This is a genomic window from Ureaplasma zalophigenitalium (genome assembly GCF_025780055.1).
GTDB classification, from domain to species: domain Bacteria; phylum Bacillota_I; class Bacilli_A; order Mycoplasmatales; family Mycoplasmoidaceae; genus Ureaplasma; species Ureaplasma zalophigenitalium.
In genome coordinates this window covers 1-57671 of the sequence record NZ_JAOXHJ010000002.1, presented here as the reverse complement: position 1 = coordinate 57671, position 57671 = coordinate 1, and the positions used below count along the sequence as shown (strand labels likewise).

The 57671-nt window shown below is 30.2% G+C and carries 38 protein-coding genes and 1 tRNA gene (1 of these 39 running past the window's edge); 31 read left to right on the top strand and 8 right to left on the bottom strand.

Annotated elements, in window-relative coordinates:
• The 9 genes from OF365_RS01265 to OF365_RS01225 all read left to right on the top strand — a co-directional run.
• On the top strand, positions 1–3671 hold the 3' portion of the coding sequence (locus OF365_RS01265; RefSeq protein WP_263817800.1) for a coiled-coil domain-containing protein. The gene continues 5605 nt to the left of window position 1, outside the view; 3671 of the gene's 9276 nt are visible here — the last part of the coding sequence; its start codon lies beyond the left edge, outside the window; its stop codon occupies positions 3669–3671.
• Positions 3672–3861: 190 nt separating this feature from the next.
• Complete coding sequence (gene deoD / locus OF365_RS01260) at positions 3862–4587, top strand: purine-nucleoside phosphorylase (protein WP_263817799.1); 726 nt, start codon at positions 3862–3864, stop codon at positions 4585–4587.
• Positions 4588–4640: 53 nt separating this feature from the next.
• Positions 4641–5039: an HU family DNA-binding protein gene (locus OF365_RS01255; protein WP_263817798.1), complete on the top strand. Its 399-nt coding sequence runs from the start codon at positions 4641–4643 to the stop codon at positions 5037–5039.
• Between the two features lie 58 nt (positions 5040–5097).
• Positions 5098–5559, top strand: a complete 462-nt coding sequence (greA, locus tag OF365_RS01250) for a transcription elongation factor GreA (protein ID WP_263817797.1) — start codon at positions 5098–5100, stop codon at positions 5557–5559.
• A gap of 141 nt (positions 5560–5700) precedes the next feature.
• Complete coding sequence (locus OF365_RS01245; protein ID WP_263817796.1) at positions 5701–6102, top strand: hypothetical protein; 402 nt, start codon at positions 5701–5703, stop codon at positions 6100–6102.
• A gap of 30 nt (positions 6103–6132) precedes the next feature.
• Positions 6133–7482, top strand: a complete 1350-nt coding sequence (locus OF365_RS01240; RefSeq protein WP_263817795.1) for an RNA polymerase sigma factor — start codon at positions 6133–6135, stop codon at positions 7480–7482.
• Complete coding sequence (locus tag OF365_RS01235; RefSeq protein ID WP_263817794.1) at positions 7469–8158, top strand: tRNA (adenine(22)-N(1))-methyltransferase; 690 nt, start codon at positions 7469–7471, stop codon at positions 8156–8158. The genes OF365_RS01240 and OF365_RS01235 overlap by 14 nt, the downstream gene beginning before the upstream one ends.
• Complete coding sequence (locus OF365_RS01230) at positions 8118–8936, top strand: Nif3-like dinuclear metal center hexameric protein (protein WP_263817793.1); 819 nt, start codon at positions 8118–8120, stop codon at positions 8934–8936. Before OF365_RS01235 ends, OF365_RS01230 begins: the two co-directional genes overlap by 41 nt.
• A gap of 288 nt (positions 8937–9224) precedes the next feature.
• Entirely contained in the window at positions 9225–11033 is a 1809-nt protein-coding gene (locus OF365_RS01225) for a Vmc-like lipoprotein signal peptide domain-containing protein (protein ID WP_263817792.1), read from the top strand.
• 62 nt (positions 11034–11095) lie between these two features.
• Here OF365_RS01225 and uvrC read toward each other — a convergent pair whose 3' ends face one another.
• Genes uvrC through der form a run of 3 tightly spaced genes read right to left on the bottom strand, consistent with a single transcriptional unit; the run spans position 11096 to position 15188 of the window.
• The gene (gene uvrC / locus OF365_RS01220) at positions 11096–12862 is read right to left on the bottom strand and encodes an excinuclease ABC subunit UvrC (RefSeq protein ID WP_263817791.1); all 1767 of its coding nucleotides are present in this window, start codon (positions 12860–12862) and stop codon (positions 11096–11098) included.
• A gap of 3 nt (positions 12863–12865) precedes the next feature.
• Entirely contained in the window at positions 12866–13858 is a 993-nt protein-coding gene (locus OF365_RS01215; RefSeq protein WP_263817790.1) for an NAD(P)H-dependent glycerol-3-phosphate dehydrogenase, read from the bottom strand.
• Positions 13851–15188: a ribosome biogenesis GTPase Der gene (der, locus tag OF365_RS01210; protein WP_263817789.1), complete on the bottom strand. Its 1338-nt coding sequence runs from the start codon at positions 15186–15188 to the stop codon at positions 13851–13853. Before der ends, OF365_RS01215 begins: the two co-directional genes overlap by 8 nt.
• Before the next feature lie 249 nt (positions 15189–15437).
• Here der and OF365_RS01205 point away from each other — a divergent pair, with 249 nt between their 5' ends.
• From OF365_RS01205 to OF365_RS01160, 10 genes are all read left to right on the top strand, one after another.
• Positions 15438–16394 carry a hypothetical protein gene (locus OF365_RS01205; RefSeq protein ID WP_263817788.1) on the top strand — a complete coding sequence of 319 codons (957 nt, stop codon included), beginning with the start codon at positions 15438–15440 and terminating at the stop codon, positions 16392–16394.
• Positions 16395–16605: 211 nt separating this feature from the next.
• On the top strand, positions 16606–17532 hold the full coding sequence (gene rsmH, locus OF365_RS01200) for a 16S rRNA (cytosine(1402)-N(4))-methyltransferase RsmH (protein WP_263817787.1): 927 nt from the start codon (positions 16606–16608) through the stop codon (positions 17530–17532).
• Between the two features lie 459 nt (positions 17533–17991).
• Positions 17992–21798: an AAA domain-containing protein gene (locus OF365_RS01195; protein WP_263817786.1), complete on the top strand. Its 3807-nt coding sequence runs from the start codon at positions 17992–17994 to the stop codon at positions 21796–21798.
• Between the two features lie 157 nt (positions 21799–21955).
• Positions 21956–23107 (top strand): FecCD family ABC transporter permease, encoded by a 1152-nt coding sequence (locus tag OF365_RS01190; RefSeq protein ID WP_263817785.1) that lies wholly within the window; start codon positions 21956–21958, stop codon positions 23105–23107.
• Complete coding sequence (locus OF365_RS01185) at positions 23107–25233, top strand: hypothetical protein (RefSeq protein ID WP_263817784.1); 2127 nt, start codon at positions 23107–23109, stop codon at positions 25231–25233. The genes OF365_RS01190 and OF365_RS01185 overlap by 1 nt, the downstream gene beginning before the upstream one ends.
• Before the next feature lie 3 nt (positions 25234–25236).
• Positions 25237–26097, top strand: a complete 861-nt coding sequence (locus OF365_RS01180) for a hypothetical protein (RefSeq protein WP_263817783.1) — start codon at positions 25237–25239, stop codon at positions 26095–26097.
• Positions 26098–26102: 5 nt separating this feature from the next.
• Positions 26103–27209 (top strand): iron ABC transporter permease, encoded by a 1107-nt coding sequence (locus tag OF365_RS01175; RefSeq protein WP_263817782.1) that lies wholly within the window; start codon positions 26103–26105, stop codon positions 27207–27209.
• A gap of 2 nt (positions 27210–27211) precedes the next feature.
• Positions 27212–28063, top strand: a complete 852-nt coding sequence (locus OF365_RS01170) for an ABC transporter ATP-binding protein (RefSeq protein WP_263817781.1) — start codon at positions 27212–27214, stop codon at positions 28061–28063.
• A gap of 106 nt (positions 28064–28169) precedes the next feature.
• On the top strand, positions 28170–29219 hold the full coding sequence (locus OF365_RS01165) for a FecCD family ABC transporter permease (protein WP_263817780.1): 1050 nt from the start codon (positions 28170–28172) through the stop codon (positions 29217–29219).
• A 117-nt stretch (positions 29220–29336) separates the two neighbouring features.
• Positions 29337–30296, top strand: a complete 960-nt coding sequence (locus OF365_RS01160) for a hypothetical protein (RefSeq protein WP_263817779.1) — start codon at positions 29337–29339, stop codon at positions 30294–30296.
• Between the two features lie 242 nt (positions 30297–30538).
• Here OF365_RS01160 and OF365_RS01155 read toward each other — a convergent pair whose 3' ends face one another.
• The 4 genes from OF365_RS01155 to OF365_RS01140 form a co-directional block, all read right to left on the bottom strand.
• The gene (locus OF365_RS01155; protein WP_263817778.1) at positions 30539–32479 is read right to left on the bottom strand and encodes a lipoprotein 17-related variable surface protein; all 1941 of its coding nucleotides are present in this window, start codon (positions 32477–32479) and stop codon (positions 30539–30541) included.
• Between the two features lie 227 nt (positions 32480–32706).
• Positions 32707–32784 (bottom strand) — tRNA-His (locus tag OF365_RS01150).
• Positions 32785–32857: 73 nt separating this feature from the next.
• Positions 32858–34960: an ATP-dependent Clp protease ATP-binding subunit gene (locus OF365_RS01145; protein WP_263817777.1), complete on the bottom strand. Its 2103-nt coding sequence runs from the start codon at positions 34958–34960 to the stop codon at positions 32858–32860.
• A gap of 114 nt (positions 34961–35074) precedes the next feature.
• A complete protein-coding gene (locus OF365_RS01140; protein WP_263817776.1) occupies positions 35075–35839 on the bottom strand; it encodes a hypothetical protein in 765 nt (254 codons plus the stop codon).
• Between the two features lie 84 nt (positions 35840–35923).
• Between OF365_RS01140 and lepA the strand changes: the two genes are divergently transcribed.
• Genes lepA through ruvB form a run of 6 tightly spaced genes read left to right on the top strand, consistent with a single transcriptional unit; the run spans position 35924 to position 42319 of the window.
• Positions 35924–37723 (top strand): translation elongation factor 4, encoded by a 1800-nt coding sequence (gene lepA / locus OF365_RS01135; protein ID WP_263817775.1) that lies wholly within the window; start codon positions 35924–35926, stop codon positions 37721–37723.
• A complete protein-coding gene (locus OF365_RS01130) occupies positions 37723–39120 on the top strand; it encodes an MFS transporter (protein ID WP_263817774.1) in 1398 nt (465 codons plus the stop codon). Before lepA ends, OF365_RS01130 begins: the two co-directional genes overlap by 1 nt.
• 2 nt (positions 39121–39122) lie before the next feature.
• Positions 39123–39605: a hypothetical protein gene (locus tag OF365_RS01125; RefSeq protein ID WP_263817773.1), complete on the top strand. Its 483-nt coding sequence runs from the start codon at positions 39123–39125 to the stop codon at positions 39603–39605.
• A complete protein-coding gene (locus tag OF365_RS01120) occupies positions 39598–40746 on the top strand; it encodes a lysylphosphatidylglycerol synthase transmembrane domain-containing protein (RefSeq protein ID WP_263817772.1) in 1149 nt (382 codons plus the stop codon). The genes OF365_RS01125 and OF365_RS01120 overlap by 8 nt, the downstream gene beginning before the upstream one ends.
• A 42-nt stretch (positions 40747–40788) precedes the next feature.
• Entirely contained in the window at positions 40789–41391 is a 603-nt protein-coding gene (gene ruvA / locus OF365_RS01115; protein WP_263817771.1) for a Holliday junction branch migration protein RuvA, read from the top strand.
• Complete coding sequence (gene ruvB / locus OF365_RS01110; protein ID WP_263817770.1) at positions 41381–42319, top strand: Holliday junction branch migration DNA helicase RuvB; 939 nt, start codon at positions 41381–41383, stop codon at positions 42317–42319. The genes ruvA and ruvB overlap by 11 nt, the downstream gene beginning before the upstream one ends.
• Before the next feature lie 30 nt (positions 42320–42349).
• Here ruvB and OF365_RS01105 read toward each other — a convergent pair whose 3' ends face one another.
• Positions 42350–46156, bottom strand: coding sequence for an MnuA family membrane nuclease (locus tag OF365_RS01105; RefSeq protein WP_263817769.1), 3807 nt, complete (start codon positions 46154–46156; stop codon positions 42350–42352).
• 322 nt (positions 46157–46478) lie between these two features.
• Here OF365_RS01105 and OF365_RS01100 point away from each other — a divergent pair, with 322 nt between their 5' ends.
• The 6 genes from OF365_RS01100 to OF365_RS01075 all read left to right on the top strand — a co-directional run bounded on the left by OF365_RS01100 (position 46479) and on the right by OF365_RS01075 (position 56377).
• Positions 46479–49073 (top strand): hypothetical protein, encoded by a 2595-nt coding sequence (locus tag OF365_RS01100; RefSeq protein WP_263817768.1) that lies wholly within the window; start codon positions 46479–46481, stop codon positions 49071–49073.
• A 49-nt stretch (positions 49074–49122) separates the two neighbouring features.
• Complete coding sequence (locus OF365_RS01095; RefSeq protein ID WP_263817767.1) at positions 49123–49974, top strand: ABC transporter ATP-binding protein; 852 nt, start codon at positions 49123–49125, stop codon at positions 49972–49974.
• Complete coding sequence (locus OF365_RS01090; RefSeq protein ID WP_263817766.1) at positions 49958–52456, top strand: aromatic motif membrane protein; 2499 nt, start codon at positions 49958–49960, stop codon at positions 52454–52456. The genes OF365_RS01095 and OF365_RS01090 overlap by 17 nt, the downstream gene beginning before the upstream one ends.
• A gap of 19 nt (positions 52457–52475) precedes the next feature.
• On the top strand, positions 52476–53516 hold the full coding sequence (locus OF365_RS01085) for an aromatic motif membrane protein (RefSeq protein ID WP_263817765.1): 1041 nt from the start codon (positions 52476–52478) through the stop codon (positions 53514–53516).
• A gap of 93 nt (positions 53517–53609) precedes the next feature.
• Positions 53610–56024, top strand: coding sequence for a Vmc-like lipoprotein signal peptide domain-containing protein (locus OF365_RS01080; RefSeq protein ID WP_263817764.1), 2415 nt, complete (start codon positions 53610–53612; stop codon positions 56022–56024).
• A gap of 164 nt (positions 56025–56188) precedes the next feature.
• Positions 56189–56377, top strand: a complete 189-nt coding sequence (locus OF365_RS01075; protein ID WP_263817763.1) for a hypothetical protein — start codon at positions 56189–56191, stop codon at positions 56375–56377.
• The last annotated feature ends 1294 nt before the right edge of the window (positions 56378–57671 follow it).

Sequence of the window (57671 nt, the reverse complement as noted above, 5' to 3'; positions counted from 1 at the left end):
AAAAATTATCATTCTTAATTAATTTATCTGGTGATTTAAAAACATTGGCCGATCAAATTAATGAAGCAAATATTTTTATCGATGCAGCTAGCCCGATTGACGAAAAAATTGCTGAACAAATTCAAGAATTTAAAAATCAGGATGTCGAAACTGCTTCAGCCTTATTCGCTTTATCAGGAATTAATGATTTAAATAGTTTTAAAACACAAATCGATAATAGCATTCAACGTTTAGCATTTCAACAAGCGCGTTTAAAATTACTGAACGAAAGTGCTCAAATGCAATTTAATTTGGATAATAACGATAGCTTAACAAAACAAGAAAAAACAGCGATTTCTACATTGTTAAAGGCCTTGAATGATAAAGTACAAGGAGTAGATCAAAAAGCATCAGACGCAACTGCGCAGTTTCAAAAACTCCGAACAATTTATTTGAAACCAACATTATCAAGTTACGAACAAGCAAGTCAAGATAATGATTCAATTGTTTTAAGTTATGAAAATGCTAATAATCTACGACAAATGATTGCTATTGCAGAAAAAGTTTATGCTTACAAAGTAAATAATGATCTAAATAAAGTTGTTGATGGAAGATTTGTGCCTGAACAAGATCAAACTGTAATTAAAGCATATGATGCTTTAAATAAAATAATTTTAGCAGCAAACGAAAAAAATGCTAATGCGGTTAATCGTGACGAGAAAGCGATTCGTCAATACTATCAGGAATTAATTCCACAGGCAATAAAATCAGTATATGTAGCCAAAATGCAATCATTCCAAAAAATATTATCAACCCAAGAAAAATTAATCAAAGCAATCGAAGAAAATGACACAGGAATTAATGCTTTATTTGCTAATTTAGACATCCCAAATAAATCGTTTGATATAGCAAAAATCAAACAGGAATTAAACGTTTTAGAAACAGCTTTGAGTAATTTTAAAACGTTTAATGATGACTATTTTGCTAAAGATGAATTTAGATTTAATTCACAAAGTGTATCTAAAACTGATGATCAAACATGAAATCAAGTGCAAAAAGTCGTTTTAGAACACGTTAATAAACTAGTCTCAGAAATTGATCTACGAACTTTTAATGAGACTTTACGAACAGGAATCTCAACTTATTCAAGACAATTGTCATCGTTATTTAATACTCAAAATACAAACGTGATTAACACTTTAAATCAAGTAAATAATTTTGTTCAACAAACAGCATTTAGTACTCCAAATCATTTAACAAACACACAAACTAAAGCTATTTTTGATAAGTTGCAAGAAATCAAAGGACGTTTGGAGACTGAATTCGTTAAAAATGATGCTCTAAATAATGCAGAGGATTTTTATGATAATCAATATACATCATTAGAACCATTAGATTTTGTGGATACATATTTATTACCAACTGCAACATTAATAGTTGCAGCAAAGAAAAATGTTAATGACTTTATTCAAGCAATTAAATCAGATGTACATGAGTATATTAGTTTACAGAATGCCTCTGGCAAGCAAACTCAACCTGCTGCTGGTTTCTTATATGAATATATGCATTTCTTTGAAATTAGTGAGTGAAGTGAGGCGAGCAAAAACCCTTTATTAAAATTAGGTTCACAAAAAATATATTCACTATATACACAAAAAATCCAACCAAACTATCAAGTGTTAAAAGAAGGATTAGCCACATTCGATGATGCAACTGACGCTTCTATTATTGCAAATTATTTTGACCAATTAAAAACTACCCAAAATAATTTTTACGAATTCATTAATTTATTGAAAGAATCATTAAATAATTTCTATCAAAAATATCAAGCGACAAAATATAAAGAGATCACTGGTAATTTATATAAAATAGATAGTTCAGGTAATCTGCCAAATCAATGAGAAAAATTCGTTAGCAATAATGCTGATAGCAACGCAACATCAGTTAATGCAAGTATGTTATTTAATCAATTAAATCAGATTGTTTCGAAATACTTTCAGGAACAAATTCTTGCTAAAATAGTTCCAGATAAATGAGATGAACACAATCAACAAACTATTACTGCAAGCACTTTAGATGCGATTAAACGTGCCTTTAGTGTTAATGGCACTAAGACAAAGAAAAACGAAAATTTAACTTTCATTGAAAGTGTTTCGCCGATTACAGATGACACAATTAATTCAAAACAAGATTTATTTATTGAATATTTTTATAATTTAGCTAATCTTCATAAAGATTTAATGTTTTATCAAATTAAGCATCCGGATAATATCCAAATTAATGGTGAACAAAAAGCAAATCAAGCTATGAATGAAATCCAACCAAAAGCAGATATAAATTGAAAAATATTTGTGGACAAACTTGCGAAAATTCAACCCGAAAATTCAACCGAAGATATGGATATTACTCAAAATACAGAATTTTTGGGAATGTTTGAAAAATTTGCCTTTAGTGCAATTGATTCAAATTCTATGTTTAATCCAAATAGTTTACGAGTGAAAATCAAACCTGCTTACGATCCTACTAGCGATGTTAAAAATAAAACTTATTGTCAAATTCAGGATTTAGATCCTAATAAACCAGGAGAACGAATTTTAAAGTTCACAATTTATTTTGAATACAAACCATCATCATTAATTGATTTCGCACATTTTAATGGTTGAAAATCTCAAGACTTTGAAATTAGTGTTGCATTCCAAGCAAAAAACGAAATTGCTGCCATTTCTGGAACATCAACAATCTTTACGAATATCGTTAATAATCAATTACAAACTGGTTATCAAACAAAAGTCCTTGTCGGAAACTCTGATGAATTAAATTGAACAGAAACAACGCAAGAAGCCATTGTAGCTAAAATTATTCAGGCCTTCAAAAAAGAAGTGATAAAAAATGAAGACAATGGAGCTCATAAATTAATTGATTATTCACAAAACAATCAAGTTAATACAGAAGATTCTTCAATTAAGTTTTCGTTTAATACATTATTTGTTAGGTCTCAATTCTCTCAAATTGGAGTAGATAGTGACAAACAAATAATCCACTTGTCTGTTGATCCTAATAATAAAGAATTAAGTGTTCTAGTAGCAGTGCCAGCAGAATTAAGTACATCATCAACTGAGTATAATTATTTAAAAGATAGTTTCTTTAAAATACAAAATAATAGTATCGTACCAGGTTCGCAAATGCCGTCTGCGTTATTGATTAATATGAAATTTGCTTTTGATTGAGATCAGAACAACCATAATATCTACATGTATAATAGTTGATATGAATTACATAACGTCATTAAATATGCTGGCTTAAAAAAAGATAAAACAATCGATACTAATACATGGGAAACATGAACTAATGTGGAATTTGCACGCTTTATGCTAGAAAACCCTTTTGATTCAAATTCAAATCACATCGGTGCTTGATTAAAAGAACGTAACACGAATCCAACTGCCAACCAAACAGCAACATTAATTAACGTTGAACAGGTCACAATAGATGGAGCAAAACAAAAATACTTATTACGTGATGAGGAAAAAAAATTAACACAAACCCATGGATACTTTATTGTTAATCCACGGACAGGTACTTATTTAATTACTCACGGACTAGATCCAAAACAAACCCAATTCAATGATGTCTTTAAATCATTAAACTTATTTAACTCAGGAATTGTAAATTTTAAATTTAGAATTCGTTAAAAGCAAGTCTAAGCACTCCAATAGGGTGCTTTTTCTTTCTTTAAACGATACAACTAAAGAATATAAACTAACGATTTATCACCGAATAAAATGCAAAATTAAGCATTTTTCATTAATACTTGCAAAGATTAAACATTAATTAATTTATAATTATTAGTATAATGTTTAAAATTTAAGGAGAAATATATTTATGACACCACATATTCATGCCAAAAAAGACGAAATTGCCAAAGTTGTTTTAATGCCTGGTGACCCGGTTCGTGCCCGCTGAATTGCTGAAACATTTTTAACAGATGCTATTTTAGTAAACGACGTGCGTGGAATGCTATGCTATACAGGTTATTATAAAGGAGAAAGAATTAGTGTAATGGGACACGGTATGGGAATTCCTTCGATTGGAATTTATTCATATGAATTATTCAAATTCTATGATGTTGATACGATTATTCGTGTCGGCTCAACTGGAGCATATGTTGAAGATTTAAAATTAGGTGATGTAATCTTAGTAAACAAAGCTTATACAGACTCGACATATCCCGAATTAATAGGAGCTAAAAAAGATGAAGAAAACTATATGTACCCCACACCAAGTATTTACAAAGCAATTAAAGAAAGTGCGCAAGAATTAAACCATCCGTTAATCGAAGCTACTTGCCACGCTTCAGACGTCTTTTATAATAATGGCCATGAAACATTAGATGAAATTAAAAAACGAACGCATTCGCAATGTGTTGATATGGAATCAGCTGGGTTGTTTGCTAACGCGCAAATTTTAAACAAAAACGCTGCTACAATGTTAACTGTTTCTGATTCGTTAGTCATTGAAGCCTCAATGACCCCAGCAGAACGAGCAACAACATTTAAAGAGATGATGGAAATCGCTTTGAATGCCGGAGTTAACTTCTTAAAAAAATAATTTTTATTATTTGCTATAATAAAAATAATCACATCCAAGGAAAGAATTAATATATGTCAAATCAATTAAAACCATTAACAAGATCGCAAATTATTAACCAAGTATCAAAAATGATCAATCAAGATAATAAAACTACAAAACAAATTTTGGAAACTTACGAAAATTTTTTAATTCTTGAATTAGCACGAACTGGTGTAGTTAGTTTAGGTAAAATTGGGAAATTCAAGTTATCAACTCGTAAGGAACGTAAAGGAATTAATGTTTTCACTGGCGAAAAATTAATTATTCCAGAAAAAACGGTTCCTAAATTTGCGTTTAGCAAAGGTATTAAGGAAATCGTCAATGTTGATCTTCAAGTAACAGATGATTCAATTGAATATGAAGAAGATGAAATTGATAGTACAAGTGGCGATGAATTTGTTACTGAAACAATTATCGAAAAACAAGAATAATTTTAATCTAGGCCGTTAGTTTATATAATGGTCTATTTTTCTATTTTAAAGGAGTCTTATGAAACACACAATTACAAAAGAAAAAGAACGCGAATTACAACAGGAATTACACGATATTTTAAATATTAAATGACCTGAAATTACACGCCAATTACAAGCTGCGCGAGAACAAGGAGACTTGTCAGAAAATGCGGATTATGATGCAGCAAAAAACGAACAAGCCAATCTAAATCGTCGAAAAGAAGAAATCGAAGATATCTTAAACGATTATGAATTAATTGATGACACAAAAATTTCTATGGATCGTGTATCTTTAGGGAATGTAGTGAAAATTTTCAATTATAAAACAAACCAAGAAGAAGAATACAGCATTGTAGGAACAATCGATGTTGATCCTATGAAAAACCGCATTTCTAATTTATCAGCTTTAGGTAAAGCTTTAGTGGGCTTAAAAGTTAACGAAAGTGTAACTTTACACATCGACAACCCTTACAAAGTGAAGGTTTTAGAAATTAAATAAATTAACTAATTTCTCCCAGCAAATGGTTAAGTGAGTTCCCTAACCAATTGCCATAGCTTATTAATAAAAGAACTCCAGCGGGGTTCTTTTATTAATCAACTTACAAATACACAACACATTTTACAAACGAATGGATTACTTATGATGAAACAAAAACACAAACAGTATTTTAGTTTTGAAAAACATTTACGGAGCAAAAAAGGTTTAGGAATTTCTTGGGGAATTATTCTAGGCATCATTTTGTTATACAGTATTGTTTTTGGGATTATTTTACATTTTAGCAAACCCGAACATTTAAATATTCAACAAGCTTATATTGTGATGCAAAGCAATTTAACAAAACCGACGCAATACATGATTTATACTGGTTTTGCATGCTTGTATTTTCCGTTATTATTTTTGTTGGGTTGTTGAATTAATAGTATTAAAAATATTTATCGCTCATTATATTACCACGGATTTATTTGGTTCTTATACGCGTGTGCGACAGTTTTTGTGATTATTTGTATTTGTTTAATAATTAACATTTTTATCAATTTTTAATATATATAAAATTTGAAGGAGGAGAGAAATATGCAAAAGAACGATCAAACAAAACCAGTTTATCACAGTCGTGAGGAATTAGTCGACAAAATCAATCTAAGCTTCGCTGAAGACTTTGCTTTTAACTACATTTTAGAAGAAAAGGATGCTGGGATTTTAGAATCACGCAACCTTTTACAATTAAAAGACCATAATATTAATGAAATCATTATGGATATGGTTATAGAATTATCAAATAAAAAACGAACACGAAACACAATTAAATATTTAAAATTGCGTGACCGATTAGCTCAATTTTCTTTGCGAGAAGAACATTATGAAGAAATCGTTGCGTTATTACAAAGTTTAGGAATCACTGTTACACAAATTGAATTATTCCAAAAAGATAAAAAAATGACAGCTGCGAAAAAACGTGATGAGTGAGGCATTGATGACACAATGGAAATCTCTTCGTCAAAAATGGGGATTGCTTCCTCTTTAGGCGAAAAAGTTGACGATGGAATTAAGGCTTATTTAGGAACGTTGGGTGAGTCAAAGATTTTAAAAAAAGATGACGAAGAAACATATGCTAAAATGGTTTTAGACGAAGATGAAGCTACTCATAAAACCGGTGTAGCTCAATTGTATACCTCAAACATGCGTTTGGTGACCTCAATTGCTAAAAAATACTTAAACCGGGGATTAGATTTAGAAGATTTAATTCAAGAAGGCTCAACAGGTTTATTAAAGGCCATTTCAAAGTTTGATTATGAAAAAGGGCATAAGTTTTCAACCTATGCTACGTGATGAATTCGTCAATCAATTACGAGAGCCATAGCTGATCAAGCTCGCCAAATTCGAATTCCTGTACATATGGTGGAAACGATTAATAAGTTAACTAAAACAGAACGTGCTTTAGTACAAGAGTTAGGTCGGGATCCAACAGCAGAAGAAATCGCTGTTGCTATGAATAAATTAGAAACTTTAAAAACGACAACTCCCATTACAGCTTCAAGAGTTGTAGAAATTAAAAAGTTAAATGTCGACCCTGTGTCATTAGACAAACAAATTGGACATGATGAAGAATCCCAATTTAGTGATTTTATTTCGGATGATGAATTAATATCTCCAGAAAAATATACAGAACGGCGAGCATTAAAAGACGAAATTAATGAAATCTTCCGTAAGGTTTTATTAGAAAAAGAAGAGAAAGTAATCAAAATGCGTTATGGTTTAGCACCCTATGAACGCCCATATACACTAGAAGAAGTTGGTCAAGAAATCAAAGTGACTCGCGAGCGCGCTCGCCAAATTGAATCAAAGGCTTTACGTAAATTAAAACACCCTTCAAAAACAGCAAAACTAAAATCTTTTTTACTTTCAATTAATGATGGTAAATAAAAAACTACAAACATTAGCATCTTTAATAGGTTCACCAAAAATTTGTATTGACGTTGGTTGTGATCATGGATATCTTGGTTTATTATTATTAGCAAATAAGCAAGTTAGTTTTATTTATAATGTGGATGTTAATCAACAACCCTTAAACCAAGCTAAAAAGCATTATCAACAAGCAGAGCATTTAAAGCAAGCTGTTTTTATATTAAATGATGGTTTGCAAAATTTACAAATTAATGAACCTGATAAAGTTGTTTGCATCGCTGGCATGGGGGCACAATTAATAATCCGTATCCTAGAAAATAAACCAAAAGGATTTACACGTTTTGTTTTGAATCCACATGCTGACGCGCACTTATTACGCGCGTATTTATATAATCAAGGTTATGAAATTAAAACAGAACAAATAATTCGCGAAAAAAACCTTTTTTACTTCCTTTTTTCGTGTGAACAGGTAAATAAAAAAGCAGATTATACAAAAAAAGATTATTATATTAGTAAATCATTATTATCTAGTGGTAGTAGGTTGTATCAAGACTATTTACAACAGCGTTATTCATACTTATCGCAATTAGACTTAACACGGGTGAAGAATGATTTACGCGAAGAATGACAATACATTAAAGAGGTTATTAACGATGAAAGAAAATCAAGTTTTAAAAGTACAGGACATTTATAAATTTTTATTAACAAAATACCCGGCTGCATTAATTGAAAGCGATGATAAATCTGGTCTATTTTATGAACATGATGAACCAGTTAATCTAGTATATGTAGCTTTAGAAATCACTGATAAAGTTTTACAAGAAGCCAAAATTTATGGTGCAAATTTAATTATTACTCACCACCCCTTATTTACGAGTGAAGATGTTAGTGCGGAAAAACCGTATTATGTTAACCAAAAAGCTATTGATTTTTTAAAACAAAACAAGATTGCACATATTAATTTACATTCAAATTTTGATAAATCACCCCAAGGGATGAATATGACGATTGCGAACTGATTAAATGATATCAATAACAAAGGGATTGGCTTAGGTTTATTGAATATTCAACAATGTGAACAGAACCCATACATCGTAACTGCAGAAACAAAAGTAGGTATTGGAATCGAATTTATTGCACGTGTAATCAAGTCGACTGTGCGCTCACCGATGGTTAAATATAATAATAAATGAGTTAACCACCGAGTAAACAAAATTGCTATCTGTGCTGGATCTTCATATAAATATGCTGATTTTGTTTTTAATGAATTAAAAGTGGACACATATTTAAGTGGCGATTTAAAACACCACGATTGAGTTGATGCTGAAGCTAAAAACCAAAACATTATTGACATGGACCACATGGCAGAAAATGTTTTTGTAATGGAAATCGTTAATATTTTAGAAACCGCATATAAAGATAAACTAAGTGTTTATAAAGCGTTTGAACCAATTAAAATTCGTTTAGTTTAATATCGAAAAACAGGACCATTCCTGTTTTTTTCTTTTATATAACATAAAAAATGCAATTTCACATGTTTTTTAATTACTTTTAAGCTTACTTATATAAAAAAATCATTTTGATAAAAAAAATGAAAAAAATCGCAATTTTGTAGTACCCAATTTTTTTTGCATACTTGTGAAAAGTGTTATGGTTATTATGTAATTTATTTGAAAAACAAATAATTAAAATCAATAAATTACACCAATTTTATATACATTTTTAAGTTTATTTATATAGCTTTTAAGATAGGAAAATTTATGAAAAAATTAAACAAGAAATTGTTATTTGGATCCATTGCGTCTCTTGTCGTTTTAGGATCAGTTGCTGCTGTTGCAGCAAGTTGTTCTAAAGTTGAAGACAATAACAAAGACAAGAAAAAACCGGGCACTGGTAATACAGCCGGAGGTTCAACAGGAGCTACTGGTGGCTCAACAGGAACTACTAGTAGTAAAGAAAATAAAAATGTTTTCAAACCAATGCCATGATCAAATAATAAAAATGCGCCGGAAATTGCAGGTTCTACATTATTTATCGTTCCACAACCACCGCTTGGACAACACGTTCACCCGGATGGAAGTGTGCACGGACATGTCCACAGTGTTTTAAAATTAGAAAGACAAGCCCACGATTTAGTTGTCACTAAAAAGCCAACTGAAAACATTAACTTAGCCGATCCCGTACCAAGTATTGCAGAAGTTCGTATTAATTTCGTTTCTGAAGACGAAGCTAATGATATTGAAAACAAATTCGATAGCGAAGGTAACGCTGGACTTTATGAAAAAAATGGTAAAATTTACAATGCTAAAGGAGAAGAAATCAACATCAATGTTAATAAACCTAAATTCTATTATGACAATATGAACAACGTCCGATTATTAACAAATATTCCTGGTTTTGAATCTAATATTGTAACATTCACCAAAGCAGATGTTGATCGTGGTTATTTAATTGCCAAATTCTCATTCACTCATGGCTTGCCGACAGTTGTTGAAAACTTATTTGAAAAACAAATTAACTACTTTTATATAAACCGTTTGCAATTCTTACACTACCACAACGATCAAATTGGTGACCACTGAGAAGTTAACTTAGCTAATTTACCGCGTGTAACTGTAAAATATGAGGTTAATGGAAAAAAAGTTGAGGAATTAAGCGAATTAGATAGCAAGATGATTGAATACCGTGGAATCTTAGATGGTGCACGTGAAGCAATGACCTGAATTCACCCAGACCGTCGTTTCAAATTTGAAGGAACATATGGTCACAAGATGATCACTTTAAATACTCAAAAAGACGTTCATGATTTCGATAGCGAATTGAAAAAAGATGCTAATGGTAAACCAGAAACTATTGGTGGATACACCTTCTGAGAAGGTCGTTTCCCAAAACGTGGTAAAGTGACATGAGTTGAAAAAGTTTCTAGTACTGAACCAAGTGATCCAGCAACAGCCTCATACGCTTTATATGCTAATCCATACTCAAAAGATGCTGCAGGTGGCAAAGATATTAAAAAAGGTAATCTTTACTTATGAAACGAATTTGTGAAAACGGCTGTGGAATTAGATCACTTATTAAATGTTGAAGCACCTAAATTAAAGATGACAGCTGAATTAGATAAAAAAATGGCTCCACTAGCACAAAAATTAGAAATTCTAACTAAATTTATTGATAAGTATCGTGATTTAGATGTTGTGGGTGATGAAGTATATGGGTTTACTGATGAATATATGTCAAAACATCCGCAAATGTTTCAAAAAATACCAGGCCAACAAGATGCTGAAATAAACATTTTCCAAACAGAACAACCAAATGATGCCGAAAAAATGTACAACGCAGTTTTAAACGCTGTATTAGCATTAAATTCTGAAATTAACAAAGCAAAAATTGATTACTCAAAACCAGTGGAAGCTTTAAATAAAGGTTTAACTCTAATTCAAAAGGCTGTGACTGATTTAAGCGCTCGTCTTGCAGAATTTAAAAAACAAGACAAGTATGTTGATGATAATAAACCTGACTTAGTTACTCCTTCTATTATGAAACCAGCGATAGCACCAACAAGTAAGTAACACAAAAATATCGTCAAAAACTATAACGAAACAAAAAAACAGGTCAACACCTGTTTTTTGTTTTAATGTTTTTTTATTGATTCTAAAAATGTATATAAAGTTTGGGCGGTTTTTTTGTTTAAGATCTGTTCTAAACTTGACAAACTAGCTTGTTTTAAATGATCAATATCACGAAAGTATTGCATAATCTTAGCTTTTGTTTTTGGTCCTATACCTTTAATTTCATCTAAAAAGGAATGGGTCATTTTTTTAGTTTGTTTTTTGCGTAAAAAAGAAATTGCTCAGTTGTGCACTTCGTCTTGCATTTTTGCGCAATATTTATAAAAAGAAGAACGCCGATCAAAAACATATTCTTTGTGGTTGTTTAAAACAATAGCATGGGTTTGGTGTTGATCATTTTTTTTAAAACCAATAACTGGAATCTGACGACCTAGTTCTTTTAAGGCTTTTTGGGCTGCTTTGACTTGCAAAAGCCCACCATCAACAACAATTAAATCTGCAGCATTTTCTAAATTAGTATAACGGCGCTTGATAACCTCATACATAAAATGATAATCTGATTGCAATTCTTTAGTTTGTAAATTATATTTACGTTTTAAACGATGGTTAATTTCCCCATTAACATAAGCTATCATTCCCGAAATTGGCAAATCTAAAAAAATGTTGGAATTATCAAAAATCTCAACTGTTTGTAAATCAGGAATTTTAACAAGTGCTGCTAGTTGCTGCCAATTATTTTGTAAGTTGTTTTTATTTTGAATTAATTGATCTAAATGGGAGTCATAATAAGCTTTAGCGTTTAAAACAGCCATCTCTAAGATGGATTGTTCTTTTTTGTTTTGAGGACTTTCAAAGACTTGTTGTAGGGATGTTTGCAACAAACTTAATTCCTGGTCTGGTAAGTAAATTAGACAACGTGATTTTTTGTGTTGGCTGTAGTATTGGATTAAATAACTAACTAGAATTTCATTTAAATCATCATCAACGACACTATCATAAAAAATATGCTTACTTAATAAATTACCTTCTTGGTAATGAAAAATATTAATGATTAAATAATCGTTTTCTAAATAATAACCTATAACATCAAAATTATTTTCGATATCCAATTGTACTAATGAAGCAACTTGTAAATTTAACAAACTTTGTTGTTGATTAAAATATTTCTTAGCACTTTCAAAATCTCATTTACTCGCCGCAAATTGTTCTTTAGTCTTTAAATTAGCAATTAAACCAGCTACATCACCCTTGAATAACGTAGCTATCTCTTTTTTAAATTGATCATATTTTTTAAAGGTTGCAGGAGTAATATGGTGCGCAATGCATTGTTGTAAATGATAAAACATACATGGTTTGTCTTCACCTTGCTTGCATTTTTTAAAAGGATAGAGGTTGTTTAACAACATCAATAAATCATATTTATGACTCGTTTTATCAGCGATTGGTCCATAAAAAATACCAATCTTAGGGTTATAAGTTCGTTGATAAATTAATCGGGGATGCTTTTCGTTAGTAATGCAAATATAAGGATAAAAATTACCTTCTTTTAACAAAATATTAAAACGTGGTTTGTGCTTTTTGATTAAATTATTTTCTAGAATTAATGCTTCATTTACGTTTTGAACAACAATATAATCAAAGGTAGCGATTTGCTTGACTAATTGTTGGGTTTTAAAATTATTGTGTTCATAAAAATACGAATGCATACGATCGAAAAGATTTTTAGCTTTCCCAACATAAATAACTTCGTTGCGGATGTTTTTTCACAAATAACAACCAGGTTGTTTAGGGATATTAGCTAATTGTTTTAAGATAGGAATAGATTGCATATTTTATTGTTGATGAAAAATTAATTCCACGTAATCTATCGTTATTGCATCTTGATAAACAACCTGGTATAAATAGTCAAGTAGTGGACATACGGCATTTAAGTCGTATTTTCTTAATAAATTATAAACACCACATAAACTATCTAATCCTTCCGTTGTTGTTTTGTTATGAGCTAATAAAACGCTGGCTTTTTGTTTGCTTAACTGTAAACCGAATTGAAAATTTCGTGATTTTTGATCAGTGCAGGTTAGAATTAAATCCCCTAAACCATAATAATCAATAAAATCTTCAGTCGGGGTTTGATAAACTTTATGAGCTAGCAATAAAACTTCTTGAACCCCTTTTGTTAAATAAGCACATAAGGCATTTTTAGATTCATAAAGCCCTTGGACTAAGCCACAACCAATAGCCAGGACATTTTTCATACTTGCAAAAAAATTAGCACTTTTAACATTTGTACTAAAAGCCAAACTAAACCAGGGTGTACTAAAGTCAACAATGATGGCTTGACCAAGTTTTTCATTATTCCCTAATAAGTTAATTTTTGTTGGCTTTTGCGCAAAAACCTCCACCGCAAAACTAGGTCCTGATAAACAAAAAACACCTGCGCAAGCAATCTCTTGTTCTAAGACATCGCTTCACAACTGTAATTTACTTAAATCCATCCCTTTGGAAGCGTTGATCAAAACACTTTTTTGACAATCAAACTTTTTTAATTGGTCAATAACACCTCTTAAAGCGTTCGAAGGAACACATAAAATAATTCGCTCATAATCATTGTTTGCTAATGCATGGTTTAAATTGTTATAAACTTGATTAATTTTTCCTAAAAATTTTTGATCACCAAAATATATGTGGTTTGTTTGCTTGTTTTTAATTTCGTCTAACTCATCGTTATTGATGGAATAAAAATCAACGCTGTGTTGATTGGCAAGCAAGGGTTGACTTAGAGCTGAACCAAAGGCTCCAGAACCAATAATTAAGTACTTACTCATTTTCTAACCCCCGAATTTTTTTATTTTTATCTTGTCAGTACAATGTTATGGGAACACAATCGAAACCAAAACGTGCACGGATTTCGTTTTCGATATATCGGGCATAACTAAAGTGTAAATATTTAGGGTTATTGCATTTAATCACAAAAGTGGGTATTTGAGATTCGACTTGTACAGCATAGCTAATTTGGATGCGCCCCCCTTTATGTAATGCAGGGTCAACAGCAACATTAGCCCGTATTAGTGTATCAGTTAAAACACTTGTAGAAATATGTCGATCTTTTTGTTCACGGATCATTTCAATCGTTTCAAAAATAGTGTGAATTCGCTTATTTTCCTTAGCGCTAATAAAAACAATAGGCGCCCATGACAAATACTTAAAGTGTGAACGAACTTTTTTAATAAATTGCTGCATTGTTTTATCATTTTTTGATACAGCATCCCATTTATTAACCACAATAATTGTAGGTATATTAGCTTGGAAAGCAAGACCACCGACAACTTCATCTTGTTCGCTGATTGGTTGTGATCCATCAATCATGAATAAGATCAAAGAAGCTCTTTGAATAGCTTTTTGCGTTCGCAATACAGCATATTTTTCGACATCCTCGCTAATTTTTCCCTTACGACGGACACCTGCAGTGTCAATGATTGTATAATTTTTTTTATTGTATTTAAACATAGCATCAATACTATCGCGTGTTGATCCAGCTTGATCATGAACAATAGAACGATCCTCATTTAAAACTGCATTTAAAAGTGAAGATTTTCCAACATTAGGGACGCCAATTATACAAAATTCAAAATTATCATCTTCTTTATCAATCGGATTCGGTGGTAAATCGATTACTAAAGCATCTAGTAAATCACCAACTCCTACTGAGTGCTCAGCTGAAACATAGATAGGTTTGCCAAAACCCAGTGCATATAGTTGGTTCTCATTTTCTTTGTTAATATTGTTTTCTGATTTGTTAACAACTAGCAAAACTTTTTTATTTGCTGCTGTTTTTTTCAACATTTTTGCAATCATCATATCATTAGCATCGATACCATCCTTATGAGATACTAAGAAAATGATGACATTAGCTTCGTCGATAGCAAAATTGACTTGACGAATAATATCAGGTTGATAAACATCATCTGTTTTTGCCAATAACCCACCTGTATCGATTAACATAAACTCTCTTAATAACCAATTACCAAGTCCATAAATTCGATCACGCGTAATTCCGGCTTGATCGTTGACAATTGATTGTTTACGTCGGATGATTTTATTAAATAAGGAAGATTTTCCTACATTGGGTTTTCCCACAATTGCGATTGTTTGCATATATTATGTCTCCTTGATGAATAAATTAATTAAAGTAAAAAAGAACCGGTTCACGTTTAATGAAATATGCATCATATTTATCTTCGTAAAACTTATCAGCATCATTATTTTTTATACTGATCGATTTTATTAATCAGCGTGATTAGCAGTGTTTATACAAAAACCTACTACATTTTATCCTTGAACGCAGGTGTGTTCGCTTTTTTTATTTATTATAGGTTTAATTATAAACTAATTATGCTTTATGTTTTGAGTGGAATCGTAATTGGTTTATGCACACATTATTTAGCTAGCACTTTTACATATCAAAGATGAATGAATTTAGTAAATGAATATAACCAGCAAAGCCTAAAAAACAAAATAGTTAATTTAGTTAATAAAAATATTAAGGATGAGCAAACGCTTGTTTTTTGTAAATTATTGGTTTTTAACATCAAAACACCTAATGTTTTTTTAGACTCTTTGTATAACTTAAACGTGGCGCATTTATTTGTTGTTTCGGGCTTACATTTGTCATTAACACATAGATTAATCCAAAAAATACACCATAGACAAATTAATCAAACGCTGCAAACACTTTATTTTAGCTTAATTGTTTTCTATGCTTATTTATTGGATTTTAATCCAGGTATTTTGCGTGTTATTATTAACGGATTCATAAATTTTGTTTATAAATATTTTTGCACTAAAAATAAGTTGACTCCTTTAAATAAGTTAGGTTTGAATTGCTGTATCAACATCATCTTATGTCTGACACACGCAACAAGTTACACACTTTATTTTAGCTATGGCGTTTTATTAATTTGACATACGTGTCAATTGTGATTAAATCCAAAAGAAAAACTTTTTAATTTTTTGTGTTTAAATTTTTTGACATTCGTTGGATCGTCATTGATTGCGGGAACCATTATCCCACGCATCAATTCCTTAGGTTTAATTTATGCCCAGGTTTTTGCTTTGCCAATTTTGTGTTTACACCAAATATTATGCTGGTTAGTTTTTATTCCACATGCCTGAATATTTTTTTATCATGTTATTCAAGTTATTTACTCATCGATTTATTACATTAATCAAATCGATACTTTAATCATTTTTATTGAACAAGCTCAAACATCTTTTAAAATTTTAACTATTACTTTTTTTATTTTTTTCGTTATAATGGCTAAAAAACAAAAAAAGTCCTCATTTTTGCCTAATAAAGCATAAAATATAATTAGCCAAGTTCTATGTTTCTAAGCATTATTTAAATAGTTTCATTTTTGATGTTTAATAACCTAGATCATTTTACATTTGTAAAGGTTAACTTGGCCTTGGAGGTCGATTTAATGAATTTTGATTCATTAAGTTTTCCAAGAAAACAATTAAAATTAAAATATCATGGGATTATGGTCAATAATTGGCGAAGAAAAGAAGTGTTATGCTTTACAATGATCATATTAGTGTCTTATTAAAACCTAGTATTGATGTTCTAAACATTAAACCAAATGGTGTTTATGTTGATTGCACTTTTGGCCGTGGAGGTCATTCACAACTAATTCATGAACAATTAAGTCATGATGGTTTATTAATTTGCATTGATCAAGATGAGCAAGCAATCGCTTATGCTGAAAAGATTTTTGCAGGCAAACCAAATGTCATAATTCGTAAAACAAATTTTAAAAATTTAAAGTCCACCTTAGAAAAACTAGAGATTCAAGCTGTTGATGGATTTATCTTTGATCTTGGTGTATCAAGCCCGCAATTAGATGATAAATCGCGCGGTTTTAGTTATACACACGATGCCTTTTTAGATATGCGCATGGATCAAAAACAATTATTAACTGCACATGAAATCGTTAATACATACAACCCAAATGTCTTAACTAAAATTTTTAAAAATTACGGCGAAATTGTTCGACCCGAAAAAGTTGTTCAAGCAATTATAAAATACCGCTCAACTAAACCAATTGAAACGACCTTAGAATTAGTAGCAATTATTAGGGATGCGGTTCCTAAAAAAATGCTTTTTGCTAAAAAACACTTTGCTCGTTTGTATTTTCAAGCTCTCAGAATTGCTGTCAATGACGAATTTCAGGTTTTAGAAATTGCATTGCACAATGCGATTAGTTTGCTGAGTATACAAGGAACAATTAGTTGTATTAGTTTTCATTCGTTAGAAGATAAAATTGTTAAAAAGATATTTAAACAATATCTTGACCAAAAAGTACCTAATGAAATTCCAGTAACGGAAACATTAGCTAGGTACAGTTTAAAAATTAATAAACAAAAACCAGATTTAAAAGAAATAAATGAAAACTATCGCGCGCGTTCTTCAACGTTAAGAGCTTTAGTTAGAAACTTTTAAGCATAACAAAATAACTAGCAACTTCTTAATGAAGATTCAAAGTATATCTTGCTTTTATTTTGATTTATTTTATAGAAAATTATTTTGCTGCTTTTAAACACAAAATAAGATACATTTATGAATTAAAGAAAGTAATTTGGTATTTAATAGATATCGTTTAGAAGTAAGAAAGTTGTGAATTATAGATTTTTAATGCCACTGTAAAAAAATAATGATCAATCGTTTATTTAATGTTATGCAGCTTTTATATTTCGTTTAATTGTTAAGTTTTGAACCAAGATATTATTTAAATCATTTTAATATGATTATCCTTTATCACAACAAAACTTAAATATTGCAAAATTAATCCTATCATCATAGGTTAATAAACTTGTTTCTGTTGTTTATTTTCCTAAAATTAAACAGGCAATATTTGTCTGTTTTTTTATTTATTTTAAAGTTATAGAAAGTTAGTATCTTATGAACAATAACCAAGCTTTACAAAACAAATTATTTAATCTTTTATCAACAGATAGTCGTGATCAATGTATTAGAACGAAAATTGATAAAAACCACGCGGATCTGTTAATGTTTTTTCAATTAGAAGAAATTAAAGCTTTTATTAATAATGAAATCGGTGAATTAGAATATAAGATTTTTATTGATACACAAGCATTAAAAAAAGAGTTATCGGAAACTTTCAATATAACTGAATTTAATAATGTTTTAAAAAAATACCAACTGCTTTTAGCAGATGTGGCTACCAAGGCTAAAATTAACGCTTTCCTTGATGATTTTGACGAGCAACAACCTAGTATGATTGATTATATACTCAAAAAAGTTGATGGTTTAATCAATAAATTAGATGTGATTAATCATGAAGCGCATATTATTTACAAACAAACAGGGATTTGACCTTTATATATTGCATATGATTATATCATTGGTAACACTATCAAACCCAACGCTATCAATGGGCCTATTAATTTATTGCCAGTAAATTTAGTTAAACGAGCAAACAAGCTTTATTTAGAACACAAAAAAGATATGTATACAGTTAACCAAAAACTGTTGTTATTTTTAAAACGGGATTATAATAATTCTTTTGTCGATTTTAAAGAACAAGCAAACATGCTTGATGATATTAAGAAATTAACTAATCAAAACTATATCAGTTCTTATAATTCTCAAAACCGTTTTTTAAATTTATCAAGTACTGAAATCAAAGAAAAATTTCAACAATACTTTATTTACAATGCCTATGTAATCGGTGTGTTTCAACCACATGGGAATGCGATTAAAAAGGATTTAGAAAAATTAATTAACAATCATGTAGATGTTTTTGCAGAAAATTATGATGATCGCCAAGAAGTCATCGCTGATGATTATCATTTTGTTTGTGCCCAAGACCCTAAACCTTTAGCACAATTAAAAAAACCATTGAATTTGTATCAATCATACGCAATTTACTCGGCATTAGCAAAAAACACTTTGATTTATGGACCTCCTGGTACAGGAAAATCCCAAGTTATTTCCAATATAATCGCTAATGTAGTTTTACAACAAAACAACGTTCTAGTAGTTTCGGAAAAAAAAGCGGCTTTAGATGTTTTAATTGACAGACTTTACAAATTAAATCATTTAACGTTATACATTGATACCGATGAAAACAAGTTATTTTTTTATCGAAAAATAAACGACTTATTGACTAGTTTTGGACGTTTTTGATTAATTAATGACAGTACGAGCAACAAAAATAATACACCCCAAATTTATAAATCAATGTCTGCACGTAAAATCATCAAAACTAACTTATTAATGCAAAATTTAAATCGATTAGTCAAAAATTTATATGCTAATAGTTTTCACAACTTTAAAGAAAAATGGTTAGATTTAAATTCATCCGAACAAGATTTAATGAAAAACGAAGAAATTTATAAAGTTTTAAAAGAATATATGGAAACGAAAGGTTCTTTTGACAATTATTTTGCAAAATATATTCTTTTGAAAAACTGAGTCGATAAACACAAATTAATTTGTAGTGAATGAAGTCTACGCGATTTGATCGTTAAACAAAAACGCTGAATAAACTTAGTAAAAGAACATTCCGATTGATTTAATCAAGCTAAACAAATTCAAGCCACAAATGATTATATGCGTATGCAATTATTATTTAAAGTGGAAAATGTCCAAATTTATTTTCAAAATATAATGAATTACGATTTTTTTGAAAAACAATTACAAGTTTTTCAAAAATTAATCATTTTACTTGCTGTTGAAGATTGATCAACCTTATGAAAACAATTGTCTTTTTATCAGCAGTATTTTACACAAATCCAAACACATTTAAACCAACAAAAAAACAAACAAAACCAACTAAAAGCCCTAGATTTTTTTCTAGTAAATCAAACATTAGGTCCTAAGAATTTTTTATTTTATCGGTTTGTAAATCAACAGGATATTCTACATACAAAATGAGAAACGTTACATTTAATGTGCGAAAATCAATGACTAATATCACTAGACGAGCCCATTTTAGGCACATTCTATCAATTGTGTACATCTAACGCTACGGCCTATGATTTATGATTATGACAGGTTTATACTGATATCCAAACACCGATTTTGGATGAATTAAATGACCTTTGATTAGAAGATCTAAATGAAGTAGTTTGGAATTTTTTACAACAAATTAATTTCAATTATGAAAAATGTGTTGAATTTTACGAAATACAAAGGTTTTATTTTGAACATCTTAATGATTATTCGGGTTTATTGACCTTGAGAATTAATGATTGTTTTAGACAATACAAAAATGATTTAAATGAATTTTGTTTACATTTAGATCAGCAAATTCATGGATTATATTGGGATTATTTAAGTGATTGAATCAAACAACTACCATCTGCTGACAAAGAACAATTAAAAAACATGTTAAGCGTAGCCAAACTCTCACGCCAACCTGATATTGCTACATTCATCAAGGAATACTACCCCTACCTAATCAAGTTGTTCCCTGTGTGAATTGCTAAACCAAATGATGTTTGCGACATCTTCCCATTAGAAAAAGATTTATTTGATTACGGAATTTTTGATGAAGCTAGTCAAATGTTTTTAGAAAATGCATATCCGGTTTTGCACCGTACAAAAATTAAAATAGTTGCAGGTGATGATAAACAATTAAAACCAACCAACTTTTTTTCATCACGCAATGAGGACAATACTGATTATGCGATTGATGATGTGGATGTAGCTGAAAGTTTATTAGACAGAACAAAAAGTGCTTTATGAACAACTTATTGATTAAAAAACCACTATCGTTCCCAAAGTGCTGATTTAATCACCTTTAGCGCCCATCATTTATATGAGGATGAATTAGTCTTTGCTTCATACAACCACGAGTTGTATGCAGGAATCGAAGTTATCAATACTTTGGATGCTATTTATACAGAAAATACAAATGTTATTGAAGCAAAAAAAATCATAGAATTATTAATTGCAAACTACGACAAATACCAGAGCATTTTAGTGATCACATTTAATTTAAAACAAAGCGAATTAATTGAAAACATGATTGCAACAAACTACTTTAGTCATGACATTTATCAAAAGTTATTAGATGAAGAAATTCAAGTTGTGAACTTGGAAAATGTGCAAGGGAATGAAGCGGATTTGGTTATTTTAAGTATCACCTATGCTAAAGACGAAAATGGCACTTTACGCAATCAATTTGGACCGATTATTAAAATCAACGGAATGAACCGCCTTAATGTGGCCATTACTAGGGCCAAAATGAAAATGTTGGTTGTTAAATCGTTTATGGCTAGTGATTTAAGTTTAAATAAGAATAACGAAAACTTCATGGTATTTTACCACTTTTTACATTTCTGTGATGAGATGAGTGAAAGCGTTAATACTTGAAGTACATTACAAGTTCAACCAGAATACGAATTCGATAACCAGTTGGATAAACAAATCTTTATTTTTTTAAAACATCTAATCGAAAATCATCACATCATTTTTTACAAGTATGAAATTTTAGGATCATACATTAGCTTTGCTATTTACAATAAAAATACTAAGCAGTTTGATTTAATGATAGATTATGCAATGACGGATATGCTTTTGCAAAAAGAAAACTTTGAAACTCTTTATGATAAATATCAATTCCTAATAGATCGTAAATACAACATTTTGGCCTTTAGTATTTTTGAGTTAATAGATGATATGAATGTGGTTTATTCACAAATTACTCAAGAATGAAAAAAGGTTATAAATAATAGATAAAATAAAAAACAAAAAAGTGTACAAAAGACTATTTTTTGTTCCGTTTTTTGTGAAAAAAGAGATTAAACATCTCTCAGCCATGAATTTTTGCACTCACTTGTATGAAAAAGATGAAAATAAAAGATAGTTAATAAAAAATAAAATATAAAGGTCGATAATGGATTTTAACATAAATAAACAAACAAAAAGAATTAAAAATATGTCGTTTAAATTTAATATTTCACTCTTGCAACATATAAATTTGATTAGCAAACGCAAAATATCGCTTTTGATTATTTGTTATTTAGTTTTATCTTTAGCAGTTTTTTGAATTTTTATTTGAAATTTAACTTACGCAACAACTATTGATTTTGCATCACACGGCACACCAACTTCAATTAACATGAGTTTTGGTAGAATTATGAACAAAGTTTTTAGTTTACAATTTTTAGAACATGATAAATTCAATTCTAACGGAAATCTACAAAATACTGTTTGATCATCAATAGCGATTATTTTAGTAGGTTTTGGATTATCGGTTGCTGGATCAATTACCCAATCATTAACTAAAAATCCACTAGCCGATTCTTCAACATTGGGGATTGTTCAAGCCACAGTTTTCATGGTTGTTTTAGCTATTTCTTTTAATTTTCGTTTGTATTCATTTCGGTTTTCTTTTGCTTTTATCGGAGGTGCGATTGCAGCTGTCATGTTAATTGTTTTAACATTCTTCTCTAAGCAACGAAAATCATATATACAAATGACGTTAGCAGGTTTAGCAGTAGGTGTCTTTTTTAACACCATTACATATTTCTTGCGTTCTAGTGACGAAAGTGCAGCTGGGGCTAATATTTTTTATGTTTTAGGGGGTCCAGAAAATATTTTAAAAGCTACAGGATTTGCAGATTGAAAGACGTTATGAATTGCAGCTATTCTGATTGGTATTGGTTTAATTATAAGTATGTTAATTGCACATAAATTAAGCTTATTAGAATTAGGTGATCAAAAAGCGAAAAATTTAGGTTCAGCAATCGTCTATGTTAAACTAGCCGCTATTTTAGCCGCTATTTTACTAATTACACCATCAATTTTATTGGCAGGTAATGTGGCTTTTGTTGGTTTGTTTACACCACACATCATCCGCAAAGTATTTGGTGTTCGTGATTTTCGTGTCCTGATTCCCTTGTCAGCAGTTTTAGGGGCCACATTAACTTCTTTAGGATTAATTTTAGCGCGCGAAATTCCTTCAATTAATTCTTCTATTTGAATGCAGTTTATTGGGGCGCCAACCCTAGCTTGGGTAGGATGGATGCATAGAAGAGGTGTATAATGAAGTCTAAAATTAGTAAAAAAATTATGGGGATTTTTAGTATGTGTGCCCTTGGTATTGGTTTAGCTATGAATACATTTGCCTGCCAAACTAAAACGGGTGTGGTATATAAAATTTTTCCAACTTATGTTTCACAAGCTGATAATTTATTAGCATTAGGAATTATTCCGGATTATTACCCAACACAAGTTTTTTGGAATAAAAACGAACCTTACCCTTACATCAATGCTTTGAAACCAGAAAAATTCCAGTCTTTTTTATACCAAGATGATAACTTTAAAAAAAGTTTAACAAATAAATTATCGAGCTTGCAAAAACGCATCAAAGTGTTTGCGCCTTCGTGGTTTTCATTAAGTGGTAATAATGAAAATGAAAATCGAAACGAAGAGTTTTGATTTTTTAATAAAGGTAATTTTATTTTGTATGACCAATATTTATTAGAAGATAGTCATAATATGATTGGTGGTGGACAGCTGAATATTGAAGGAGGACCAATACAAAAGGGTTCCTTTGTTCGCGGTGTAGATTATAAGACGTCACGCGATTTATTTTTAAGTTTGCCGTTTGAGTTAATAGCTGATTTTAATGATCCACACGCAAGCGCACAGCCTTTGATTAAAAAACTAAAACAAGCATTGACATATGCTAATAAGGATACAAAAAAACTATATCAACTACATAACTTTAGTCGTTATGCAAAGGATATTAATCAATTTTATTTCAAAAATGATAATAATTTAAAAATCAGGGTCAACGACAAACCAACAACCTTTCATTTTTGAACATCCAATTTTGCTAAATTTGTCTTAGGAGTAGAATATGATGTTCAACAAAACAAATTCGTCAATAAACAAAACGAAATTCCTTTGTTTTACCCAGAATACAATTGGCGTGAGGCAAATAGTTTGAATTCTAAAATTTATCATTTTTTTAACGAAATACTACTAACTACAAAGGATAAAGAAGCAGGAATTAAAAACTTAAACTATCATCCTGCAATGTGTGATTATGATAGTTTTACCAAAGATTTGCCTCTTTGTAATTTTGATTATCAGTTAGGTGCATCATCTATTTTACATCATCATCCAGTATACGAGCAAAACTTGAAACTTAACGATAATTCACAAATTTATTTAGGGTCCATCCGTGAGAGCATGTTGTATTTATATAAAATTGCCTATGTTGCAACTAGCTTTATCCAAACTAAACAGGGACAGGATTTGTTTAAAAATGATATTGAACAAAAAAAAGCTTTAGAAAATGCCTTAAGTAATGCTAATATGATTGCAGGTAATTTATACGAGCGTTTAGGTTTAATGCGATCTTTATTTCAGGCATTGGGTTTAGTTGATCCACATTATAATCCACAAAAATATGTTTTTGATAATAGACGATCAAAAGTTTTAGGCCTTCTAACTACTTATGAACGAAATGGTACGAACACTTTGCAATCAATTTCTAAATATGGATTTTTATATTATGATTTAGGTTTTCGTGGTCCCAAGCCTCGTTTAATTGGTTATGATTACCGGGCTTTATTAGATCCAGTCGACAATAAGGTTCCAGAAGGTTGTCATAAACACGATGATGGAACAACGCATTGCTTGAATGAAAAAAATGAGGAATACGAGCTAAAACGAATTCAACCGAAAACAACTAATTCCATTTTAAATATGGATGCTCACGGGTGATGGTGAAATTTAGGTGATGGAGGATTAACAGAAACGAATTTTGCTAAATTTAAAGGAAATTTCGATTATATTTTTAATCTGACAAAAAATAAAACACAAGTTTTTAATAACCCAAGCGAAAATGTCCAAGTTAACTTACTTTTGAAATCGCACATTCAAAAAAAGACAGTTAATGACCCAGAAGTTTTGTCCAAAAACGTCTTTTTGCAAGATTATACCCTTTGAACTGAAGGAATCCGTTCCCCAATTGGTTATAATCAAATTCTAGATGCTGTTTTGAATACATTGTGAAACACAGATGAAGTACAAGCAAAAATACATTCAATGACTACAGAACAAAGGGCTCAGGTAAATAAACAATACAAACAAGCGCAAAATTGGGGCAGTTATTGAAATCAGTACATCATAATTCCATCCAACAATAGAAAGGGTTAGAAAATGCAAAATAAAAAGAAAAAAAGATGAATGTTCAGTATGATTGGTTTATCATTTGTTATTTTTGGTTTTGGGGTAGGTATGTCAAGTTGTAAACAAATTCGTGAACACCCGCAAAAGACACCTAAAAAACAACCCCTCACCCCTAACCAACAAAGAGGATTTGCTGAATCAAAACCCGATTCAAAGCAAGTTGATAACTTTGCACAAGGGATTATTTATGATTCTAAACAACCCCTACCCGTACCAAAAGAATTTGCTAATTCTAATAAGACACAAATGATTGTAGGAAACCAACAATTAAATGGTAAAATATTGGGATTAGATGATGACAATGAATTAATGTTTTTTGGTTATTATCTAGCCGTAAGTGATGCAAATGGTAATATCCATGTGCATCCGCATATTATTCAACCGATTGAACTGGTTTTATGAGAAAATCAATGATATGATGAAGATTGAAACGAAAACAATCCATATATCCAAGTTCCAAATGATCCAGTTGTTAAAATAAGTGAAGGGGGCATTTTAAAAAATGTCCGCATTTATTATGCCAACCACAACCACCTAGGAAATTTAATTTTTGATGATTTTATCGTTCGTGTGGACGGGATTGGTTCTTCTTCATCGTTTATTCAAAAACCAACTAATTTTGATGATGATTGACGTTATGTAAGTATTGACATCCCTTTTGATGTTCAATATTTACAAGCTAAATTAACAAAAGCAAAGAAAAATCAACAAAAATATAGTGCCATTAGAATCACAGGTTTGTCATTTGTTCATACTCATGGTAATAATGTGATTGGTGCAGAATTAACCATTCAATTCAAAAACCCGATTTATATTAAGGTAGTAGATTAAAGTATATGCATAATGAAGAAATCCAGCAGAATAACAAGAATAAAAAACCAATAAAACAACGTTTTTTCGCACTAGTAAAAAAAATCGATCACAAACAAACAGCCTGAATTAAAATGATTAGCTTAGCTGTTATTTTAGGTGTGATTATTTTCTTGGTACTATTTTTATATCATGATGATCACCAAACAAACTTTTTTATTAACGCACACCTTTATGAAATCCGTTCTAAAAAAGCTATTATGGCTATTTTTTCGGGTGGAGCTTTAGCTGTTGCAGGTTTGTTGCTACAAAAAGCAACGCGTAACAATTTAGCTGATATATCTTTATTGGGAATAGGAAGCTTAAACATTATTATTATGTCTTTTTATTTATTGTCAGTTAAAACAAAAATTCAATCAAACGGATGAGAAATGCAAATCCTCCCCTTAATCGCCTTTTTAGCATCAATTCTGGGTAGTGTAATTATTTACGTCCTATCGCGTTTCGGTGGATTGAGCTCCGAAAAATTCATTATTGTTGGGATTGCTTTATCCTTTTTATTTGAAGCTATTTCGGTTGTTTTAGCTAATCCTAACGCCAACGGTGCTAATGTGAATAGTTTATCTAATATGTTTAAAGAAGCAGGGACACTGGATACGACGATCAAGGTTATTCAAAAGTATACTTACGGAATTATTCCTAACTCGAATTATATCCAATGAAATATTATTCTTCCCTCATCAGTCATGATTTTGATCACTTTAATTCCTGTTTGGTTTTTACGTCGCAAGATTGATTTATATGAAACCAGCGAAGAATTGGCGCGTACGGCTGGGGTGAATGTTGAACGTTTGCGATTAATCATTTATTTACTCGTTGCAATTTTAGCTGGAACAGAAGCAGTAATGGTAGGCTTTGTGGCCTTATTAGGTGTTTTAGGTTCTAATGTGGCTAAGCAAATGTTCGGAAACAAAACGACTTATACGATGTTTGGAGCATTCTTAATTGGTTCAATTCTCGTAACAGCCGCCTTGTTTATCTCTTCTAATTTAAACACCAATGTACCTGTGGGTTTTTTATCAACAACCATTGTTGTGCCTTATTTTATTTATTTAATCATTCGAGGTAAATAGTTATGTTCAAACAAAAAAAACATTTTGATCGGGATGCCATAGTGGCTTTGAATCCCGAAAATGTCATTGAGGTGCGTGATTATTTTTTTAAATATTCACGTCGGGGAGAATTCATTTTAAAAGATATTAATTTAAACATCAAAAACCATTGCTTTACAACAATTCTAGGACCCAATGGTTCAGGTAAATCAACGATGGCTAAGGCGATGGTTAGAATTAATAACTCCAAAATTGGTCAAATCAGTTTATATAATAAGGATCATAGAAAATACACAACAAAACAAGCTAGTCAATTGATTGCGTATATCCCCCAAACCTTAGATATCCCAGTAGGGACACGTGTCATCGATTATATTACATTTGGGCGAAACCCTTATTTAAATATTACGGGGATTTTAAGTCAAAAGGATAAGGAAATTATCCAATCAGTAATGCACGCTATGCAAATTGAACATTTAAAAGATAAATTTATGCAGGATTTATCGGGTGGTCAACGCCAAAAAATTGTCTTAGCCTTAGCTTTAGTGCAAGATACGCCAATCATTTTATTAGATGAACCAACAACTTATTTAGATATTAAAAACCAATATGAACTATTAGAAACATTAAAACAGTTGCAAATAAAACACCAAAAAACAATCATTGCTATTTTACACGACATCAACCAAGCTATGCAATTTTCTGATTATATTTATGTGCTAAAAGACGGGGAAGTTTTGTTTAATGGGACACCAAATAACATTATTAATCAAGAGTCTTTAAAAACTGCCTATAACATCGACGCCTCTATTTTTCAAACACCAGATAACGAGCGGGTTGTTTGCAATATTAAAGTGAATAGTTATATTAAATAAAATTATGTTTCTGAAAAAGAAAAAAAATAATTTATTTAAACAGACAAAGATTTATGTCTTTGATTCAAGACTCTTGAGGTACCAAAATTTAATATCACCCAAAAAAATGGCAATAATTATTTTTTCATATGTAATTTTGCTGTTTGTTTTATTTGGGGTTTTTACATGAAATCTTTCATATGCCACAAAAATTGATTTATACACTAACGGTTCCCCGGTTAGTGTACAAATGACGTTAAAAGAAATTTTAAATCTAGTGTTTAGTTTACGTTTTTTAACAATTGATGATTTTAATACATATGCCAATTTACAAAATACAGTTTGGTCATCCATCGCTATTATGCTGGTGGGTGTTGCTTTAAGTACTGCTGGATGCATTACTCAAACATTAACACGCAATCCACTAGCAGACCCCTCTACTTTAGGTATTGTTAGCGCAACTGTTTTTATGGTTGTTTTGGCTATTTCGTTTGATTTTCGTATGTATCAGCAAAAAATCGGTTTTGCCTTTATTGGTGGGGGTGTAGCCGCTTTAATGTTATTGGGCATGGTGTTCATGTCTAAACAAAAAAAATCCTTTTTAAAAATGACCTTAGCCGGGTTGGCCACTGGTGTGTTTTTTAACACGGTCTCTTATTTTATTCGTTCAAGCGAAGAATCAGCTTCTTCGGCTAACATGTTATATATTCTAGGTGGTCCAGAAAATATTTTAAAAGCCAATGGTTTTGCCGACTTTAAATTATTATGAATTAGTGCGGTCATTATTGTCTTCGGTTTTATTATTAGTATGCTTATTTCGCATAAATTAAGTTTATTAGACCTTGGTGATGAAAAAGCTAAAAACCTAGGATCATCAGTCGTTTACATCAAAATGATCGCTATTTTAGCTACTATCTTATTAATTGCCCCTTCGATTTTATTAGCGGGTAATGTGGCTTTTGTTGGTTTATTCACCCCTCATATTGTGCGTAAAGTTTTTGGGGTTCGAGACTATCGTATTGTGATTCCATTATCAGGATCTGTGGGTGCATTAATTACTGCTTTAGGGCTGATTTTAACCCGGGAGATTCCAAGTATTAACTCTTCTATTTGAATGCATTTCATTGGTGCTCCAACCTTAGCTTATGTAGGTTGAGTTAACTGAAAAAACGCATAAAAATATTTTTGTATAAAAGTATTTTTAACAGTGCTTTTAAATTGAATTTTGCAAATGTTTTTAATATAATAAAAGAATTAATTGAATTATATTTAGAAACAAGAAAAGGTAGAGTTTATGAAAAAGAAAAATCAATTAAAATGATGATTTTTATCTCTAGGAATCATAGCTGTTCCATTAACAGCTATTAGTTTAGCTGCTTGTGCTAACAAAACACCTATTGACCAACAATTTAATGATTTAGAATCCGTTTTAAAAGAGTGATACAAACAAACAACCGACAGTCAAAAAATAACTTATGCTAATGATTTACACAAAAAATTCGAAGTTATCATGGCTGCTTTTAAAAGAACAAAGAATGATACAGAAAAACAACAATATTTACAAAAAGCTCAATTAATTATTAATGAAATTAAAGAAATTATGAAAGACCCAGACCACTATACACCCGAACAACCAAAAGAGGGTGATGAGGTCAACATAGTTGATGATAATCGTTTTATTAACAAAGAAACTAACCAACCGTGAGCAGAAGAGAAAAAAATAGAACCAAACCAACACCTTATTGGTAAAACACTAAAAGAGGGCGAAAAGTACAAAGGGTTAATGATTTTTAATTGAACAGCCCATAAAGATCATAATAGTCCAATTGCACATACACACAACCACAAATATGAGCAGATAGAATTAAGTCAGCAACCCAATTTACAAAAACAAGATGGCAAATTAATTGATGGTAATGATTTACACGTGAGTGCTGAGACAGGGCGTTTAAATGGAGTTGAAGTATATTATTCACTACTTGATGATATTAAAAATACGGGTTTTAATAATATTCAATTACGCTTTGACGGCATTGGAGCAAGTAGTGATAGTTTACCCGCAAGTTTATCGGGTAGTCAAGAAAATAGTCACAACCCCCACTATACTTTTAATTTCCAATTACCACTAGATTATTTAAAAAACAAGCAAAATGTTTTCATTACTGCTATATCCTTCCAACACATGCATGGTGAATATATCGGAGACCAGTGAACGATCCAATTCAAACACCCAATCAAAATTCCAGTTCGCTAATTTCTATTTTCTAAAACCATTTTATTTTTTAGCAACGCGTATGCATAGCAAAAAAACACCAGTTAAACTGGTGTTTTTTAGTCTCAACAGGGGCTTATTTATTGTTTGTTAATACGTCATCGATTATTGTTTAGAGTGGAAATTTTAGAGTTAAATATATGTAAAATCCCAACAATTTTTATTTCGTGAAACATACAATAAGGCTTCTCAAAATTTATTTTTTAACGAATAGTTATAATTTCTTATTGTGTTTTTTGATTCTTGATGGGTTGGTCAAAAAAGACTTGTACAACATAAGGTTTATTCTCCTTCGTCTTTATTTCTTGCTGAGTTGGAGCTAGTAAAGTTACTTCTAGGCCAATAATTTCAACAGATTCACTTGCTTGAGTGTTTTCTAAAGTAAATGTATAACTTTGCTTAAAATCATTACTAAATTTCAACTGATCAGGTTTGGTTCGTGTCCCCCCACGAACAATAGGGGTAGAGGTTAATGTTTGTCCGTTTTTTGTATAAATTAATTTAATAGATTGCAACCCTAGTATTTTTGGTGAAGTACTAGCTTTTAAAATTGTTTTACGATCTTTTAGAATTTTATCAGAAATAATTTTTTTGAAGTTTTCATTATTAGTATTTGTATCTTTATCTTTAATAAAGAAAACAAAGTTTAGCACTTGTAAATGCTTGTTATCTTCAGGTTTAGGTTTAAATTCTATTTTTGTAGGTTCTTGAATACCTAGGTGTTCGAAAGAATATTTTGTGACTTCATCAACTTGTTTAAAACTAGAAGCTAAAATATCCTTAGTGAATTGTTTGGTTTGTTCATTCTTGCTTAATTTATATGTAACTGTGATTTTAGAATTATCAGAGGTTTTTGTTGCTTGAATAAAGGTAATAATGACATCATCTGTTAATTGGTTGAATTGAAAATTACTTTGATCCTTTAAGTTCGCCTCAGTGATATCTTTTAATAGTGTTTGTTTCGCATTTTTATATGATAGCTCCACTTTTTTATTTATTTCATCAAAATTAATAGGATCAACTGGTTTTGTTTCTTGCTTGAATTCTTTTTGAGGAATATAAAGAGTAAATTCTTTTGCTAACTCGCCTTTGCTTAATTTATATGTAACTGTAATTTGTGATTCATCAGATGTTTTTTCTGCTTTAACAAACGTTGTAGAGAATCCAGTTGGTGTACCCGCAAAAAGATAATTATCGGGCTTTTGCAACATTTCTAGTGTTATTGCAGATCACAATAATTGCTTGGCGTTTTTAAAAGTAACAGTAATGGTTTGACTAGCCTTATTTAATTCATCCAATTGATTCGAATGATCAGAAACGATCTCTTGTTTAAAACTAGAAGCTAAAATGTCCTTAGTGAATTCTTTGGTTTGTTCGTTCTTACTTAATTTATATGTAACTGTGATTTTAGAATTATCCGAAGATTTTTGAGCTTTTATGAACGTTATTGAGTAACCTTCAGGGGCACTAAAAACGAAGTTCTCCTTCTTTTTTAAATCATCATCACTAACAGTTGTATATAAAATTTTTTCACTGTTTAAATATTTAAGTGAAACTTCTTTATTGACTTGTGTAAGATTTATATCCGGTAATGGTGTTTCTGATTTAAAATTCTTAGCTAAGATATCTTTAGTAAAAACATGCTTATTTTGATTTTTAATGACTTCGTAGGTGATAGTAATTTTATCTGCTGCTTTAAGTGCTTTGAGAAAATTAATTTTAAAACCCGCTTGGTTTATTTGCAGATCAAAATGGTTGTTTGTTAAGTCGGCCGGAATATTTTTAAAAAGTGTTTTACTTTGATTTTTAAAGTTAATAACTACCGTGTTATTTGCATCATCAAAACATTTTGAAATAATATCAGCCACATCTTTTTCTAATTTAACACCGACCATTTTAATTAAAGAACTAGCATTGTTTGGGTTTTCTTTTTTAAGTTTGGCAACTTCGTTTTCGGCGTTTTTAATAGCAGTAGCAATTTCTTTGGAGAAATCAACTTGGTATTTGCGCTCCAAGTCTTTTTTTACATTATTAAATTGTAAAATAGCATCTGCTACATCGGTTGTGTTAGTTTTTGAACAGGCGGTTATAGCAGATACAACTAAAGCAGAAGTTGTAGCGAAAGCTAATGTTGAAAATAAAATAGTTTTTGTCTTTTTTTGCATAAATAATAACTATTCTTCTACTTGTTTGAACAAGTGAAGTTCCTTTCTAATTAAAATTACACGAACATATTACCATGAAATAAAAAGTGTAATAGGTTGATTACTGTAATTATAGTAAAAAATGAAAAAAACTAAAGGAACAAGGCACTGGATCAAAAAAATAAATATCGACTTTTGTTTTTGTTAGACAAAAAAACCTCTCGAATGAGAGGTTTTGAAAAATTTAATGGGGTGATTAACGGGACTCGAACCCGCGAAGTACCTGAGTCACAGTCAGGCGTGTTAACCAACTTCACCATAACCACCATGTAAATACACCATTATATTATAGTATGAAGTTGAATAAAAAGCAAGTTTTTTAATGGTGTATATTAAAAATTAGATAATTTTTATTGTATCGTTTTGTGAATCATATGTTAATTTGTATGCTTGGTTTTTAACAATAGTATTAGTCATAATCAAACGAGCGATTTGGTTTTCAATATGATGAACAATTCAACGTTTAAATGGACGAGCACCATAATTAGGATTATAAGCTGAATCAAGAATAGCATCATAATTTATATCATTGAAAGTAATTTGGTAGTCATTTTCAGTTAGGCGGTGTTCTAAATCAGTTAGCATTTTGTGAATGATATCGACTAAAATATCGTGTTTTAAAGGGTTGAAAACAATAATATCATTAATACGGTTTAGAATTTCAGGTTTCAGAGTTTTTTGTAAACTCAATAATGCTTTATTAGGTTCATTATTAATGATTTCTTGGCTACCAATGTTACTTGTCATAATAATGATTGTATTTTTGAAATTAATATCATTATTATGCCCATCCTTAATGCTACCTTCTTCAAGAATTTGCAATAAAGTGTTTAAAACGTCGGGGTGTGCTTTTTCAATCTCATCAAACAAAACAACACTATAGGGATGGCGTTTAACAGTCTTGGTTAGTAAACCAGCATCCTCATAACCCACATACCCAGCTGGAGCACCAATTAATTTAGCCACGGTGTGTTTTTCCATGTATTCAGACATATTAAATTGAATTAGTGCTTTATCAGTATCAAATAAATTTCGTGATAAAGCTTTAGCTAGTTCGGTTTTACCAACTCCCGTTGGTCCTAGAAATAAGAAAGAACCGAGTGGTTGTAAGGGGTTAGCAATACCAGCTCGTGCACGCATCACAGCATCAGCGACCGCTTGAACTGCTTCATCTTGACCCATAACTTCTTTTTTAATTTGCTCTGCAAGTTGTAAAATTTTTTGTTTGTCGTCATTAAGTAAATTTTGTACCGGAATTTTCGTTGCAATTGCAATTACATCAGCAATTTCTTTATCAGTTAAAGCATCAACAATTAATTTGTTAGTTTGGTTATTGTCAATTAATTGCTCTTGTTTTTCTAATTGCTTTTGCAAAGCGGGCAAATCATAATAAAGCAATTTACTTGCTTTTTCATATTTACCATCAAATTGTAAACGTTCAATTTCGTGATTCGTTTCATCTATTTTTTGTTTTAGATTTTTCAAATCATTAATTTGTTGCTTTTCTTGTTCATATTGTTTAGCTAAAAGATCGCGTGCGGTTTGTTTATCTTCAATTTCTTGGTTAATCATTGCTAATCGCGCATTTGATTTGGAATCTTTTTCGTTTTCCAAAGCTGCCTTTTCGGTTTGTAAATATTGCAACTCACGTGTTAATTGATCTAATTCGACTGGTGAAGAGTTAATTTGGGTTTTAATTTTTGCAGCAGCCTCATCTATTAAATCGATAGCTTTATCAGGTAAGAAGCGATCTGTTATATAACGTTGTGATAAATTAACCGCTGCGACAAGAGCGCTATCGTGAATCTTGATTCCGTGAAAAGCTTCTCAACGGGCTTTTAAGCCACGCATAATTGTTAAAGCTTCGATGCTGGTTGGCTCATTGATGCTAATCGGTGTTAAACGTCGTTCTAAAGCGGCATCTTTTTGAATGTACTGACGATACTCATCATAGGTTGTAGCGCCGATAACTTTAATCTCACCACGTGCCATCATGGGTTTTAAGATGTTAGCCGCATCCATCGCTCCCTGAGTTTTACCTAAACCCACTAATTGATGGATTTCATCAATGAATAAAATGATGTTTCCATTTGCTTTTTTGACCTCACTAATAATTGCTTGCAAACGTTCTTCAAAAGCCCCTTGATAACTAGCTCCTGCAATTAAAGAAGTCAAGTTTAATTCTAGGATAGTTTTGTCATAAAGGTTTGTTGGAACATCCTTATGTACAATTCGGTAAGCCAAACCTTCCACAACAGCTGTTTTACCAACTCCTGGTTCACCGATCAAGACGGGGTTTGATTTAGTTTTCCGACTTAAAACTTCAATTGTTCGCCGGATTTCATCATCTCGTCCAATAATCGGGTCAATTTTATTATTTTTAATTTCCTCATTAATATTGCGTGTATATTGCGTGATATCATTTTTTTGTTTCATTTCCATAAAAATAACCTCCAATAAGAATATATAAATATTAGCACTTATCAACAAAGAGTGCTAACTATTTTATTATTTTTATAGAAAAAAGAAAAAAGCCAAGTGGTGTTGGCTTTTTTATTAATGAAAGAAACGTCGGATTTTGATAAAAATAACGAATATTCAGAAAACTACTTGGATATAAGCACGGTATAATGTATTACTTAAATGTAACATAAACCCTTTGTGTTGACTGTCGGGATTGATTTGACATGTAATTTTTACATGGCTAATATTGATAATTAAACTAAGCGTAATGCCAATGCAAAAAGCGATGGATACTATTAAATCAATAACCTTTCAGCCAGATCTATGATTAGACTGATTAAAGCCTAGAAAATAAACTAAAAAACCAATTGCTAATAGAATTAACCCTCCAATAATCGCAACTGTAGAAATTCATTGTAGTACTAAAACACCTTTGCGCGAAATGAGAAAACCAACGATTAACATGACAGAATAAATTAATAAACTTAAGGCAAGGATGATTAAGAAAGTGTAGTAATTTAAATATCCAATCATCAAGGCTAATAAAAAACTATACCCTAGAGTTAAAAAGATGGTATAAAAAATGTTAAAGGCGAAATTATATTGAAATTTATTGGTAAATAGATTTATTAAAAACATAATAAACAAGCCTAGTAAATTAATACCGGCAATCCCACCGTAAGTGATTAATAATATGGTTAAATTAAAATAAAAAATACCGTATTGAAATAAAAATACAAGTCCGATTAATAAAGCTGTAAAGACTAATGTTTGGAGTAATGATAAACCCAAAACGCGGACTACTAATTTTGTTTGCTTTTGATTTAATGGTTCTTTTTGGACTTTTCAAAAATTCATAATAACCTCCATTTTTAATGATATGTATATTTTACCGTATAAATGTTATAAAATATAAAGATATAGATTTAGACTAGTGGTTATATGAACAAGAAAAACATTCGAAATTTTAGTATTATTGCACATATTGATCATGGGAAGTCCACACTTTCTGATCGGATTATCGAAATTACCAATACGTTAGACAAACGAGAAATGAAAGATCAAATTCTTGATTCTATGAGCATCGAAAAAGAACGAGGCATTACAATTAAATTAAATGCCGTGCAAATTAAATATCAAGCAAAGAATCAACAAGAATATATTTTACATTTAATTGATACTCCTGGTCATGTTGACTTTACTTATGAAGTATCTCGCTCTTTAGCTGCATGCGAAGGAGCGATTTTAGTCGTAGACGCGTCGCAAGGAATTCAAGCCCAAACCTTAAGTAATGTATATCTAGCATTAGAAAATAACCTAGAGATTATTCCTACGATCAATAAGATCGACTTGCCTTCAGCTGATGTGGATCGAGTAAAAAAAGAAATTGAAGATGTGATTGGTTTAGACACGACAAATATTCCTTTAATTTCTGCTAAAACTGGATTGAATATTGAAGATGTTTTAGAAGCAATTATTCAACATGTACCAGCTCCTTTAGATAGTTTTGATGAAAAACCCTTACAGGCTTTAATTTTTGACTCTTATTATGATGCTTATAAAGGTGTTGTTTGTTTGGTGCGAATTAAACAGGGCGTTTTAAAAGTACATGACAAAATTCGTATGATGGCAAATAATAAAGAATATGTTGTTACTGAGGTGGGGGTACGAACACCCAAAATTGTTAATAAAGATCAATTAGTAGCAGGGGAAGTTGGTTGGCTAGCTGCTTCTATTAAAACTGTTAAGGACATTAATGTCGGTGACACGATCACTTCTGTCGATAAACCAGCAGCTGAACCCTTAAAGGGTTATAAAAAAATCTCACCAATGGTCTTTTGTGGTTTATATCCTGTTGACACATCCCAGTATGATGATTTTAAAGAAGCAATGGAAAAAATTAGCTTATCTGATGCTGCGTTAATATATGAATATGAAACTTCCAAAGCTTTAGGTTTTGGTATTCGTTGTGGTTTTTTGGGATTATTACACATGGATGTAATTCGGGAACGGATTGCTCAAGAATTTAATATTGAATTAATTCTTACTGCACCGTCGGTTATATATAAAATCACTTTAACAAATGATGAGGAAATCTATATTGACTCACCATCGAAAATGCCTGAAGTGACAAACATTAAAATGATTCAAGAACCATTTGTGCGTTTAAATATTATTAGTCCTAATGAATATGTGGGTTCAATTATGCAATTATGCCAGGCTAATCGTGGTATTTATTTAGATTTACAAGTCATCGATAATACACGTCGAAAATGTGTTTACGAAATGCCTTTAGCCGAGATCATGTATTCTTTTTTTGACCAATTAAAATCAGTTACACGTGGATATGCAAGTATGGATTACGAATTAATTGGCTATACAACAAGCAAACTTGTAAAAGTCGACATTATGTTAAATGGTGTAAAAGTCGACGCTTTAAGTATTATCACCCACAAGGATTTTGCTTACGAAAAAGGCAAAGTTATTTGTGAACGATTAAAAGATGTCATTCCTCGTCACCAATTCGAAATTCCTGTACAAGCTTCGATTGGTTCTAAAATCATTGCCCGAGAAACAATTAAGGCTATGCGTAAAAATGTATTAGCTAAATGTTATGGTGGGGACATCAGTCGTAAGAAAAAATTATTAGAACAACAAAAGGAAGGGAAGAAACGACTAAAAGCCATTGGTAATGTTTCAGTACCACAGGATGCTTTTGTGAAGATCTTGAGTGAGAAGTAATGTTTTTTGAAGACCAGCAAAATATTATTAGTTTTAGTGTAAATATTTCCGTTTTAATAATCGTCTTAACTGCTACGATTATTTTTATTTACCGTGTTAAACGTAAAATTAACAACAACTCTTTTATTATTGCTTTTATTTTTTATTTAGCTTTATGGACACCAATTATGTTAGTGCGGAGTCAAAATGCGCGTTTGCAAGTTCATCTAGAAGATTATCATTTAATGTGAATAGTTATGTGCGCGTATGGTTTTGTGGGAATTTTCATCCGTATTTTTGCAGATTATTTATATTATCTCGTACGCTACCGTAAAGCCTTTTTAATGTTTGCTTTAATCGCTGTTATTATTAGTTTTATCCCTATTTTGATTAAGGTTAACACTACTGGTAACATCATTCAAAGTGTTGGTGTCGGCATTGCTGCAAGTTGTATTGGAACATATCAATTATTATTTAAAGAGCAATATGTGAAAGATCGGACATTTTTATCAGTTGCATTATTATCGATTCCACCGTTATTAGCTAGTTTTATTACAACACCAATTCGATCATTGATTTCAGTTTGATCAAACGATCGAATCCACCATGTTATTAATTTTGATGCAGTACGGGTATATTGAATTATTGCTACAATCTTTTTTGTAATTACTTTTATTTTATGGTTTTTCATTAAAGAGGTGCGGGGAGTTGGTTTAATTCGCCAGCACAATATGCAATATAAATCCAAAAAATTAAACTTTTTAGGCTTTATGTTAATTGCCCTAAGTGGGTTATTAATTTTAATGATTAAATTTTCTAATAGTGGTTCAATTGCCACAATTCATATTATGATTCTAGACGAACACCAACACGAAAATGCGTTATTTTATAAATCATATTTATCTTTAATTCATAATTTTTTCCAACTCGTAGCTAGCATGTTTTTATTACATTACTTAGTAAAAAAAATAGCTATTCATAAAATTATTTTTATGGGTTTATTTTTGTTTGCTATTTACCATACAATTATTATTTTCATTACTTCACCTATTGCTTTTATAAGTGTGCATTTTATTAATGGTTTAGCTTATGGAATAGTTTATAATGGTTTAATTTCAGTGGTTTTAAAAAACCATTTAGATAACAAAAAAATTACTACAATGGGTATTTACCAATCGATTTTATCCATTGGGATTACCTTAGCTGGCTTTATTTCCAACTTTGTTAAATTTGGTTTTAATGACCACAAGAATAGTTATAATGATTTTTTTACACATAATTTAAACTATAATTTAGTCATGATTGCATCCCTGGTTTTAAGTGGCATCTTTTTGTCAGGTGGATATTATTTAACAAAGAAAAACGCATTTGAGTTTAAACGTCCACAGTTCCAGTATGTATATAAAAAGGGGTTATAAAGATGAACAAAACAAAAAAAAGTTTATTCAAAAAAATAGCTGCACCGCTAATTTGCTGTTTTGGAGTGATTGGTTTAGGAGTGCTCACTGCTTGTAGTCCATATAAAAAGAACCAATTTGATCCCAGACAAACAAGTATTCAAAAAATTAATCAACGTTACGTTTTAGTGATTAATAAAGCTTTATTAGAACCAGATAATAACCAATTAAGTGCAGCAATGGTGATGCAAACGAAATGAAAAGTTGCTTTAGAAAAAAATGCTGAAGAAACTTATGAAATTATTAGTCAACCAACAAATGTTTTAATTGAACAAATCAACGGTCATTATTTCTTATCGTGCCAAGTGGACTTAGGTCCTGTAGACCAAATTAACCAACATCTAAGAAAATTAAAACAAGCGAATCCAGACAAAGAACAAATGATGTTGATCGTTCCAGACCAACATTTTATTAGTATGCAAATCGCTTTTAATTTTCATGAATAATCCGAAACAAAATGTTTTTTCACGGAAAAACATTATTTTTTTTACTTGTAGCTTTTTGTTTGCTTGTTTTATGGTGGGGTTTAGCATTGGTTTTGTTTTAAAAATCGATTTTAAAACACTTCATAAGACTTTAGAAACGTGGGCTAATGAACAGGATTATTTTGGTTTATATATTTGTTTATTATTAATGTTCTGTTTTTTTCGTGCCATCATCTTTGTCCTCGTCGTGCGTTGACAGGCACAAAAATTAAAAGTAAAACTCCCTTTTTACCATTATTTAAGCTTGGGGTTCATCATTATTTTCTTGTCGAATATTACCCCTTTTTCAATTGGATCAGAGCCTTATGTGATCTATTTTATTAATAAATATATTTTTAAAAATTTAAAACAAGCAAGCGCTTTTTGATTAGTGAATAATACGTTTGTGCAGGTTGCACAAGTACTGATTACTTGACCATCTTTTTTCTATATTACTCATCAATATTTACAAAGCAAACAAACAAATATCCATTTTAACTTTCCTTACTACTATTGGTTAAGTCTGGCAGGATTATTATTAGATGTCGTTGTAACATCTTTATATTTTGTTTTAGCTTTTAGCAAGAAAATTCATATCGCATTTCACCGGTTAGTTTTGTTTATTAAACGGCTGTTAAAAATCCAAAAACAAAAACCCTTGAATTTAAATACCAATTTTTATTGGTATGTTCATTATTATTACAAAGAATCCTGGCTAATCTTTATGGGTTTATTTGTTGGTTTTACTTATAATTTTTGTCTGTACGCGCTCATTTACATTGTTTTTTTATGCAGCTCAAAAACAGCAGGAAATGCTTACCATTTTTTTAACTGGTATAACATAACTAATATTTCTGTAACCGCTACTAATTTCGTTCCCATCCCTGGCTCAGAAGGCGGTATTCAATTTATTTTAAAAACTTTATTGCAAGCATATGAAAACCACAGTCCTTTAGAGCAAAAAAATATCGATATCATTGTCTTTTTATGACGTTTTTTTAGTGCGTATATAGGGACGATGATTGGTTTAGTAATTTTTCTAATTTACTTCCCTATGCATATGGTGCAATACTATCGACACTTGAAGCGAGGATCAACTAAACTATTCCGGTTTATTTTTTAGCAAAAAAATCTTTTCCCTCGTTTAATTGAATGAGGTGAAGAAATGAATTATATAATTTTAAAAATTACCCAATCATACAGCGGTTTTTTATTAGGCGAAAACGGGTTCGTTGGGTATTTAATTAAAACTCCTAAGGATTATAATTTAGAAATAAATAAATATGCCCGCATTTATATTTATCAACATTTAATTCAAGTCAATAATAAAAACATTTGACGACAGGAATTATATGGGTTTAAAAACCTTTATGAACGGAATTTATTCGTGGATTTATTAAATGTTAACGGGATTGGCATAAAAAGTGCGTTATTGATTTTGCGTCAAGATTATGAAATAGTAATGAATGCATTGGCTAATCGGGACCTGGATACTCTTGTTAGTATGAGGGGTTTTAATCAAAAAGTAGCTAGTTTAGCCATTAGTTTACTAGCGGATAAATACTTAGCTCGACTAGATAATCAAAATCATTTGTCAAAAAAGCCATCAGTTGTTCAGGAATTAGTTAATGGACTCAAAAATCTTGGATATGATAAGCAAGCTATTGATTATGCCTTAAGTAAAACTAAGATTGATTTAGAAACATCTAGTATTGATGAATTAATAACCCAAGCGATTCGTGAAATTAGCTTATTAAATGAACAATAGCATAAATTGAAGACCACAGAAACTCAATGATTTCATTGGTAAAGAATCATTAATGAATGATTTAAAAACAGCGATTATAGCTTCCTTACAACAAAATAAACCAATGGACCACATTTTATTTTATGGATATCCTGGGGTAGGTAAGACAAGTTTGGCTTATGCCCTTGCCAATGAATTAGGAGTTCAAATCCATTTAACCCAAGGAAATTTGTTAATTAAAACAACAGACATATTAAATTTGTTATCTTTAATTAAAGAAAACGACATCGTTTTTATCGATGAAATACATTCATGTCCAAGTATTGTTTTGGAAACCTTGTATTCAATTATGGAAGATTTTGCAATTGACGTGCATTTGGGTAGAGATCTAAATACAAAGACAACACGTTTGAAAATCCCACCCTTTACACTAATTGCTGCCACAACAGCTTTTGGTAAAATCCCTCAACCCCTAGAAGAACGTTTTGGCCATTTATATTATTTAAGTGAGTATAATAAAGGTGAAATGAGCGCTATTATTTACCATAATGCTAAAAAGTTGAATGCGTTGTTGAATATAGAGGATTGCATGCTAATGGCTAATTATGTTAAAGGAATCCCACGTCTAGCCATTCGATTGTTAAAAAGGGTTATGGACTACCAATTTGTTTATCCTCAAACCTCAGTGGATGAAATTTTAAAAAAGATGCAAATGTTTGATGATGGTTTAAGCATTGAAGATGTGCATTATTTACAAGTGCTTTATAAACACGAAGAGGAAATGGGTTTAAAAACATTAAGTCAAATCCTTATGACAGATCCCCAAACAATTGAAACGAAAATCGAACCTTTTTTATTAAAAAACCAATATATTATTAAAAATCTAAAAGGTCGAAAAATTAGCGCAAAAGGTTGTGCTTTTCTAATTAACAACCAGCTGCAAAAATAAAAACACGCTTTGCGCGCGTTTTTATTTTTGTTATTTTTTGTCGTTGGGATTTAAATATAACTCAAAAACAGTAGGTGAGTGGTCTGAGACCATGCTACGGATTAATTCATAGTTTTCAAACGAACCTCAACTAATATATGGATAAGTTTGGTAAGCTAAATTAATTCAATCTTGTTGTAGGATTTGGTCTTTGAAAATATTCCAAATTGGGTAAATATAGGGATTAGTAGCTGTTAAATCGGTCTTAACAAAGATTTTATCATACGGGTTAGCATATGTCATATTCTTGTTTGATAGGGTTGATTTATGCAATTCATCATCGGCAAATAAATTATTGAAACCAGAGGCAATAAACTCTTTGAAAGCTCATCATTCTTGATTAAATTTAATGTTTGTATCACCCATGAAGATGAAGTCATCGTCTAAATTGTTATCGATTGTTTGAATTTCTTTGATCACTTCGACCATATCATATGCGTTATCTGCTTCTCGCGATCCTGTGCCTCAACGATCTGGGATGAATTTGTTTACATCATAACCTTTTGATTTTAACAATTCTTTTGTTACTACTACTTCGTTTTTTGCTTTTTTAGCTCCAGGTGAATCAAAATGAGCAACAACTAATGTAAAATCATTAACGACATCACCGAGAGTGCTAAATTTAACACTATATGGTGGCCGTGAGAAGTCGATAGAATTGTTAGGTGTAAAGAAACCAGAGTGGATTGGATTTGAGTAAATATGGCCAATCTTTTTATTTGCAAAAGCTTTTGGTTGGACTTTTTTAGTTTTGTAAATGACTGCAACACGTTCGGTAGAAGTGTGTTGAGCTGTAGCTAAGGCTGCATTTTGAGAACCTTCTAAATTGCCTGAAAGTACATAATCATATTGGGTGTTTGGATCAAAAGTATTTAGATACTTAATAATAGCTGTAACGGGCAATGTATTTTCATTTTCGCCAACTTTAATTGGCATGATTTCAGTTAAAGCAACAACATCATAATCCATTTGACGGATCATTTGAGCAATAGCAATGTTCTTGGGTTCTTTCGTACCATCTTGGTGTAAAATGTTTCAATGTCCAATTTTAAGTTTGGGTGCATTTTTTCCAACTATTTTTTGTTTTTTAATTTGCTTAATTGTTCATAAAGCTGTAACTAATTTCGCCTCTAGTTGTTCAGCAGTTAATGTTGTGTTAGAATCAATGGATTGTAAATCGGTAAGTATCGCCTGCATTTGTGTTTTTAACTCTAATTTCGAGCTTGTTTGCAAGGTAATATCCTGATCCTTTAAGATAGCATTAATTTTTTGTAAATAAAAATCCTTGACATTAAAATTCTTTGAAACAGCACGTGTTTGTAAGGTAACGAAGATATCATTATCATATAGACGGTTGATGGTTTGAGCATTTTTTAATAAACGAATAACAATTTCTCGAATAGGAGTTTTATCATCATCGTTTTTCGAATATTTTTTGCTTGCTTTCATAAAAGCTAATGAATCTCTTTTTTCGTTTGGGAAAATGAAACCAGTAAATAAGATATCCGGAATTAAAATAGTTAACATATCATTTGCATTTTTAAGAACATATTCACCCTTTTCGTTTCGCACTAAAATATTTGTGGCACGCTGTTGCTCATCAAAGACAACACGAATTTTGTTAGATCAAGAAAAAGCATCGTTTTCGGCACGATACAAGTTGATTTTTTCTAACAAACTTGCTGCACTAATTTCTAAACTCACTAAATGGTTGCTAAAATAAAGCATTTGATAAATATCGCCTTTAGTTAAAGATTTTTGGTTTAGGATGTTTTTATAGATAGTTCCACTATTTAAGAAAACACCATCACATAATCTTGGGGTGAATTGGAATTTGTGTTCCCCTTGAAAATTAAACTGGTGATTAACGTAATTGTCTTGAATTAAATCGGCAAGATAACTATTTAAACCAGCTACATCTTTAGGGTTTTTAACTAAATCTATAGCTTCTGGATTTTCAAAAACAACCTCATTTTCAATTGTTTTTAATTCAGATCTTAAAAACTGTTTCATTGCTACACTAAAATCTGTTAATGAATGATGATAATCTAAATTTTTTTGTGGATTTAGTAAGTCATCTTCGTAAATAAAATTTTCACGCATTTTCTTGGATTTATTATAATTTCCAGCTGCTGATATATTCATAGGACCTTTTGAATCGATAATTAGTCGTGGTTTTTTGCTTGCATCAAGATTAGTGAAATCTAGGTCAACTACAAATATTTGATCATTATATTTAGTGTAAACATAAGGGATATTTGTCTGATTTTTAGTCTTAATTGTATCAGCGTTTCGAGAGTGTTCTAAACCATAAACTAAATCAATTGGTTGTGTAATTTTTTCAGCAATCTTATCTATCTCACTTGGTTTGCCTTTTCCACGTTTATTTTCACTAGATGTCATCCAAACAATAAATTCAGCTCCACTAGCTTTTAATTGTGTAATTTCTTTGTCAATTGCTTGGGCAATATCAAAATAACTTTCACTTTTTAGATTTTTAATTACATCATAACTATTTGAACGGTTTAGATTGATTGATGACGAACCAACGATTCCGATTTTATGATTTTTAAAAGTTATAATCTTACTTCCATTTGTTAAATGTTGATTATTTTTATCTACTAAGTTTACACTTAAAAAGTTAGGTTCCAAAGGATTTGCAAACATCGCCTTTGTATATTCTTTAAAATTACTGATCGCTTGATTGTTTGCAACTAAATCATAAGATCATAATAGATCACGATTATTAATAGTACTTGCTTGTGGTTTTAAAAATGATAAAGCTAAAGCAGCATACTTACCTTGTGAAATATCACTTAAATTATTTCCGGCTAAGTGTGTTTCACCTGTTAAATTAGTCCCGTTTAATAAAACAGCTGTATTAGCAAAACCTTTTTTAGTCTTGATTTTATTAACCTCGTTTAATAAACGTAAGAAACCTGGTTTTTTCAAATAAATTTTTTGATCTGATCAATCATCATATGTTTCTTCGTTAATTTGCCCGTTAATGTTTCCTAATAATATTAATGAGAAGACATCTGAAGATTGCAAGGTCGCATTATGCTGCTTAATTTCTAGCAGTGTTTGTTGCATCAACTGTTGAGTGTTTTTAAAAACGGGATCTAAACTTGATAGATCTTGTTCTAAAACATTATAAATATTTGATTCTTGTTGCATATCTGAAACAGCTAAGATTTTTTTATATGTTTCCAAATAAGACGACTGAGCTTTTGCTAATTGAGCATAATTAGCTTGCACTTTTTTAGCCTGGGCTAAATCGTAATTAGCAGCACGCATTAAGGTATCTTGTTTTGCAATAAAATCATTTAATTCTGTATTCAAACTTAATAACACACGATCATATGTTCGTGCACTATAAGAATTAATTAGTTCAACTTCATTCTTTTGTTGGTAAATAACTTGTTCTATTTCCTTAAAAGCTAAATCCTGAGTGTTATGGTCACTAGCATCTTGACTCTCTGGATTATTTGTTGAATGTTGATTCTTTTGTTTTAAAAGTTGATATTCAGTTTGGGTTGTTTCAATTAATTCCTTTAATTGCGAATTAAAAAGATGAACATCGTTTTGACTTTTTTGGAGTTGATCATATGCTGCTTGAGCTTTCTGACACAACACACTTGCTTGTTCATCCTTTTTCATTTCATTTAACAAATTATTAAATTGATTAATTAACTTAACATCTTTTACTTTATTTGTACACGCAAAACCAATTGATGCTACTGTTGATATTAGCACCAAAGATGAAATTGCGCCGATTATGATTTTTCTACGCTTCATTTATTTCCTATCCTATATAATCTCTAAAACTATAATATAACATAAGCAAACTATCTATTTAAATTTTTTTGAAAATTATTTTATTAATCAAAAAAGCAATCGCAAAACAAAGTGAATTTGCATTTTAAAAACGAAAACAACTGATATAATTTGTTGATCTATAACATTTCTTTTACAAGTTAAAAATAAAATACAATAAAATGTTCCATTTTGTTTGCTTCTTTTTTCTTTTTTTGATTTTTCTAGTACCTTTAACAACATCAGCATTAGAGGAAATGATTAAAATATCAACTAGTTACAAAAAATAGGAGGATTATACACCTTGAAAAAATTCCATACAGGAATATCAGAAGCTTTTAAAAAAAGCTATTCCTACTCGTCCTTTTTAGGGCATTTAATTTTAAAAAAAGTAAGTACATGATGTTTTGTTTTAATACTTTTTTTAATTATGATTCCATTCACTTTAATCGCGCGTTTTGTCGCAAATGATTTAAATCAATTTTTAATTATTTCGTACGTGTATATATTTATTAATTTATTATTAACAGTTATATTTAGTGTTATTAAATCTTTGAATATATTTAAAGATTTATCACGGAACGGAATTGATATTTTAGTTTTTTCCAAGTCCATCTCACGTAAAAACATTATATTAACAAAAATAGGTTTTTTAGTTTTTTTAGGAACCATTTGAAGTTTGGTAACTTTTATTTGTTTTATTGTATTTTATTTGAGTAATTTTACATATCAAAACCATGTTAATTATTGATATGTTTCAGGCTTTTTTAGTCCATTTTTTAGTTTTTTAATTTTTGGTTTTATGACTAGTGTGATAGCTTTAAAAGCTTCATCAAAAGTAGCAATTATTGCTCCTATCATTACTTTTATTCCCCTTGCAGTTGTGGGATCAATTACTTCAATAGTATCTACGCCTGCAAATAATAAAATGGCAGAATATTTAAATTTAGAAAAATCGAATTATCATAGTGGAACGTTGGGAAATGTGGAAACTTTTTATCTAAATAATAATAAAGATGAAGTTTTTATTATCCCGAAACTAGAAGGGAAGCGAAATACAGAATTTTCTAAACGCCAGAAAGATTTTTTAAATAGTATTAATGATGCTGCTCAACAAGCACCTAAACCATGACAAGCTCTTGCATGACTATCAGTTCCATACCAATTTATGGATGTGTTTAATCAACAAGATCATGACCCAATCGGTTTAAATGTTCGTTTACAACCAAATAATTTAAAAAAATATTTATATGCTAATGAATTAGCATCAGAAGAATACCAATACAAAATTAAACCAACCGAGAATGCCTTGCGTAAGTATAAGGTAAGCGACAGAATGGATATTGCCCAAAATATCCATCAAAATTATTTAGTACCAGGGTTATTAAGACACCGTTCAGTTGTCTCAGAAAATAACAATGGTTCTTTAAAAGATCGTGAAATTATATATGCAAGAATGAACGCTGATAACATTAATGTTGAATTCAAAGAAGATAACAACATTTTTGCAGATCCTGCCAATTTAGTAGGGAAGATTTCTTGGAATGTAGTTAAGAATACTTTGGATTCAGCAGTCTTTAATGCGAAAGCTGAAGAATTCTATAACCAATATTTAAAGAGCATTCCTTTAGATAAAAAAGGCAGTGCGAATCCATTAGAAATTAAACAAGAGATCATGACTTTAATTAGTTATATTACAAGATATGACAATGATAAAGATCAAACGTTTAACGCCTTAAGTGTATATTTAGATAAAATTAACAAGGAAAATAAAATTTCTGTGGTTAACGAAATTAAAAAGGCAACAAAATACTTGGAACAATTTAATTTAAATGAAGATAAATATAATAAAGAACCAAGTATTGTCAGTGCTAAAAATGAACTAGAAGCTGCTAAAACCAAGACGGTTGCGAACGAAAATAATTTAGAATCCTTAGTGCTTGCTAATAAAAAATACGCAAAAGCAATTAATGACACTAAAGAGTTGGATGACATTAAAGAAAACATTGAATTTATTTTAGATAACGAAATCTTTAATCTTATTCGTGTTAATGAATTCCGTAAAATGATGAGTAAAATAAAATTAGACGAGACAACTGACAAGGACATTTACATTCAACAAATTCGTATTTTAATTGCTTTATTGCACAACAAATATAGCTTCGCAAACGAAACGCTTAATGATTTAGTTATCTTTTTAGCGCAATCACTAAACAATCAAGTGCCAACAAATGTTATCGCAAACGAAATATCTCAAAAAATTGCTCATTTAGACAAGAATCAATTTACAGAGGAATTAAAAAATAATTTAAATCAATTAGATCAAAAGAATCGAAACGGATATCTTATTAACGTAATTGAATTAATTAATTCATGAAGTAATAAAAACCGTGTAAACCACCAAAGTACATCATTCCTGAATCTACAAGATAATGAGTCTATCTCTCCTTTATTAAATAACGATTATATAGGCGAATTAGAAAATCAAATGCAAAAGAAAGTGTATTTAATTACTTCTTTAATTTACTGAATTTACTTTAATAAACCAGACTCTGATATATTAGACTATATTTTAAAAAATGACTCACCAACGCTACAATATACCCCATCACAAATTCAAGTCAATATAGATGGTTATATTTACTATATTGGTGGTTATGAATCTTATTTATTAACTCAACACAGTAAGGAATTACCTTCGGGGTTAAGAACGATCGTGCACCGATATGAATTATCAAAATCTAATAATTTCTTATTCCAAAACGTCGATGAAGTTTATTCAATTAAAAGACAAAACAAGGTTGTAGTCAAACCAGCTTATAGTGTGATTTGAATTTCAGTGGCCGCTTTATTGCTTATTGGAACATATTTTGGGTATGTAAGAAGGGATTACAAATAAATCATGATCTTAATAAGAAAAATAAAAATCCCTGAAGGAGTATATAAAAATGAATGATAATTTAACGACTTCAATGAACACAACACCAGTAAATGATGATGTTTTAGGATTAGCAAAATCAAAACCAACTACTGGTTCATCAAAAGATGAGTTTGACCACAACAATATTTTGGTTGTAAAAAATTTAACGAAAATCTACAAAAACTCTGATCGTGGGGTTTCAGATTTAAATTTTGTTGTTAAAAAAGGCGAAATGCATGCGTTTATTGGTGAAAACGGTTCAGGAAAAACAACAACAATTAAAACCATCATCAATGCTTATACAAATTATTCTGGTGAAATTTTAATTGATGGATTTGATCATCGTCTGCCGATTTCACGTGCTAAATTAGGGTATGTTCCCGAAATTGCTTTATTCCCTGAAGAAGTAACGACTTTTGAATACTTATATTCTCTAGCGATTTTATCGGGCGTGAATAAAAAAGAGGCTAAAGAAAAAATTCGTTATTATTTGCAAAAATTTGAAATCAGTCATTTGGAAAACAAAAAACCAATCTCATTTTCATCTGGTCAAAAAAAGAAAGTTTTATTAATTCAAGCTTTAATTCATGATCCTGAACTAATTATTTTGGATGAACCAACAGCTAATTTAGATCCGTCCTCTCGTCATGAAGTATTTATGATTTTAAAAGAATTAAATGATAACCAGAAAACGGTTTTCCTATGCTCTCATATTTTGCGAGAAATGGAGTCTTTTGCGAATTCACTAACACTAATTCATCGCGGGAAATTAATTTATACTGGACCAAAATATGATGAATTAGAAAAGATTTATTATGAATCAGTTATTAAATTAGAAAAAGAAAAAAAGGAAAATAATAACAATGAAGGTCAAGAATAAAAAAATAATTATTCCTTTGGTTTTGGGTTCAATTATTGGTCTTTCAAGTATTCTTTCCTTATCAATAAGCCTGGGTATTAAACATAAAAAGAAGAATAATCAAAAAGTTGATTTGCAAAAATACAATACTTTGCTATCTCCGCAGTATGATAATTTAATTAATTCTTTTTTCAATCAGGATTCAAGTCAGGCTGCGCAGTATGCTTTTTCGCAAAAACAAATTAGTGCTTCACATATTCAGGACTTGAAATTAGCTTTATCATTTTTTAATCCACATCGTACAAAAGGGTATGATGAAGAACAAAAAGGTGATTTAAACTTTAATAAACGTTATAAAAGAACGCGAATTAGATCACGTGATCAGTTATTTAGTAGTATGACAACTGATTGATTATGAACCCTTCTAAATATTAATAATTTTGAATTCTTATTTAATCCGTATGGTCATGATTCGTATCGTTATTTCTATGGTGAACAAGATTTATTTGTGAAAAATAAAAAAGAAATTAAATCAACCGTTCAATTAGTCAATAACCGAAACATTGCCTCATTTAATATTAACGAATTACCCAAAGGTCATTTCTATAACTTTGTTGGGATTGATAAGGATATTGAAAAAATCGATATGGTCCGTCGGGTTTATAATTTAAAAAACGATGAGCGATTAATTAACAAAATTTTTATTTACGAAAACGATCATTTAAATTTGTATGTTGATTTGCAGCAAGAGCAGATTCATCATGATGTTTATGTTGATTTTAAAGATCAACAAAATAAGGTGATTCCGCAACGTATGCAATTAAATAATCACTTATTGTCATTAGACTTAACAAGTACGCCATTAGAAAAAAATAAACGATACGAAATTAGTAATTTATATACTTTTAATGATCAAAACGAAAAAGTATTTTTAAATAAATATTTATCAGTAATGCATTATCAAGCGTTTACAATCAATGATTTAGTTTTCCAAATGAAAAACACAAAACATCAGGCTGTTTTAAAGTTTGATTTAACTCATGACACAAATTTATCAAACTCAGAATTATTTAAAAAATTCAGTCCTGGTACCCAGGTGACCGGTGTGTTTGAAATATGAAATGAAAACAATAATGTAATAAGTATCAACAACACATCATTTAATGAAATTTATGAATATAAATGAGCCCAATCAAAAGACAATTTCTATCAAGAGAAATCGGTTTATTATTTAGTTTATGATCATAATAAAATTTTACGTCTCACAAAACTCAAAGATGAACAGGAATTATTTTATGGAAGATTAGATTGAGATTTATTTGTTTTTGATCACGAAATCAAAAAAGATGAATTAGTAAAATTTGCTAATATTTTTGAAGAAAAAACCAAGGCAGCTATTGATCAGGAATTCCAGGCCGAAATCGCTGATATTTACCAGGAAATTGAATCTAATCTTAATCCAAATAATCTAGCCAAAATAGCAAAACATAAAAAGATTGAATATCAAAATTTATTAAAAGAATTTGACCAATCAAATTACTATTTCAATTTAAAACCCCGAATGTTAAAGTATAACCACCAAGTGGCGCAAGAATTACAAAAAACAATTCCATTTAAAATCTATTCATTACGTTCGGTTAAAGCAGATGTTTTTTTAAATACAATTGAAGGAAAAGAAAAAACAATAATTTCCAAAAAAGAATCTAAAATACCAGAATTCCTTGAAAAATATAACGATCATGAATTAGATGTAGTTTCAAAAAATGAATCGGTTGAACAAAGAATTTCTAATGAAATCATTAAGAGTTTGTTAAATGAAATTTATAATTTCGATTCAGTACTAATTAACGACTATGTAAATGAGCAAAATGATCCCAAATACCAAGCCCAATTGATTAGTCAACTAAAACAATTTGCTAGTGAATATCACAAGAAATTCGACAAAACTGCCCAAGTTTCAGATAAAACAATTTTTGATGCTCGAGCCGATGCATATTCTCAATTATTATCTAAAAATTGATATTTTGTCTTCACGCATTTAGATAAATTTGAATTCATATTCATCGATTGGTTTAAATTGCCAACTAACACGGATACTGGTTCACATCATAGTCAGGAATATTTAACTACTTTATCTTTAACTGAACCATATAAACCTTTTAGATTTGGTGATAATATCTTTGAAGAGTTAAAAGAAACCGATGTTTCCAAAGCACATAACAGTAATACTTTGAGTCGAGAATTAATGTTAAAGAAAAACAATTCATTATTCTGATTTAATATCTACACTAAAAACAAAGAAAATGACAAAGTGGGAATTAAACTTTATCCATATTCATTAACGTTTAAGTCGTCGAAATTAAGTATTTCGATTTCAACACTAACAAATAATTTCCATTTATCTTACATACACGGTGATCAACGACATTACGATATTTTTGAAAAAAAATTAGTTAAGCAATATGGTCTACCAGCCAAAATGTTAATGGTATGAAAGGGTTAATTTATATTAGGTATATAAAATGCAAAAAATCCAAAAAAATAAAAAATGATGAATTTTATCATTAAGTACTTTAGGAAGTGTTATATCCTTAACTTCTATTGTCAGTGTAGTGGCTAGTTGTAAAAACGATCAAGCAACAGCAATTAATTCTAATTTGAAATTAAAAAAATTCGAAATCCAAAACGAGACTCAGTCTGATGAATGAGAATTATTTCTCAAAAATACGCCCATAAGTTTAATGTTAAAGGATATATTTCCTAACGAAAAAGAACGTTTAGCATTTATTAAACAACAAAAAGCCATCGACAATGGTTATTTAACAGAGTTACGTGATGCTTATGCTTATGCCAATCCTTTAAACAATGAAAATGATTCGAAAGGTTTTAATCCTTTTAATGAATATACACCATATATGGCGAAACGCCAAAGAAACCTAGCTACATATGGACCGTTTACTAATAACTGGTTATGATTTTTATTTAACATATCTAACTTTGTATATGTTTTAAATCCCGAAAAAAGTGATGATCCAACGGTTTTGATTAAACAAAGTTTATCTGATTTAATTAGTGATAATACATTAAACGAGAAATTTTATCGGGCAAAAAATAACCAATTTGTTGAATTAGTAAAAATTATTAATAATAATGATTTAGCTTCAACTAAAGAAAGCGTCATTGACCCTATTAGTAAAAAAGAAATTCCAATAACGATTACTGAGGTTGAATATTATTTATTAAACAAAGATGGTTATTGAATGCGAATTTCGACAACACAAGCATTGGATGAACAAGGTAAGCAACATGGATTACGTTCAATTACCTTGTATGAACGTTTAACAACCTTACCTAAGTTAAAAAGCTTTAAGAAACAGTTATTAAAAAAGTTTAGCTTAGCAAAATACATGGATGCTAAACGAGGAAGTGAATCGGGGACTAAGTTAATTGCTAAATACTCAGAATTGCATATTAATAATCTGAACGATTTTTATGGTGGTGAACCTATCGACTATTTAGTTGTTGAAATTCTTGACTCAAAGGTTAATAAAAATAATGCATAATAAATATTTAGTAAAAAAATAATTAAATCCTAGAATTGTAATAATTTAAAAATATTAATATATAAATAAGTAGAAAGTAAAAAGAGGAAAAAAATGAAAAAGAGTAATAAACGATTTTTGATTGCTAGTCTTAGTTCACTAGCAATGATTACCTCAATAGCATCGATTGCAGCTAGTTGCTACACAAAAAAAGATGATGCAATTGACTGAACTGCTATAAACCAAAAAACAAATATTAGCTATAAAAATAGTAAACAAACTAAACTAGCAGATGTTCCTAGTGTTTTAACTAAAGAGATGTTTATTTTAGAAAATATTAACACGGGTGTACAGGTTGAATTTGTGAGAGCTGAAAAAGCAAATAATAATGTTACAGTTAGTTATAAATTAGTAAAAGATAATCAAACTTCAGACATTTTTACAATTGTTTTAGACGAAGAACAATTTATGCATAATCACGCTGAACATAACCATATTCAACAAGATAACCAATCTCAAAAACATCCATCTGAAAATAATAATCAAAAAAATGAAAATAATAATCAAAAAAATCCATCATCTCCTAATCCTTCTGCGTCTGTAGAATTATCTAAACTTTTTGTATTGGGTAATCCAAATGACAAAATGGATAATAAATTCTTAGCACAGACCAAAATTTCTTATGTAGATATAACCAATGGATTAGTGTTTGTTGGACAAAAAGAGAAGAAACAGTATTATGGGCTTCATTTAGGAATAACACGAAGAAGTGGGGCCAAAGTAGTTGCTTATTTACAAGAAGTAAATGAACAAAACCAACTTGTTGGTAATTTAATAGCTAGTGAGAAAAAAGAAATCGAACGTTCGACTGTTATGGCTTCATTTATTGGTTTAGATAACAACAAAAAATATACCTTAGTAAAAGTTGAATTGTACAATAACCAAGAAACTAGTGCATTCGAAACGGTGATGACTCCCGGCATGAAAGCAATTAAGGTTTCAAAAAATTCTATTGACAAAAATAGTCAACAAACTAATGTGTACTTAGATGAACAAAATGCTCATCTGACTTCTTTGGGTGAAAGAAGATATGAATTAAAATTAAGAGTTGACAATCCACAAGTATTGCTGAACAAAACAATAAAAGTCTTGGCAACAACTAACAAGAGTAATGTGAATTCTACTGTTTATGATCCTGATGAAATAGAATCATCAAGTGTTAAATACGAAGATGGATTCTTAAAAGTTGTTTTTGTTACAGTAGATGGTCTGCCTTTAAAAACTTCACCTGAAAAATGTTATATTAAAAGCATAGAAGTGACAGGCGATAATAAAATACAAATTAATACAGCCACTATTGATGAAGCACCTTTTTATTCTCCAGTACAATTAAAAGACAAAAATGCAAAGGTACAATTTGAGTTAGCTTATACAACATCTGATTACCAATGGTTCGATTATAATCGTCTACCTTCATTGCCATTAAATAAAATGGGAACTATTCATACAAACGATTTAGACGGTCATTATGGAACTCGTTTTACTTCCTTATTTATACAACCTTTATATGATGGCAACGTACTAAATAATGATTTAAATGATACTACTAAAACTCATAGCTTTAATTTATGAGTACACCTTTTAGATGCTAACAATAAAAAATTAACAAAAGTTAAAGAAGGTACATTTGTAGTTTTTGAAATTCAAGAGTATGATTTAGATGGGTATAAAACCAATAAGCCAATAATTAAATCTGAACCAGCGCAAATTGATTTTGCGGGTAGATTCTTTTTAGAATTTAAAGGAAAAAGATCTTACAATAATATTCAGACTAACCTAATTACTCAGGATATGTTTTATAAAATTAAAGCTGTCAAATTCTATAGTGACGCTCTAATGAAACAAGAAATTAAAGACGTTAACTTTACAGTGTCTCCGGATTGAATTATAACAACTATCAACGATTATAGACAAATGTTAGCCCACCAACATTTAGATTTTGAGGATGCTCCAAAACCAGAAGAACAACCTGAAAAAAAACCACAGAAAGATCAACAAAAACAAGAAGAAGAGGAAACTGAACAAGATGAAGAAATAGTACAAGAAATGGTGTCTGCAGAACAAGTTTTAGGTAATGACTTTAAAAAGGCTACTTATTCATTAAGTGTAGATAAACAAAAACTAACGATTACGTTAACAAACCTGAACATTAATCTAGAAGCATTAAAAAAACTATATAAAAATGACTATGTTGATTTAGATGAATCATTTAATTTCCCTATCCAATTTAAAATCTTTGCAAAATATAAAACGAAAGATAATAATTTTAAACAAGTAATTACACAACAATACATAACAATCGACAAGAATAATAGTCAATGTTCTTTTGACATAAATGCTAAGGATATAAATGAAAATCCAGAATTATTTATTACCAGCATTTCTATAAAAAGCGATGTTAATGATGGAAATGCCGAATTCACCGACCTAGATTTAAACACTAAACTAGAACTAACAAAAAAAGCCTAAATTTTCTAACTTTGATATCAAACTAAAACTAAGTATTTGAAAATTGAATTTATTTTAAAAACAGGAAAATCTAGGTATTTCCTGTTTTATTAATATATTTGGAAGTGCAGGAAAAATGGGGGTAAGCCAAACGGCTTACTCCTTTTTTCATCGCTTTAAAAATTATGAGCAGATTTAAAAAACAAACTTTTAGACATTCAATTCAAGGTTGAGCCATCAGTGATTGAAGAACAGATAATACTAGCGGATGAGTAGATGAACACCATTGCTCAAAAAACCAAAAACAATTTACTGATATTTTCTGGTGACGGTTAGAAGGAGAAATTAAAAATTTAGTAGTTCTAAATATTTAATCCTTTGCGGAATAAAAGGGAACGGTTTCGTACAACTACCAGACTTTGTTTATAACGTATTAGTTGTAAGTAAAATTCCACAGCTGACCCATTGGTTATACAGTTATATAAAAGTCAACCACTTTTATCAAAGAATCGTAATTTTTAAGAAAATAATGATGAATGTTTCTTTGTTTACAAACAAACTGTTTTAGTTGTGGATTTAATTGCGGATCAAAGAACTATTCAAAAAGGATGCAAGCTATTAAAAGAACAGCAAATAACTTATATCGCACCGCGAGGTTTAGGACGACCAGCAAAACTGTATTTTAATTTAAGTAAAACAGTTTATGAAACGATCGCGAGGAACAAGGAGTTATTGAATACACTAAAAGAACATGAAGTTAAGGATACGAATCATTTTATGAATCAGTTATATAACAAAATCTTTATATCGACAGTATTAAGGAAAAGATTGTAATAAAAGGTTCAAAACTATTAATCTAAAAAGATTAGTGATTAGGTTCAGTTAAACGGCGCAATACCCAGATAAAAGTTCCGGTCCTATTTAAATAGCTTGATTGTAAATATATAAGTCTAAGTCTAAGTAGTTAAGTTATGAACTATGGTTTGAGAAGATATTAAACTAAAACAAAATATCAATCGAATTTAGAAAAGTACAAAAATTGATTATTCGTAAAACGAAAAAAAGACAATTATTCAAAAATATAAAAATAGACGTTTTAACAAACAAAACATAAGTTAATCGACAAATTCTCTAACGTTTTAAAAAAACTCTTAGACACGTTATTAGAGTATTTTACGAAGAAGTTAGTTTAATGCGAGCATTTAGTAAATTGAATTTTATAACACCTAAAGGTCAATATAAGATTAGTAAAGCAAATGTAAGAACTTTAGAAAATTGGGTTCATAATGGCAACATGTTGAATTATTTATTACGAGTATCTGCATCAGTAGTTATACCAAATGATTTTTTATATGGTAAGGAAGAAATTTTGCTATGAATGCACAAAGAAGGTTGGCGTTTTATAAAACATACACGAAACATTATCTTAAGTTATAATTTATTTATAAAAAACTTGAATAACTCCATATTTTTATGATTTTATTAATAAAAAATAATAGAATAGTCATAAGATATAGGAGGAAAACATGAAAAAAAATTTCTTATCCAAAAAGAAAAAAATCGCCATATCCAGCGCGATCATAGGGACCATTTTTTCTGCAGCTACTGTAATCGCTGCAACGCAATGAAGATGATCAAAACACCATGCATATGCAGAAGCGTTGCAAG